The sequence below is a fragment of the Streptomyces xylophagus genome (assembly GCF_000716435.1).
Taxonomy (GTDB): domain Bacteria; phylum Actinomycetota; class Actinomycetes; order Streptomycetales; family Streptomycetaceae; genus Streptomyces; species Streptomyces xylophagus.
Window position 1 is genome coordinate 1 of record NZ_JNWO01000040.1, and the last position, 57671, is coordinate 57671.

The 57671-nt window shown below is 70.9% G+C and carries 47 protein-coding genes and 1 pseudogene (1 of these 48 running past the window's edge); 19 read left to right on the forward strand and 29 right to left on the reverse strand.

Annotated elements, in window-relative coordinates:
* The 7 genes and pseudogenes from cysD to OO70_RS46545 form a co-directional block, all read left to right on the forward strand.
* Positions 1–865: sulfate adenylyltransferase subunit CysD (gene cysD, locus OO70_RS46510; protein ID WP_043686432.1), on the forward strand; the 865-nt coding region annotated here is incomplete at its 5' end.
* Positions 850–2106, forward strand: a pseudogene (locus OO70_RS46515) (sulfate adenylyltransferase subunit 1); the annotation flags it as partial. The gene cysD and the pseudogene OO70_RS46515, both read left to right, overlap by 16 nt.
* A 235-nt stretch (positions 2107–2341) precedes the next feature.
* A complete protein-coding gene (locus OO70_RS46525) occupies positions 2342–3454 on the forward strand; it encodes an ABC transporter substrate-binding protein (protein WP_043686437.1) in 1113 nt (370 codons plus the stop codon).
* 13 nt (positions 3455–3467) lie between these two features.
* The gene (locus tag OO70_RS46530) at positions 3468–4274 is read left to right on the forward strand and encodes an ABC transporter ATP-binding protein (RefSeq protein ID WP_043686440.1); all 807 of its coding nucleotides are present in this window, start codon (positions 3468–3470) and stop codon (positions 4272–4274) included.
* The gene (locus OO70_RS46535; RefSeq protein ID WP_043686443.1) at positions 4261–5139 is read left to right on the forward strand and encodes an ABC transporter permease; all 879 of its coding nucleotides are present in this window, start codon (positions 4261–4263) and stop codon (positions 5137–5139) included. The genes OO70_RS46530 and OO70_RS46535 overlap by 14 nt, the downstream gene beginning before the upstream one ends.
* Before the next feature lie 9 nt (positions 5140–5148).
* Entirely contained in the window at positions 5149–5892 is a 744-nt protein-coding gene (locus OO70_RS46540) for a sirohydrochlorin chelatase (protein WP_043686445.1), read from the forward strand.
* Between the two features lie 134 nt (positions 5893–6026).
* Positions 6027–8540, forward strand: coding sequence for a GTPase-associated protein 1-related protein (locus OO70_RS46545; protein ID WP_051742302.1), 2514 nt, complete (start codon positions 6027–6029; stop codon positions 8538–8540).
* A 180-nt stretch (positions 8541–8720) separates the two neighbouring features.
* Here OO70_RS46545 and OO70_RS46550 read toward each other — a convergent pair whose 3' ends face one another.
* From OO70_RS46550 to OO70_RS46565, 4 genes are all read right to left on the reverse strand, one after another.
* Positions 8721–9350, reverse strand: a complete 630-nt coding sequence (locus tag OO70_RS46550; protein ID WP_043686448.1) for a mycothiol-dependent nitroreductase Rv2466c family protein — start codon at positions 9348–9350, stop codon at positions 8721–8723.
* Between the two features lie 55 nt (positions 9351–9405).
* A complete protein-coding gene (locus tag OO70_RS46555; RefSeq protein WP_043686451.1) occupies positions 9406–10008 on the reverse strand; it encodes a TIGR03086 family metal-binding protein in 603 nt (200 codons plus the stop codon).
* A 25-nt stretch (positions 10009–10033) separates the two neighbouring features.
* Positions 10034–11056, reverse strand: coding sequence for a ketopantoate reductase family protein (locus tag OO70_RS46560; protein WP_043686454.1), 1023 nt, complete (start codon positions 11054–11056; stop codon positions 10034–10036).
* Between the two features lie 93 nt (positions 11057–11149).
* The gene (locus OO70_RS46565) at positions 11150–11698 is read right to left on the reverse strand and encodes a DUF1697 domain-containing protein (protein ID WP_043686456.1); all 549 of its coding nucleotides are present in this window, start codon (positions 11696–11698) and stop codon (positions 11150–11152) included.
* Between the two features lie 399 nt (positions 11699–12097).
* On the opposite strand from OO70_RS46565, the gene OO70_RS46570 reads away from it, so the two are divergent.
* On the forward strand, positions 12098–14341 hold the full coding sequence (locus OO70_RS46570) for an MMPL family transporter (protein ID WP_043686459.1): 2244 nt from the start codon (positions 12098–12100) through the stop codon (positions 14339–14341).
* A gap of 103 nt (positions 14342–14444) precedes the next feature.
* Here OO70_RS46570 and erm(O) read toward each other — a convergent pair whose 3' ends face one another.
* The 4 genes from erm(O) to OO70_RS46590 all read right to left on the reverse strand — a co-directional run bounded on the left by erm(O) (position 14445) and on the right by OO70_RS46590 (position 18640).
* A complete protein-coding gene (gene erm(O) / locus OO70_RS46575) occupies positions 14445–15224 on the reverse strand; it encodes a 23S rRNA (adenine(2058)-N(6))-methyltransferase Erm(O) (RefSeq protein WP_043686462.1) in 780 nt (259 codons plus the stop codon).
* Between the two features lie 361 nt (positions 15225–15585).
* Positions 15586–16869, reverse strand: coding sequence for an ABC transporter substrate-binding protein (locus tag OO70_RS46580; RefSeq protein ID WP_043686464.1), 1284 nt, complete (start codon positions 16867–16869; stop codon positions 15586–15588).
* Positions 16869–17702 carry a carbohydrate ABC transporter permease gene (locus OO70_RS46585; protein WP_043686466.1) on the reverse strand — a complete coding sequence of 278 codons (834 nt, stop codon included), beginning with the start codon at positions 17700–17702 and terminating at the stop codon, positions 16869–16871. The genes OO70_RS46580 and OO70_RS46585 overlap by 1 nt, the downstream gene beginning before the upstream one ends.
* A 20-nt stretch (positions 17703–17722) precedes the next feature.
* A complete protein-coding gene (locus OO70_RS46590) occupies positions 17723–18640 on the reverse strand; it encodes a carbohydrate ABC transporter permease (protein ID WP_043686469.1) in 918 nt (305 codons plus the stop codon).
* A gap of 204 nt (positions 18641–18844) precedes the next feature.
* Here OO70_RS46590 and OO70_RS46595 point away from each other — a divergent pair, with 204 nt between their 5' ends.
* Positions 18845–19708, forward strand: a complete 864-nt coding sequence (locus OO70_RS46595; protein WP_043686472.1) for a phosphotransferase enzyme family protein — start codon at positions 18845–18847, stop codon at positions 19706–19708.
* 89 nt (positions 19709–19797) lie between these two features.
* On the opposite strand, the gene OO70_RS46600 is transcribed toward OO70_RS46595, so the two are convergent.
* From OO70_RS46600 to OO70_RS46615, 4 genes are all read right to left on the reverse strand, one after another.
* Positions 19798–20520 (reverse strand): 3'-5' exonuclease, encoded by a 723-nt coding sequence (locus OO70_RS46600; RefSeq protein WP_043686474.1) that lies wholly within the window; start codon positions 20518–20520, stop codon positions 19798–19800.
* Positions 20521–20629: 109 nt separating this feature from the next.
* Positions 20630–21871, reverse strand: a complete 1242-nt coding sequence (locus OO70_RS46605; RefSeq protein ID WP_043686476.1) for an SAV2148 family HEPN domain-containing protein — start codon at positions 21869–21871, stop codon at positions 20630–20632.
* Between the two features lie 104 nt (positions 21872–21975).
* Positions 21976–23292, reverse strand: coding sequence for a copper amine oxidase (locus tag OO70_RS46610; protein WP_043686478.1), 1317 nt, complete (start codon positions 23290–23292; stop codon positions 21976–21978).
* 80 nt (positions 23293–23372) lie between these two features.
* Complete coding sequence (locus OO70_RS46615; protein WP_043686480.1) at positions 23373–24179, reverse strand: hypothetical protein; 807 nt, start codon at positions 24177–24179, stop codon at positions 23373–23375.
* A 200-nt stretch (positions 24180–24379) separates the two neighbouring features.
* Here OO70_RS46615 and glgX point away from each other — a divergent pair, with 200 nt between their 5' ends.
* Positions 24380–26497 (forward strand): glycogen debranching protein GlgX, encoded by a 2118-nt coding sequence (glgX, locus tag OO70_RS46620; RefSeq protein ID WP_043686546.1) that lies wholly within the window; start codon positions 24380–24382, stop codon positions 26495–26497.
* 90 nt (positions 26498–26587) lie between these two features.
* The gene (gene treY / locus OO70_RS46625) at positions 26588–28936 is read left to right on the forward strand and encodes a malto-oligosyltrehalose synthase (RefSeq protein WP_043686481.1); all 2349 of its coding nucleotides are present in this window, start codon (positions 26588–26590) and stop codon (positions 28934–28936) included.
* Here treY and OO70_RS46630 read toward each other — a convergent pair.
* On the reverse strand, positions 28933–30030 hold the full coding sequence (locus OO70_RS46630; RefSeq protein WP_043686484.1) for a cytochrome P450: 1098 nt from the start codon (positions 30028–30030) through the stop codon (positions 28933–28935). The genes treY and OO70_RS46630 overlap by 4 nt on opposite strands.
* Positions 30031–30537: 507 nt before the next feature.
* On the opposite strand from OO70_RS46630, the gene OO70_RS46635 reads away from it, so the two are divergent.
* Positions 30538–31827, forward strand: a complete 1290-nt coding sequence (locus OO70_RS46635) for a M14 family zinc carboxypeptidase (protein ID WP_051742304.1) — start codon at positions 30538–30540, stop codon at positions 31825–31827.
* A 13-nt stretch (positions 31828–31840) separates the two neighbouring features.
* On the opposite strand, the gene OO70_RS46640 is transcribed toward OO70_RS46635, so the two are convergent.
* The 3 genes from OO70_RS46640 to OO70_RS46650 form a co-directional block, all read right to left on the reverse strand.
* Positions 31841–32290: an SSI family serine proteinase inhibitor gene (locus OO70_RS46640; RefSeq protein ID WP_051742306.1), complete on the reverse strand. Its 450-nt coding sequence runs from the start codon at positions 32288–32290 to the stop codon at positions 31841–31843.
* Complete coding sequence (locus OO70_RS46645) at positions 32287–33741, reverse strand: M14 family zinc carboxypeptidase (RefSeq protein ID WP_199827537.1); 1455 nt, start codon at positions 33739–33741, stop codon at positions 32287–32289. Before OO70_RS46645 ends, OO70_RS46640 begins: the two co-directional genes overlap by 4 nt.
* 237 nt (positions 33742–33978) lie before the next feature.
* Positions 33979–34530 carry a DUF1707 and FHA domain-containing protein gene (locus OO70_RS46650; protein ID WP_043686486.1) on the reverse strand — a complete coding sequence of 184 codons (552 nt, stop codon included), beginning with the start codon at positions 34528–34530 and terminating at the stop codon, positions 33979–33981.
* A gap of 173 nt (positions 34531–34703) precedes the next feature.
* On the opposite strand from OO70_RS46650, the gene treZ reads away from it, so the two are divergent.
* The gene (treZ, locus tag OO70_RS46655; RefSeq protein WP_043686487.1) at positions 34704–36452 is read left to right on the forward strand and encodes a malto-oligosyltrehalose trehalohydrolase; all 1749 of its coding nucleotides are present in this window, start codon (positions 34704–34706) and stop codon (positions 36450–36452) included.
* 23 nt (positions 36453–36475) lie between these two features.
* Here the strand turns inward: treZ and OO70_RS46660 are convergent, their stop codons facing one another.
* The 5 genes from OO70_RS46660 to OO70_RS46680 form a co-directional block, all read right to left on the reverse strand.
* Positions 36476–37420, reverse strand: a complete 945-nt coding sequence (locus OO70_RS46660) for an aminoglycoside phosphotransferase family protein (protein ID WP_043686489.1) — start codon at positions 37418–37420, stop codon at positions 36476–36478.
* A gap of 16 nt (positions 37421–37436) precedes the next feature.
* Positions 37437–38564: an aminopeptidase P family protein gene (locus tag OO70_RS46665; RefSeq protein WP_043686490.1), complete on the reverse strand. Its 1128-nt coding sequence runs from the start codon at positions 38562–38564 to the stop codon at positions 37437–37439.
* A 110-nt stretch (positions 38565–38674) separates the two neighbouring features.
* Positions 38675–39298, reverse strand: a complete 624-nt coding sequence (locus OO70_RS46670; RefSeq protein WP_043686493.1) for a LysE family translocator — start codon at positions 39296–39298, stop codon at positions 38675–38677.
* A 61-nt stretch (positions 39299–39359) separates the two neighbouring features.
* A complete protein-coding gene (locus OO70_RS46675; protein WP_043686494.1) occupies positions 39360–39947 on the reverse strand; it encodes a PDZ domain-containing protein in 588 nt (195 codons plus the stop codon).
* 122 nt (positions 39948–40069) lie between these two features.
* A complete protein-coding gene (locus OO70_RS46680; protein ID WP_234337103.1) occupies positions 40070–40945 on the reverse strand; it encodes a LysR family transcriptional regulator in 876 nt (291 codons plus the stop codon).
* Between the two features lie 88 nt (positions 40946–41033).
* Between OO70_RS46680 and OO70_RS46685 the strand changes: the two genes are divergently transcribed.
* Both OO70_RS46685 and OO70_RS46690 read left to right on the forward strand, forming a co-directional pair.
* Positions 41034–41777 carry a CTP synthase C-terminal region-related (seleno)protein gene (locus OO70_RS46685; RefSeq protein ID WP_043686500.1) on the forward strand — a complete coding sequence of 248 codons (744 nt, stop codon included), beginning with the start codon at positions 41034–41036 and terminating at the stop codon, positions 41775–41777.
* An 82-nt stretch (positions 41778–41859) separates the two neighbouring features.
* Positions 41860–43383, forward strand: coding sequence for a hypothetical protein (locus OO70_RS46690; RefSeq protein ID WP_043686503.1), 1524 nt, complete (start codon positions 41860–41862; stop codon positions 43381–43383).
* Here the strand turns inward: OO70_RS46690 and cyc2 are convergent.
* Positions 43376–45529 carry a germacradienol/geosmin synthase Cyc2 gene (gene cyc2 / locus OO70_RS46695; protein ID WP_043686505.1) on the reverse strand — a complete coding sequence of 718 codons (2154 nt, stop codon included), beginning with the start codon at positions 45527–45529 and terminating at the stop codon, positions 43376–43378. The genes OO70_RS46690 and cyc2 overlap by 8 nt on opposite strands.
* 168 nt (positions 45530–45697) lie before the next feature.
* Between cyc2 and OO70_RS46700 the strand changes: the two genes are divergently transcribed.
* Entirely contained in the window at positions 45698–46936 is a 1239-nt protein-coding gene (locus tag OO70_RS46700; protein WP_043686508.1) for an endonuclease/exonuclease/phosphatase family protein, read from the forward strand.
* Here the strand turns inward: OO70_RS46700 and OO70_RS46705 are convergent.
* From OO70_RS46705 to OO70_RS46720, 4 genes are all read right to left on the reverse strand, one after another.
* Positions 46933–47796: a TIGR03619 family F420-dependent LLM class oxidoreductase gene (locus tag OO70_RS46705; RefSeq protein WP_043686511.1), complete on the reverse strand. Its 864-nt coding sequence runs from the start codon at positions 47794–47796 to the stop codon at positions 46933–46935. The two genes, OO70_RS46700 and OO70_RS46705, sit on opposite strands and share 4 nt — an antisense overlap.
* A 106-nt stretch (positions 47797–47902) precedes the next feature.
* Positions 47903–49075: a damage-control phosphatase ARMT1 family protein gene (locus tag OO70_RS46710; RefSeq protein WP_043686514.1), complete on the reverse strand. Its 1173-nt coding sequence runs from the start codon at positions 49073–49075 to the stop codon at positions 47903–47905.
* Positions 49076–49097: 22 nt separating this feature from the next.
* Entirely contained in the window at positions 49098–49745 is a 648-nt protein-coding gene (locus OO70_RS46715) for a ScbR family autoregulator-binding transcription factor (protein ID WP_043686517.1), read from the reverse strand.
* A gap of 319 nt (positions 49746–50064) precedes the next feature.
* Entirely contained in the window at positions 50065–51885 is a 1821-nt protein-coding gene (locus OO70_RS46720; protein ID WP_043686519.1) for a S8 family peptidase, read from the reverse strand.
* 335 nt (positions 51886–52220) lie between these two features.
* On the opposite strand from OO70_RS46720, the gene OO70_RS46725 reads away from it, so the two are divergent.
* Complete coding sequence (locus OO70_RS46725) at positions 52221–53165, forward strand: lytic polysaccharide monooxygenase auxiliary activity family 9 protein (protein WP_051742309.1); 945 nt, start codon at positions 52221–52223, stop codon at positions 53163–53165.
* A gap of 49 nt (positions 53166–53214) precedes the next feature.
* On the opposite strand, the gene OO70_RS46730 is transcribed toward OO70_RS46725, so the two are convergent.
* The gene (locus OO70_RS46730; RefSeq protein WP_043686522.1) at positions 53215–53865 is read right to left on the reverse strand and encodes a hypothetical protein; all 651 of its coding nucleotides are present in this window, start codon (positions 53863–53865) and stop codon (positions 53215–53217) included.
* 663 nt (positions 53866–54528) lie between these two features.
* Between OO70_RS46730 and OO70_RS46735 the strand changes: the two genes are divergently transcribed.
* Complete coding sequence (locus OO70_RS46735) at positions 54529–55212, forward strand: DUF6230 family protein (protein WP_043686524.1); 684 nt, start codon at positions 54529–54531, stop codon at positions 55210–55212.
* The gene (locus tag OO70_RS46740) at positions 55212–55655 is read left to right on the forward strand and encodes a DUF6114 domain-containing protein (protein ID WP_043686527.1); all 444 of its coding nucleotides are present in this window, start codon (positions 55212–55214) and stop codon (positions 55653–55655) included. The genes OO70_RS46735 and OO70_RS46740 overlap by 1 nt, the downstream gene beginning before the upstream one ends.
* Before the next feature lie 48 nt (positions 55656–55703).
* Here OO70_RS46740 and tatA read toward each other — a convergent pair whose 3' ends face one another.
* Both tatA and OO70_RS46750 read right to left on the reverse strand, forming a co-directional pair.
* The gene (tatA, locus tag OO70_RS46745; protein ID WP_043686530.1) at positions 55704–55958 is read right to left on the reverse strand and encodes a Sec-independent protein translocase subunit TatA; all 255 of its coding nucleotides are present in this window, start codon (positions 55956–55958) and stop codon (positions 55704–55706) included.
* A gap of 31 nt (positions 55959–55989) precedes the next feature.
* On the reverse strand, positions 55990–57671 hold the 3' portion of the coding sequence (locus OO70_RS46750) for an HAD-IC family P-type ATPase (protein ID WP_043686533.1). 796 nt of this gene lie beyond the right edge of the window; only the last 1682 of its 2478 coding nucleotides appear in the window; its start codon lies off the right edge, out of view — the gene reads right to left on this strand; its stop codon occupies positions 55990–55992.

The following is a 57671-nucleotide window of genomic DNA, read 5'->3' on the forward strand; positions in this document are numbered from 1 at the left end:
GTCCGAGGCGGTGCACATCTTCCGTGAGGTGGCGGGTGAGTTCGAGCGGCCGGTGATTCTCTTCTCCGGCGGCAAGGACTCCATCGTCATGCTGCACCTCGCGCTGAAGGCGTTCGCGCCCGCGCCGGTGCCGTTCTCGCTGCTGCATGTGGACACCGGACACAACTTCCCCGAGGTCCTTGAGTACCGGGACCGTGTGGTGACCGCACATGGGCTGCGCCTCCATGTGGCCTCCGTACAGGACTACATCGACCGCGGTGTGCTGCGCGAACGCCCCGACGGCACCCGCAACCCCCTCCAGACCCTCCCGCTCACCGAGAAGATCCAGAGCGAGAAGTTCGACGCGGTCTTCGGCGGCGGACGCAGGGACGAGGAGAAGGCCCGCGCCAAGGAGCGGGTGTTCTCGTTGCGGGACGAGTTCTCGCAGTGGGACCCGCGCCGCCAGCGGCCCGAGCTGTGGAACCTCTACAACGGGCGGCACGCAGCCGGCGAGCACGTCCGTGTGTTCCCGCTGTCCAACTGGACCGAGCTGGACGTCTGGCAGTACATCGCCCGTGAGGGCATCGAGCTGCCCGAGATCTACTTCGCGCACGAGCGTGAGGTGTTCGCGCGGGACGGCATGTGGCTGACCGCCGGTGAGTGGGGCGGGCCCAAGGCGGCGGAGACCGTCGAGAAGCGGCTCGTCCGGTACCGGACCGTCGGTGACATGTCGTGCACCGGTGCCGTCGACTCCGACGCGGTGACCCTGGAACAGGTCATCACAGAGATCGCCGCCTCCCGGCTGACCGAGCGGGGCGCCACGCGTGCCGACGACAAGATGTCCGAGGCCGCGATGGAAGACCGCAAGCGCGAGGGGTACTTCTAGGGCGGCTGTTGCACGACTCCAAGTCGGTCCTCACCGACCAACTCGAAGCCGTGCAGCGGGTGTCGGCCGACCGCGGCCAGGACGGGCCCGACCTCGCGCTGCTCACCGACGGCCTGCGCGCCGAGCGCGAGCAGGGCATCACCATCGACGTGGCGTACCGCTACTTCGCCACGCCCCGGCGCCGGTTCATCCTTGCCGACACGCCCGGTCACGTGCAGTACACCCGCAACATGGTGACGGGTGCCTCCACGGCCGAGCTGACGGTGATCCTGGTCGACGCGCGCAACGGTGTCGTCGAACAGACCCGGCGCCACGCGGCGATCGCCGCGCTGCTGCGTGTCCCGCACGTGGTGCTCGCGGTCAACAAGATGGACCTCGTCGAGTACAAGGAGTCCGTCTTCGCGGCGATCGCCGAGGAGTTCACGGCGTACGCGAGCGAGCTGGGCGTCCCGGAGATCACCGCGATCCCGATCTCGGCGCTGGCCGGGGACAACGTGGTGGAGCCGTCCGCGCACATGGACTGGTACGGCGGGCCGACCTTCCTGGAGCACCTGGAGTCGGTGCCGGTCGCCCACGACCTGAGCCACTGCCACGCGCGGCTGCCCGTGCAGTACGTGATCCGGCCGCAGAGCGCCGATCTGCCGGACTACCGGGGGTACGCGGGCCAGATCGCGGCCGGTACCTTCCGCGTCGGTGAGGCCGTGACGGTGCTGCCGTCCGGGCGCGCCACGAGGATCTCCGCCATCGACCTGCTCGGCAAGCCGGTCCGGACCGCGTGGACCACGCAGTCGGTGACCGTCCTCCTTGAGGACGACATCGACATCTCGCGCGGCGACCTCATCGTGCCCAGCAAGGACGCCCCGGCGACCACGCAGGACATCGAGGCGACCGTCTGCCATGTCGCCGACGCGCCGCTGACCGTGGGCCACCGTGTGCTCCTCAAGCACGGCACCCGCACGGTGAAGGCGATCGTCAAGGACATCCCGTCCCGTCTCACGCTCGACGACCTGTCCCTGCACCCGCATCCGGGACAGCTCGTCGCCAACGACATCGGCCGGGTGAAGATCCGCACCGCGGAGCCGCTGCCGGTGGACTCGTACGCGGACTCGCGCCGTACGGGCTCGTTCATCCTGATCGACCCGGCGGACGGCACCACGCTGACCGCCGGCATGGTCGGCGAGTCGTTCGCGGCGCCGGAGCCGGTCAAGGACGCGTCCGACGACGACGGTTGGGACTTCTGACATGACGTCCATCGACTTCTACTCCACGTTCGCGAAGGAGGGCGGCCGCGTCGGCAGCGGCGCCCTCGGCAGCGGGCAGGGCGGAGTGGCGCGATGTGCGGGCTGACGTACGCGCACCGCTCGCGCGCCCAGTCCCCCCACCCGCCGTCCCGGACACGACGAAGACGAAGACCTGCCGACCTCCCGGCCACGAACTGAGACCGTGACCGCCGGGCCAACGAGAGGAACACCTCCCGTGCCTGCCAACCGCTCGACATTTCTGCGCCGCGGCATAGCCGTGGTCGCCGCGCTCCCCCTGCTCACCCTCGCCGCCTGCGGTTACGGGTCGGACTCCAAGAGCACCAACTCCAAGGAGAAGGTCGCCGCCGGGTCCTCGAAGATCGACGGTCTCGCGTCCGTGAAGATCGGCTACTTCGGCAACCTGACCCACGCGACCGCGCTGGTCGGCCGTGAACAGGGCCTCTTCCAGAAGGAACTGGGCGCCACCAAGGCCGAGTACGCGACCTTCAACGCCGGCCCGTCCGAGATCGAGGCGCTCAACTCGGGCTCCATCGACATCGGTTGGATCGGCCCTTCCCCGGCGATCAACGGCTACACCAAGTCCGACGGCAAGAGCCTGAAGATCATCGGCGGTTCGGCGTCCGGCGGTGTGAAGCTCGTCGTGAACCCGAAGAAGATCAAGTCCCTCGCGGACGTCAAGGGCAAGAAGATCGCGACGCCTCAGCTGGGCAACACGCAGGACGTGGCGTTCCTCAACTGGATCGCCGACCAGGGCTGGAAGGTCGACGCGCAGAGCGGCAAGGGTGACGTCACCGTCGTCCGCACCGACAACAAGATCACCCCGGACGCCTTCAAGGCCGGTTCGATCGACGGGGCCTGGGTGCCGGAGCCGACCGCGTCGAAGCTGGTCGCCGAGGGCGGCAAGGTGCTGCTCGACGAGGCTTCGCTGTGGCCCGACAAGAAGTTCGTGATCACGAACATCATCGTGTCGCAGAAGTTCCTCAAGGCGCACCCGAAGGTCGTCGAGGCCGTGCTGAAGGGTTCGGTCGCGTCCAACAAGTGGATCAACGCCAACCCGACGGCGGCGAAGGCCGCGGCCAACAAGCAGCTGGCGGCCGACTCGGGCAAGGCGCTGAAGGCGAACGTCCTTGACCCGGCGTGGGGTTCGATCACCTTCACCAACGACCCGCTGGCCTCGACCCTCAACACCGAGGCGGCGCACGCGGTGAAGGCCGGTCTGCTGGAGAAGCCCGACCTGAACGGCATCTACGACCTCACGCTCCTCAACAAGGTCCTCAAGGCCGACGGTGAGAGCACGGTCGACGCCGCCGGTCTCGGCACGAGCTGATCGAGGGATCCCGATGACTTCCCAGGAGGTGACGACCATGGCCACGACCCTCGCCAAAGAGACCACCGAGTCGGTGGAGCACGCGGCGCGCCTTGAGCATGTCTCGAAGTCCTTCGCGACGCCGGGTGGGCAGCAGCTCGTCCTGGACGACATCACCATCGATGTCGCGCCCGGCGAGTTCGTCACCCTCCTGGGGGCCTCGGGCTGCGGCAAGTCCACCCTGCTGAACCTGGTGGCGGGCCTCGACAGGCCCACCACCGGGTCCATCACGACGGACGGCCGCCCGGCTCTGATGTTCCAGGAGCACGCCCTGTTCCCGTGGCTGACCGCGGGCAAGAACATCGAACTCGCCCTGAAACTCAGGGGAGTTCCGAAGGACGAACGGCGCGGCAGGACCGAGGAGCTGCTCGAACTGGTCCGGCTGCCGGGCGCGTACGGCAAGCGGGTGCACGAGCTGTCCGGCGGTATGCGGCAGCGCGTGGCCATGGCCCGCGCGCTCGCCCAGGAGAGCCGCATCCTGCTGATGGACGAGCCGTTCGCGGCCCTGGACGCCATCACGCGGGACGTCCTGCACGACGAACTGACCCGTATCTGGGGCGAGACGGGGCTCTCCGTCCTGTTCGTCACGCACAACGTGCGGGAGGCGGTACGGCTCGCCCAGCGGGTGATCCTGCTGTCCTCCCGGCCCGGCCGGATAGCCCGCGAGTGGACGGTCGACATCCCGCAGCCGCGCCGCATCGAGGACGCGCCGGTCGCCGAACTGTCCCTTGAGATCACCGATGTACTGCGTGGGGAGATCCGCCGTCATGGCCAGCACTGAGACGACGACGGTCAAGGACGGCGGGAGCGTCGAGGCCGGCCTCGACGCCCTGGAGACCACGGTCACCGGCCGTCCGACCTTCCGGCAGACCTTCGTCAACAAGATCTTCCCGCCGATCGTCGCGCTCGCGGTGGTCATGGTCGTGTGGTTGATCCTGACCCCGATCGTCGACGACCCGAGCAAGCTGCCCTCGCCGGGCGCCGTGGGGACCGAGTTCAAGAACGCCTGGCTGGCGGGCGATCTGCTCGGCTACATCTGGACCAGCGTCTCGCGCGGTCTGCTCGGCTTCTTCTTCGCGCTGCTCATCGGCACCCCGCTGGGTCTGCTGGTGGCGCGGGTGAAGTTCGTCCGCGCGGCGATCGGCCCGATCCTGTCCGGCCTCCAGTCGCTGCCGTCGGTGGCGTGGGTGCCGCCGGCCGTGATCTGGCTGGGCCTGAACAACTCGATGATGTACGCGGTCATCCTGCTCGGCGCGGTCCCCTCCATCGCCAACGGCCTGGTGTCCGGCGTCGACCAGGTGCCGCCGCTGTTCCTGCGGGCGGGCCGCACGATGGGCGCGACCGGCGTCAAGGGCATCTGGCACGTCACGCTGCCGGCGGCCCTCCCCGGCTATGTGGCGGGTCTGAAGCAGGGCTGGGCGTTCTCGTGGCGCTCGCTGATGGCGGCCGAAATCATCGCCCAGTTCCCGGACTTGGGCGTGGGTCTCGGCCAACTGCTGGAGAACGGCCGTACCAACAGCGACATGGCGATGGTCTTCGAGGCCATCGTCCTGATCCTGTTCGTCGGTATCGCCATCGACCTGCTGATCTTCAGCCCGCTGGAGCGGTGGGTGCTGCGCAGCCGCGGTCTGCTGGTGAAGAGCTGAGCTGATCCCATGTACAGGAAGCCTGTTCTCCTCGTCATCGCCCACGGCAGCCGCGATCCGCGGCACGCCGCGACCGTCCACGCCCTCGTGCGGCGGGTACGGTCGCGGCGGCCCGGGCTGCGCGTGGAGATCGGCTTCCTGGACTTCAACATCCCTTCCGTGCAGGGCGTGTTGGAGTCACTGGCGGCGGAGGGCGTACGTGACGTCGTGGCCCTCCCTCTGCTCCTGACCCGCGCGTTCCACGCGAAGGCGGACATCCCCGCGGTCCTGCGGGACGCGCCGCCGCAGCTGCGGATCAGGCAGGCGGAGGTACTGGGACCGTCGCCGCTGCTGTTGCGTGCCCTCGAACGACGGCTCTACGAGGCCGGGTTGACGCCTGCCGACAAGTCGTCGACCGGGGTCGTGCTGGCCTCGGCGGGGTCCACCGACCCGGAGGCGATCGCGGTGATCGACGGCATCGCGCGGGAGTGGTGGCACACGGGTTGGTGCGCGGTGCGGCCCGCGTTCGCCTCGGCGGCCCTGCCCCGCACCGAGGACGCGGTCCGTGAACTGCGGTCCCTGGGCTGCGAACGGGTGGCTGTCGCGCCGTACGTCCTGGCCCCCGGCTTCCTCCCCGACCGGATCGCGCGGGGCGCGGCGGAGGCGGATGTGCTGGCCGAGGTGCTGGGTCCGGCGCCGGAGGTGGCGCGGGTGCTGCTGGAGCGCTACGACGCGGCGGTTCTGGCTCCGGCGCTCACGGCCGTCGGCGCGTAGCGCGTTCGGGGGTAGCGCGTTCACCGGTCGCGCCTTCACGGTTCCCACCTGCCCGGTTTCCCGGAAAGGGGTCTCCCCCGGCTCCCGGATCTGCTGGGATGGTCCCTCTGAGGGCTAGTGGGGAGCAAGTACACGTGGCGGGTCGGGAGTTCACGCATCGTGAAGGGCCTGCGCCGGCCCAGCTGCACTACTCCTCGGGGCTGTCCGGCTCCGAGGATTCCGGCCCCCGGTTCACGGCGGTCGGCGCGGAGGTGCCGCCGGGAGTGCTGCGGGAGGCCGAGCGGCTCCTCGGGTACGAGCCCCCGCCCGACAGCCCGCAACAGCCCGACGCCGAGCAGCTCAAGAGGTTCCCCGCGGTCTTCAGCTTCAGCGAACTCGCCGACGGTTGGCGGCTGTTGAGCCGTTGCGTGTGCACCGGAACCGACTGGGCCGGGGGCCCGGTCTCCTTCCACGCACATGCCGTCCTGCTGCCGGCCGGGACCCGGCTGCCGGACGGTGTGCTGCCCATCTCCACGTGGGAGTCGCCGCGTTGGGCGGACTCGACTCCCCCGGACGGCAGGACAGCGCCGGTCGACCGCGTCGAACCGTCCGGCCTGCTGCGCAAGGAGATGCTGATCGCGTTCGCGGCATCTCGGGCCGAGTGGCTCGCCCCGTTCTTCGCCGATCTGCGGGCGGTGGCCGCGGACCCGGGTGCCGGGCAGCTCGTGGTGGTGGAGCACGACAGCGCCGACGTGGCCCGGTGGATCGCGCTCGCCTGCACGGTCCTGCCGCGCGAACAGGCGCACCGGCTCACCTTCACGACGTACACCCGCGACCCCCGGCAGGCCCGCCAGCGGCTGATCGGCGCGCTGCCGTCCTCGGAGTCCGTCGCCGACGACGGGCGCTACCGCGTGCACAACTGCGCGGGACGGCGGCCGTCCGGGGCGGTCAAGGACACCTGGGCCGAGGTGTGCGGCCGCGTCTGGTGTGCGGGCCGCCCCGACCTGTTCCACAACGACCCTGACGATCTGGGCCCGTTGGCGGTGGCCGCCCTCGTCGCGGGCATCGACCTGCGGACGGACGCCCGTGCGGCGGCGGCGAGTTGGGCGGCCGAGCAGGCGGACACGCTGCCGGACGACACACTGACGGCGTTGGTCGCCGGGTTGTGCGGCGGCCCGGTACCGCACCTGGGCTCCCGCTCGGCGACCCTGCCCGGCGAGGCCGAACAGATCGCGCTGGCCGCGCTGTTGAACCGGTTGGACGGACGGGTGACGGCCGCGGTGTCGGCGCCGCTCGCCGCTCGCGTCCTGGCGTCGGCGGTCCTCTCCCATGGACCGGTGCCCGTGCTGCGCGCCGGGTCCCTCACCGCGCGGGCGCACGACGAGCTGGCCCGGGATCTCGCGCCCTCCCTGCGGGCCGGTATCGCGGACGCGGCCGAGCCGGCCGCCGGACGCCCCCTCGCACTGCTCCGCGCCGCCGACCTCCTGGACGTCGACTGCCAGGACCAACTGCCGGAGCTGGCCGAGCGGTTGGGGCGGGAGTTGGTCAACGCCTCGGCTGCGTCTCCGTCGGGCGACGACACGGAGCTGTCGACCGAACCCGAACCTCCCGCCGACGGCTGCCCACCGGCCCTCCTCGACGCGGTGCACACCCACCCCGGTCTGCGGGTCGCCCTGTTCGGGTCGCTCAACACGCTCGCCGCGGCCGAACCCGCTTCTGTGGCAAGGGTGTTGAAGGGCTCGGGACTCCCACTCGACCTCCAGCAGTCCGGTTTCCCGCATCTGCGGATGTGTGTCGCGCCCGCCGGATCGGACGACGACCGGCTCGACCGGTTCCACACGCTGCTCCGCACGGCCGGGGTCTCGCCGCATGCCGATCCGACCGTGCTGCGCACGGCCCTCCGCCTCACCTGGCCCGCCGGCGAGCTGCCGACCGGCCAGGAGGCGAGCCTGCTGCTGAAGGAGCTGGGTTCCGACTCCCACCGTGCCGCCGGCACCCGGGAGTTGCTGATCGAGACGGCACTCGCCGCGCCCCCGGACGACCGTGACATACCGGCGCTCGCCACGGACCTGCTCCGCTGCTTCAGCACCGAACTGGGCCCAAGTCGCCGTACCGCCCTGCTCCTTCTGGAGTTCACCGGGGCGCTCGGCAGCGGGAGCGAGGGCGAGGAGTGGGTCGGCCGGGTGCTGGACGTGACGACCGGTGCCGCCGCCGATCCGGTGCCGGACACGGTCGCCGAGCGCGCCTTCCAGGCCCTGGCGTGGCGGCTCCTGGAAGGGTCGGCACCGGCGAACGAGCTGTACGCGCTGGCCCGTTCGGGCGAGCCGCGCCTGCTCGCGGCGTACGAGCGGGAGAGCCGCTCGGAGCGGGTGGGCGAGCGCCTGCGGACCAGACCGGCGTATGTCGCCGACCGGTTCTGCGACTGGAGCGCGTTCCCGGGGACGCATCCGGGCTGGGACGAGACGCGTACGGCACTGCTGGCCAAGGTGCTGCGACCGGCCGTGCGGGCACTGTCCGTCGCGGAGCAGGGGGAAGTCGAGGCGGCGCTGGACCGCGCGGGCCGCGGCAAACTGGACGCGTTCCGCGCGTGGAACCGCCCTGGCGCGCTCGGGCGCCTCGCGGGACGGCTGTCGGGGCGGGGGCGGCGCGTCGAACATCCCGGCGTGTGACCGACGCGGCTCCCGATGGGGAAGCGCCGCCCGAAGTCCGGCACTCCCCTGTGATGTCGGACCCCGGACGGCCCGTCCGCAGCACGGCCCCCGCCGGCGTGAGCCTTGTCGCGGGGGTCGCTCTCTGTACTGCGCCTCGCGCCGCGTTTATGTCACTGCGCGACTTCAACTGGCCCCGGTTCACTCGAAGGACAGTCCCCCGGTACGGGTCCGCTTCAGCTCGAACAGGTCGGGATGCGTGGCCAACACCCGGAAACTGTCGAAGAGTTCGGCCGCCTTCGCACCGCGCGGAATGGCCCGCAGCACGGGACCGAACCACACCGTCCCGTCGACATGCAGGGTGGGCGTCCCCACGTATCCGCCCGACTCCTCCTCGACGCCCGCCTCATGGCTGCGGCGCACGGCGTCGTCGTACGACGGATCGTGGGCGGCGTCGGCCAGTTCGGCGGGGAGGTCGAGTGCGGCGAGGGATTCGGTGATCACGGCGTCGAAGTCGTCGTAGCGCCGCTCGTGGATGCGGGTGCCGAAGGCCGTGTACAGGTCCCGGAGGACCTTGTCGCCCCGCTGTTCGGCGGCGGCCACGGCGACACGGACGGGGCCGATCGACTTGTCGACCAACTCCCGGTACCAGTCGGGGAGTTCGTTGCCGATGTTGTGGAGGTAGAGGCTCATCGCGTGGAAGCGGAGGTCGAGCGGGCGCTCGCGCTCGACCTCCAGCAGCCAGCGGGAGGTGATCCAGGCGAAAGGGCAGGCGGGGTCGAAGTAGAAATCGACGCGGACCGGGTCTCCGTGGCTCATGTCGTGGCTCATACAGAGAACGCTAGCCGCCGATTGGGCTGAACAATCGACCCAATTGGTCAGTATCTTACTGGTCCACTTTACCCTTGGCCTGCTGCCGCGGGTCCCGCCCGCTGGACGCGAGGGCACGGTCGAACACGGGGGCGTCGTCCGGTACGGGCACCGGGTCGGCGAAGCCGTCGTACTGGCGATAGAGCTCGCCGTGCTTCTCGACCACGTCGAGGATCAGGCGGGCGGCGCCGTCCGAGACGCGGTACTGCTGGCCGGTGGCCGTGGCGACGTCCCAGCCGTGCACCGCCAGTTCCTTGATGATCATCGAGGCGATTTCGTCGGCCGGCATCTTCGCCATGCCGAGGTCGACCTCGCCCTCCCACACCGCCGGGTCGGCCCAGGCGGCGACGGCCCGGTCCAGCTGGGCGGCGTACGCCTGAGCCCAGTCCGGGTCGGCGGTGAAGTCGCGGGCGGTCAGTTCCTCGGAGAGCTGCTTGCGCAGGGCCCGGTGCTCCAGGCCGTGCGAGGTGTAGAGGACCCAGTGGTTGACCATCGTGCGCACGTCCCAGTCGGGACAGTGCGTCGGGTCGTCCAGCTGGGCCGGCGTGACACCACGTGCGACACGGGCCGCCTCGGCGGCGCATTCGATCATGTACGGGTGCAGGTCGTGGTTGCTCATGCACCCCACGCTAGGGAGCGCGCCGTCAGGACTCTTGAACAAACGCGACAGCCTCGTCGGCGAGCCGGACCAGCTCGTCGAACGGCAGCGAACCGGCCGCCCTGCGCTCGCGCGCGAAGCCGTTCGCGAGCCGTTGCAGCAGGTCGTTGAGCGGTGTCGGTACGCCGTGCAGCCGCCCCAGCAGGACGATCTCGCCGTTGAGGTAGTCGGCCTCGATGGTGCCGGTGCCCCGGTTCAGCGACTGCCAGGACGAGCCGCCGCCGCGCGGGGCGCCGTCGATCTCCACGAGCCGGATCTTGTCGCCGCGCGCCTCCTTCTCCTCCTCGGCGCTCGCGTACGCGATACCGGCAGCGTCCAGCACGGCCGCGCCCTCGGCCCGTACGCGCCGGTAGAACGCCAGGTGCTCCTCGGTGCCGTGCATCTCGGCGACCGCCTCGATCGCGTTGACGAGGTTGCCGAGCAGCTTGGCGTACTGCCAGCGCGTCACGTCGGGCGCGACCGGCGCCTCGAACCTCGACTTCTCCAGGTCGGCGGCGATCAGCTCGGCGGTCTCGTCCGTGCCGTGCGGATAGCGACCGAGGTGCAGGATGCCGGTGAGCGGAGCGCCCTCGGCGGCGACGACACCCGGTTCCACGAAGGTCGCGGGCAGCCAGACGCAGACGCCGTAGACCCGACGGAACCGGCGCAGCGCCAGGCGCTGGCTCTCCACTCCGTTCTGCGCGCAGACGATCGGCAACCGCTCGGCGGCCGTCCCGCCACCGATCACCGGCGCCGGCCCCCAGACCGCCAGCGCGGCCTCGCTGTCCTGCGTCTTGACGGCCAGCACGAGCACGTCGTCGGGCCTCAACTCCCCCAGTTCGGCGGGCTCTTCGACCACCGGCAGCCGATACGTCGACTCGCCGTCCGGCACCTTGAGCCGCAGCCCGTGCTCGGCCAGCGCCGCCCGCTGCGCACCCCGTGCGACCAGTACGACCTCGCACCCCGCCCCGGCCAGCCGACCACCGATGGCCCCGCCGACCGCTCCTGCTCCGATGATGATGTAGCGCATACCCAGGAGCCTCGCACAGCCGCGTGTAGCAGCCATTGACAATCTCGTGAACTCTCCACGGGGCCGATCACGGGCGCCTCGCCGGAACCGAGCTCAACTACCCGTCAACTCCACGAGTTTGAGGACCGTGTTCCAGTTGCGGGTCGTGGTGATCAGCCCCTTGTTCAACCGCGGCCGGGACAGTTCCACGGCCAGCTTGGAGCGACCGAGGCCGTCGGGGGCGTAGAGGTACAGGGCGCGGTCGCCGAGGCGGAACTCCTCGGGGAGGTACGCGACTTGGTCGATCTCCGCGAAGCGGTCCTCCGCGACCGGCACCGAGTAGTACGTCACGTGGAGCTGCTTGGCCTCCAACTCGGCGGCCGGGAAAGGGCAGTTCTCGGCGATCGCCTTCAGGTAGGCGTGGTCGCGGACGACGACGTCGACCGTGAAACCGAACCGCGTCTCGATCGCCCGCGCGAGTTCCGTCGCGAGGGACTCCTCGTCCCCGTGGCCGCTCACGAACACGGCCTGTCCGCTCTGCAGATAGGTGCGGACGTCGCCGTGTCCGAGGCCTTCCAGGAGCGTGCGCAGCTCGGCCATCGGGAGCTTCTTGTTGCCGCCCACGTTGATCCCGCGCAGGAGTGCCGCATACGTCGTCGTCATCCGCACACCATAAAGCGGCCTTCGTGCCCCATGGGGGTGGGCACGACGGCCGCCTTCCGTGGTGTGCGGATGCGCGGAAACTCTGTCCGATGAGATGCGCCGGGATCAACACCTACAGGCACACCTACCAGCACCTGTGACATGTTCAACAAGGTTTCGTAATAACAAAGCGGACCCCGGCCGACGCATCGGACACCCTGATCACCACCCCCGAGCCGCCCGGATAGATGTAAGGGGCCGCCGTCCTCCCCAGTGGTGAGGGCCCGGGGTCCGTGCGGAGGAGCCGCGCGCCCGGTACTTCACCGGTCAGCACGAGGAGACGTTCTTATCCCGCGCATACCTTCGAACCATGAGGTGGCGGCAGGGGGCTGTCACCGTGCACAAGGGGGCAAGCCCGTCATGGGGAACGGAGATTCGCGGGTGCGGGGCCTCGCCGCCCGAGCCGGCGGCTGGAGCGCCCGGCATCGGTGGGCCGCGGTCGGCATCTGGGTGCTGTTCGTGGTTCTGGCGATGGGAATCGGTTCGGCGGCGGGCCGCGTGGACGTCGACGAGAGCGACCAGCTGAGGGGCGAGACGCACACCGCCGCCACGATCATCGACGACGCCGGGATCAAGGAACCGGCCAGTGAGACCATCCTGATCCAGTCGAAGGACGCGTCACTCACCTCCACGGACAGCGAGTTCCGCACCGCGGTCTCCGCCGTCGTCAAGGCCGTCGAGGGGACCGGCAAGGTCACCGACGTCACCTCGCCGTACGACACGAAGACGATCTCGAAGGACGGCCGGAGCGCGCTCGTCCAGTTCGACATGCGGGGCGACGCGGACACCGCCGGTGACCGGGTGGAGCCGGTACTGAAGGCCGTCGCCGGGGTGCAGAAGGACCATGGCTCGCTGCGGATCGAGGAGATCGGCGGCGCCAGCATGGCGAAGCAGTACAAGGACGCGTTCGGCAACGACTTCAAGAGGGCCGAGTACTCCGCCCTACCCGTCGCCTTCGGCATTCTGCTGATCGCCTTCGGCGCGTTGGTGGCGGCGCTGCTGCCGGTAGCTCTGGCCATGACCGCGATCATCGCCACGATGGGCCTGATGGGCATCGTCAGCCACATCCAGCCGATGAGCGACACCGCCAACTCGGTCATGCTGCTTGTGGGGTTGGCCGTCGGCGTCGACTACTGCCTGTTCTATCTGCGCCGCGAACGTGAGGAGCGCGAGGCCGGCCGCGACGCCGGGGCCGCACTGCGGATCGCCGCCGCGACCAGTGGCCGCGCGATCATCGTCTCCGGCGTCACGGTGTGCGTGGCGATGGCGGGCATGCTGTTCACCGGGCTCGCCGAGTTCGAGGCGATGGGCCTGGCCTCGCTGATGGTCGTCGCGGTCGCCATGGTCGGCTCCGTGACCGTACTGCCCGCGCTGCTCTCGCTGTTGGGCGAGCGGGTCGAGAAGGGCCGCATCCCGTTCCTGCGTCGGCGCAGCCGCCGGGGCAATGGCGAGAGCCGCTTCTGGACCGCCGTCCTGAAGGGCGTGCTCGCCAAGCCGCTCGTCTCGGTCCTCGTCGCGGCGGGCGTGCTCCTCGCGATCGCCGCCCCCGCGGTCGGCATGAAGACGCAGAACCTCACTCTGGACCAGGAGTTCGGCAACTCCCTGCCGATCGTGGGCACTTACAACCGCGTCAACGACGCCTTCCCCGGCGGCTCCGAACCGGCCGAGGTGGTCGTCAAGGCGAAGGACATCAACTCACCCGAGGTCAAGCGGGCGTTGGCCGACTTCAAGGCGCAGGCGGTCAGTTCCGGTGCCTCGCGCGGTCCGGTCGACATCAAGCTGCACGACGCGCAGAACGTCGCCTTCGTCGACGTCCCGCTCGTCGGCGGCTCCGACCAGGACAAGGCCGCGAAGAGCCTGGAGAAACTGCGCGACGAGGTGCGGCCCGCCACGCTCGGCAAGGTCGACGGGGTCCAGGCACCGATCACCGGACAGGTCGCCGGTTCGAAGGACTTCAACGACCAGCTCCTCGGATCGGTCGTCCCGGTCTTCGCGTTCGTCGTGGTCTTCGCCTTCCTGCTGATGCTGCTCTCGTTCCGCTCACTCACGGTCGCGATCACATCGATAGCCCTCAACTTGCTGTCCGTGGGCGCGGCTTACGGCATCCTCGTCGCCGTCTTCCAACACGGCTGGGGCGCCTCACTGGTGGGCGCGGAGGGCGTCGGTGCCATCGTGACCTGGCTGCCGCTGTTCCTCTTCGTGATCCTGTTCGGCCTGTCGATGGACTACCACGTGTTCGTCGTCTCCCGTATCCGCGAGGCCCGGCTGCGCGGCCGTACGACACAGGACGCGATCCGGCACGGCGTGGTCACCACGGCCGGCGTCGTCACCAGCGCCGCCGTCATCATGGTCGCCGTCTTCGCGATCTTCGGCACGCTGTCCATGCAGTCCATGAAGCAGATGGGCGTCGGCCTCGCCGCCGCCGTCCTCATCGACGCGACGGTCATCCGGGGCGTCCTGCTCCCCGCGGTGATGGCACTGCTCGGCGAACGCAACTGGTACTTCCCGAAGTGGCTCCACCGCCTCCCCGACCTCACCCACGACGAGTCACCGGAGGAGATCACGTCCACGGTGGCGGGCGAGGGTGAGCCCGTGCGGGTGTAACGCCCCCTGAACGAGGGCCTGTTGGTATCCCGGGGGAACCAACAGGCCCTCACCCATGTCCTACGACTGTTCTACGACTCCCACTACTGTTCTACGACTCCTTCTACGACGTCAGCTCCTTGTGCAGCCGTAGCCAGTGGTCCGGGGACACCTCGCCGACAAGGACGCGTGGGTCGAGGCGTGCCGCACGGAACGCGGTGTCCACGCGCCGCCTCGGGTGTGCCCGGCGCAGCGAGGCGTGCAGCGAGCCGCCCACCCCGGAGAAGCCCAGTTCGACCAGGTGCCGCCAGCCACGCAGTTGAGCGGGTTCCAGGAGTGGGGTTCGGCGCCGTTCGATCCTTACGATCCCGGCGTCGACACGCGGCACGGGACTGAACCGGCGCCGGTCGACCCGCCCCACCAGCCGCCACTCGTGGCGCGGCCAGGTGCGCACCGTCAGCAGGGTCCAACTCCCGTAGTCCCCGGTGCGTTTGCGGGCGTACTCGAGCTGGGTGAGGAGGGTGGCGTCGGTGAGGGTGGGAGCGCGCAGGCACCAGTCGACGATGTCTGCGGTGCGGGAGAAGGGGACGTTCCCGGCGACGGAGAACGGGGTGCGTGGGGGTCGGGTGTCCATGAAGTCCCCGGCGACGACCTGCACTTGGGGTGTTGCTGCGAAGCGGGTGCGGAGCTTCGGTACGAGGCGGGGGTCGATCTCATGGGCGTGGAGTTCGGCGCAGTGGGGCGCGAGTTTCGCGGTCAACGCGCCTTTTCCCGCGCCTACTTCGAGGAGGAGGGGGATCTGTCGTCCTCGCGGGACGGCGAGACGAGCGACGTATTCGGCGGTGGCGCGGTCGGCGAGGAAGTTCTGCGAGAGCGCGCGGGAAACGTGGGTGGGGCGGGCCATGGCCTGCGGTCCTTGTCTTCCGTGAAGGGCATACGGGCAGACGAAGGCCCTGACCGGAAGAACGGACGCGCGTGGCGGGTCGGCGGGGGTGTCAGCGGGCGTGTGCGCCCGGGCCGGTCAGGGCACCGGGGCTGCGGCGGCTGCGGATCGCATACGTGCAGCTCCGGCCTAGACCGGAGTTCGTGATCGCGTTCGCGGCTGACATGTGGGGAACGCTAGGTGGTTCGCGTGGGGTGGGGCAACGGGATTTCGTGCTGGGAGGCGCCATCCGGGGAGGGTGGTGCGGTTGTTTGGCGGGTGCGGGTGCGTTGTGGCTTGTCGCGCAGTTCCCCGCGCCCCTAAAAGAAGGGGCATCACCTCGTCAGCGTTGGTATCTCGCCAGGACCAAGTTGCCGTCCTTCTGCAGGCGTTGGCGTAGGTCGGTCAGGGTGATTGCGCCGCTGTAGTACTCCTGGAACGCCGGGGTGGCCACCTTGTCCTTCCATTCGGGGTAGCCGCGTACCGACTGTGCGGGTGCTGAGGCCAGGTCGTCGGCGAGTGCCGTGCCTGTTGCCCAGTCGTCCTTCGTGGTGTGCAGGGCCGGGTTCTGGAGGGCCTGCGTGCCGGTGGGGAGCATCCAGTCGCCCAGGGCCAGCCGGACCATGTTCTTAGGCTGGAGGAGGAAGTCGAGGAACTCTGCGGCCTGCTTCTTGTGCGGGCTGTCCTCCGCGATGGACAGGGTCTGCGGGCTGACGCCCTGGGCCAGACCGTCGGCGCCAGCCGGGGCGGGCAGCACCTGCCAGGCGAAGCCCTTCGACGCTTGCTGCACGATCTGCTGGCGGTAGGAGAAGCCGAGCGGGATCATCGCGTACTTGCCGCCGAAGAAACCGGGGAGCGTGTCCGAACCGCCGCTGCCCAGGGTCGTGGGCGAGGCGCTGTGGTCCACGTCCACCTGGTCGTGGATCGTGCGGGGGACGACCTGGTCGGCCTTGTCGAAGCGGACCGTCACCTTGCCGTCGGCACCCCGGTGGAACAGTTCGCCGCCCGCCGACAGCGAGAGGTTGAGCGTGGCGGACACCGGCTCCTTGAGGGGCCAGGCCACGCCGTACTTGCCGTCGCCGCTCAGCTGTCGGGTGATGGCTCTGAACTCCGGCCAGCTCCAGGGGTGTTCAGGGGTTGGAATGCGGACGTCCGCCTTCTTCAGCCAGGTCGCGTTGGCGATCAGCACCCTCGGTTCCTGGAGGAACGGCACGCCGTAGATCCCGTCCCCGAAGGTCGTCGTAGCCCAACTCCGTTGCGGGATGTCGGACTTGAGCCGGGCGGGCAACAGGTCCCGGAGGTCGGCGAGGTAGCCGCCGTAGGCGAAGTCCGCGAGGTCGTCGGAGGCGTCGTGGATGATGTCCGGTGCCTCGCCGCCCTCGAAGGAGGTGAGGAGCTGGTCGTGGACGCTGTCCCAACTGCCCTGTACGTACTCGACCTTGATGTCCGGGTGGGTCGCGTTCCACTCCTTCACCAGCTCCTTGTTGGCGGTGACGGACTCGTCCTGCCAGGCCAGGGATTGGAAGCGGAGCGTGATCCGGCCGTTCGCCGAGCCGTTTCCGCCGCCGCCCGTACAACCCGCGAGAAGCAGGGTCAGGGCGAGGGTGATGATCCATCGGGGGCGCATCAGCTCTTCACCGCCCCGGTCAACATGCCGCCAGTGATGCGGCGTTGGATCAGCGCGAAGACGATGAGAGAGGGCAAGGTCGCGAGGAACGCGGCGGCGGCCAGCGGGCCGAGGTCGGCGACGCCCTCCGCGCCGATGAAGTGGGTGAGGACGACCGGGAGGGTCTGTTTGTCGGGGGTCTTGAGCAGGACCAGCGCGAAGAAGAACTCGTTCCACGCGGTGACGAACGCGAACAGTGCCGTTGCCACGATTCCCGGAGCGAGCAGCGGTGCCGTCACCGATACGAGTGTGCGGAGCTTTCCGGCGCCGTCTACCGCCGCCGCCTCCTCCAACTCCGGTGGTACCGCCCGTACATACCCGACCAGCATCCACAGTGCGAACGGCAGCGACCACACCACGTAGACCAGCACCAACCCGGCCAGGGAGTCGATCAGCCGGAGGTTCTTCAGCACCAGGAACAGCGGGATGATCACCAGCACGAACGGGAACGCCTGGCTGACGACCACCCACCCGGTCGCGGCCCGTGCGAGCAGTGTGCGGCGCCGGGCCATGACCCACGCCATCGGGGTCGCGATCACCACCGCGATCAGCGCGGCCCCAAGTGCCGCGAGCAGGGAGTTCAACGCGGCGTGCAGCAGCGGCTGTTCGTCGAAGGCCTGGCGGAAGTTGGCGAGGGTGGGGTGCCGGGGGATCCAGGTGGGGTGCAGACTGCCCAGCTCGCGTGGGGACTTGAAGGCGGTGGAGATCAGCCAGAGGAGGGGGAAGGCGAGGAAGACGAGATACGCGAGCAGCGCGGCGTACTGTCCGGCGCGGGCTCCGGTGCTTGTCCTCATGCCCGATGTGCTGCTGGTCCTCACGAGTCGTCTCCTCCCCGAAGTCGGCCTACGAGGAAGACGGCGAGGAGCACCGAGATCACCGCGACCATCACGCATCCCATCGCCGCCGCGTAGCCGAACTGCCCGTAGCGGAAGGCCTCTTCGTAGGCGAAGAGCATGGGCAGCCGGGTGCGGCCGCCGGGTCCACCGTTGGTCAGGACGTAGACCAGCGCGAACGAGTTGAAGTTCCAGATCAGGTTGAGCGCGGTGATCGCCAGCGCCACCGGTCTGAGGGCGGGCCAGGTGACCGTGCGGAAGCGGCGCCAGGCGCCCGCGCCGTCGACCGCCGCCGCCTCGTGCAGTTCGCGCGGGGTGTTCTGCAGTCCGGCGAGCAGGGCGACCGTCGTCTGGGGCATGCCGGCCCAGACGCCGACGACGATCACGGCGGGCAGGGCGGTCGTGAGGCTGCTGAGCCAGTCGCGGCCGTTCCCGAGGCCGAGGTCGTGCAGGGTCTCGTTGAGGATGCCCGCGTCCGGGTTGTAGACGATGCGCCACATGATGCCGACGACGACCTCGGGCATCGCCCACGGGACGATCGCCAGCGCCCGGGCGAGCCAGCGCAACCGCAGGTCCTGGTTGAGCAGCAGGGCGAGGCCGAGAGCGAGCAGGAACTGCGGGACGGTCACCCCGACCGCCCACACCAGGCCGATGCGGAACGACTCCCAGAACAGCGTGTCGTGCAGCAGATCCCGGAAGTTGAGACCGCCGATCCACTGCGTGGGCGCGGTGCGGCCCGACTGGGAGTCGGTGAAGGCCAGCAGGACGCCGTAGAGGAGGGGGCCGACGCTGAGCACGAGGATCGGGATCAGCGCGGGTAGGACCAGGAACCAGGCCGCGTGGTCGGAGCCGCGTCGCTGCCGGTCCCGGCCCGGCGCGCGGCTCGGCGGCCTCCGCATCTCCGTCACCGATACCCCCGTCACCGATGTCATGGAATCAGCCCCTTTGCGCGACCCGGTCGGGCCCCGTCATGGTCGTGAACGCCTCGTGCCTCGTCAAGGCACCGCGCATGCCGTCCCACCTGTGCGAATGCGACACTGGCCGTCGGATGGCGGGAACCCGACGCCGTACGCACACGCACAGGAACCACACGGAGGCGGACGATGGACGAGGCACGGGCCCGGGACGTACTGGCCGCGGCGGACGTGCTGCCCGGCCCGGCACGGGACGCACGGCTCCTCGCCCTCGGCGAGAACGCGGTGTTCGCCGCCGGTGACCTGGTCGTCAAGGTGGGCCGCGACGCCGAACTCCTCGACCGTGCCCGGCGCGAGCTGGATGTCGCGGTATGGCTGGCCGAGGCGGGCGTGCCTGCGGTGCGGGCCGCCGACCCGAAGCCGCGTCTGGTCGAGGGGCATCCGGTGACCGTGTGGCACCGGCTGGCCGATTCCGTACGCCCGGCCGATGCCCGGGATTTGGCCGAACTGCTACGGGTGGTCCACGCGCTCCCCTCTCCCCCCTTCGACCTCCCGCCCCGCGAGCTGCTGGGCGGTGTGGAGCGCTGGCTGCGGCTCGCGGGCGACGCGATCGACCCGGCGGACGCGGCGTATCTGCGTGAGCGCCGGGACGGCTTCGCGGCTGCCGCCGCCGCGCTCACGCCCCATCTGCCGCCGGGCCCGATCCACGGCGACGCACTGCCCCGCAATGTGCACGTCGGGCCGGACGGGCCGGTGCTCGTCGATCTGGAGACCTTCTCCGCGGACCTGCGTGAGCACGACCTGGTGGTGATGGCTCTGTCCCGCGATCGCTATGCCTTTCCGGCCCGGGCGTACGACTCGTTCACGGAGGCGTACGGGTGGGATGTGCGGGAGTGGGACGGCTGTTCGGTGTTGCGTGGCGCCCGGGAGACGGCCAGTTGCGCCTGGGTCGCCCAGCATGCGCCGAGCAACCCGGAGGCGCTGGTCGAGTTCGAACGGCGGGTGGGGTCTTTGCGGGACGGGGACGAGACGGTGCGGTGGTTTCCGTTCTGAGCGCCTATTGATTGGGGCCGACAGGTATTCGGGCGACTGACGGTCGTGTGTGGCTGGTCGCGCAGTTCCCCGCGCCCCTTTGGGGCGCTTCAGACCGGCTCGTCTTCCAGCTCCCGCAGCGGCCACGTGCCGTCCACCACCGCGTCCTGGTCGCCCTTGCGGCGGAGGAAGCTCTGGAAGTCGGCGGCCCATTCCGCGTACCACTCGATCTGGCGGCGGTGCAGCTCGGCCGGGCCGAGGGCGGCGACCTTGGGGTGGCGGTCGGCTATCGCGCCGGCCAGGCGGGCCGCGGCGAGGGCGTCGGCCGAGGCGTCGTGGGCGGAGTCGAGGACCACGCCGTACTCCTGGCAGACCGCTTCGAGGTTGCGCTTGCCGCGGCGGTAGCGGTCGACGGAGCGGTCGATCGTGTACGGGTCGATGACCGGGGCCGGGTCGGTGCCGCCGAGGCGGTCGCGCAGGGACGGCAGCCCGTGTCGGCGCAGTTCGGCGGAGAGCAGAGTCAAGTCGAAGGCCGCGTTGTAAGCGACTACGGGGACGCCCGTCTTCCAGTACGTCACTAGGACGTCCGCGATCGCGTCGGCGACCTGGTCGGCCGGGCGGCCCTCGGCGGTGGCCCGCTCGTTCGTGATGCCGTGGACGGCGACGGCGTCCGCCGGGATCTCCACGCCCGGGTCCGCCAGCCACTCCCGGCGGCCTATCGACCGTCCGCCCTTGACCTCGATGACCGCGCCCGTGACGATGCGCGCCTCGCGCGGCTCGGTCCCCGTCGTCTCCAGGTCGAAGCCGATGAGCAGCTCCTGGTGCCAGGCCATGACGGCCCCCCTTCTCGGTGGTGCTTTCCCCCAGTGGTCTCCACGATCGCATGAGCCACTGACAATCCGAGGACCGCGTTCCGCTTACGCCGGACCGGCCCCGGACAGGTCAGGACACCGGTCGCGAATCCGCCCACATCTGCTCGAACTCGTCGCGATAGGTGGGGAAAAGTGCGCTGTCATCCATTTCGTCCGACTTCACGAGCCGGCTTCCGTTCCGCAGCACCAGCACCGGCGCCTCCATGCCGCGGGTGCGGCGCAGATAGGACTGCACGACGGCTATGCCGTCCGAGCCGTCGCCGTCGACGAGGTACGCCGTGAAGCGGGGTGTCTCGTCGAAGACCTGGATCTCGAAGGCCCCCGGGTCGCGCAGCCTGGACCGCACCCGGCGCATGTGCAGGATGTTCATTTCGACAGCGCGGCTCAACTCGCCCCGCTTGATGCCGAGTTCACGCTCGCGGCGCTTGACCGCGCTGGAGGCGGGGTTGAGGAACAGCAGTCGCACTCGGCAGCCCGACTCGGCGAGGCGGACCAGGCGGCGGCCGGAGAAGTTCTGCACGAGCAGGTTGAGGCCGATGCCGATGGCGTCGACGCGGCGGGCCCCGCCGAAGATGTCCTCGGCCGGGAACTGCCGCATCAGCCGCACCCGGTCGGGGTGTACGGCGACCACGTCCGCGAACCGGTCGCCGATCAGCTCCTCGACCGCGTCGACGGGCAGCCGGCGTGCCGAGGGCACGTCGCTGCCTGCGCCGAGGGTCTCCAGGAGTTTCGCGGAGGCCCGCTCGGCCTGGTTGAGGACGGCCTCGGACAGGGCGCGGTTGCGGGAGACGACGTTGCGGGTCACTTCCAGCTCGTCCAGGGCGAGTTCGACGTCCCGGCGCTCGTCGAAGTACGGCTCGAAGCAGGGCCAATGCTGCACCATCAGCTCGCGCAGCTGCGGCAGGGTCAGGAAACTGAGGACGTTGTCGTCGGCCGGGTCGAGCAAGTAGCCCTTGCGGCGGCTGACTTCGCGTACGGCGACCGCGCGCTGCACCCACTCCTGACCGGCAGGACCGGCCGCGGCGACCACCCACTCGTCGCCGTGGACGGGTTCGTAGATGGGACGCAGTACGGCCGCTACGACGGCGCGCAGCCGCTGTTCGACCAGGTTCAGCCAGATGTAGGCGCGGCCGGCTCGCTGGGCGCGCGTACGCACCTCGCGCCAGGCGTCGGCGTCCCAGTCCAGCTCCGGACCGATGGAACCAGCCGCGTCCATCGGACGTGCCAGGGACACCGCGCCGGGCGGGACTTCTGCGGAGTTCCCCTCGTGACCCTCGTCACCAGGGGGCAACTCCAGCCCTCCCGAGCCCACCCGTGCACCGCCTTCCGCTCCCCCGAGCTCTCCCCAGTCTCAACGATCAAGGAAGGGTACTCCGGGACCGGTCGGCGGTGCAGCCGGATGGACAGGGTCGTTTCTCAACTTCCGCCGTTCACATTGCCGTTCTGGTTCGCGAGGGCGGGCGGAGTGAGCGGATTCATAGCGGTGACGTCACGCGGGGCGATGGAGAATCCCTGCCAGTGGACCGGCATCGGCTGCTGGTCCTCGTCGCGGGCGATGTGGTGGAAGCCGACATTCACCCAGACCACGGGCTGCGTGAGGGTCTGTCCGTTGACCCACTTGTCGACCTGCTTCGGGTGCCCCGCACCGCAGTTGGGCAGGTTGTCGCTGGCGAACTGCTCGCACTTGTTGTACTGGGTGAAGTACACGTCGTGCTGGGTGAAGCTGCGGCCCGGGTACTTGGTGGTGGGGCCGGGGACTATCTCGTAGGACCGGGCGTGGTTGTCCTTGTTCTTGCCGGTCGCGCTGACGATGCGCCACCAGCGCATGTTCTTGGCGTCGCCCGCGAGTTCCTTGGTGACCTTGGTCAACGTGGTCTTGTTCGTAGGGGTGTTGGCGCCGTGCGTGGTGACCGCCGAGTCGTACTGCTCGACGCGGCCCTTGGAGGAGCCGTCGAGGGCGAAGTCCAACTTCCAGAAGACGTCGTGCTGGTGGCTCGTGGCGTACGCCGTGGCGCCCTTGCCGAGCGGCCAGCCGCGGCCGTCGCCCGCGTCGTAGTCGTAGGGCGAAAGGCTGCCGGTGGCACCGACGTTCATGTTGATGGTGCCGTCGTCCTGGAAGCGCCACTCGGTGATGTACTCGTACCAGCCGACCTGGTTGACCGTGTAGACGAGGAAGTCCTTGCCCTGGGTCTGGAAGACCTTGTTGGCGCTGTCGCCCTGCATGCGGAAGGCGTGGCCGCGTGAACGGGTCGTCGTACAGAGGCCCTTGACGTTCGGGTGGGCCGGGTCGATGGCGTCGGGGACCTTGACGGTCTTGATGGTGCCGCCGGGGCACTCGCCGGGCGCCATGTTCATCAGGCCCGTGCCGAAGCCGTACTGCGTGAGGTCGCTGTACTCGTTCTTGCCGTCGTCGTACGGCACATGGATCTGGGCGAGCTTCGCGTCGGCGAGCACCTTGATGGGCGCGGCCTCGCCGGGCGGCTGGTAGGAGATGTTCTCCAGGACGAGGCCGGCCTCGCGCTCGTAGTGCCAGCACATCCGCCAGGTGGTGCCGGTGGAGAGCTTCTGCTCGATGGTGTAGGCGGCGCTGCAGCCGGGGGCGGCGGCGCTCGGCGCGGCCTTCGGCTGGGCGACGGCCGGTCCCGCGCCCGCGGTGGCGCCGGCGGCCAGGGCGGCCACGGCGAGGCCCACGGCCCCCCGCCTGCGGGCACGGCTGATTCTGTTGACGCGCATGAAGAAGTGACTCCCTTACAGGAGAAGCAAGTTGGGAAAGTGGACGGAGAAGTCGGTGCGGCGCTTTCGGTTCAACCGGCTCAGCCGGTGAGCTTGCCGACCTTGCGGGCGCTCAGGTCGATGACGAAGTCACGGGCGTCGATCCACGGCCCGTTCTTGACCTTCGGGAACAGCCGCACGCACCGGTGCTCGCCGCACTGGTCGAGGACGCCGGACTGCGCCCCGGGAGTGGCCTTGTAGATCATGGCCGTCAGCAACAGCTGGTCCGGCGAGGTGAGTTCGTTGCCGGTGGCGTCCTTGTAGTCCGCCTTCAGGCCCGCGCCCAGCGGGTCCGCGAGCAGCAGCTCGGCCGCCTCGACGTCCTCGGCATGGCTCGCCGGCGGCTGCACTCCGTGCTGCGTGCCGGTCTGCTCGACCTTGCCGGTGTCGAGGTTGACGGTCTTGGTGACGACCGTGTCGTCCTTGTAGTCGTAGAACGTCACGTCCGCGCGCCGCGGCGCGTTCGGGTTGTCCAGCTCGTCGGGGTTCGGGTCGGCGAGTTCGACGTCGAGGCGCTGCGGGCCGCGCTTTCCGTCCACGTTCTCGCTGGAGTTGAGGAACTGCTGGTTCACCGCGAGCTGCTCGACGCGCTTGGTCTCGTCGTCGGTGAGCGGGTCGCGGCCCTTGCCCTTCTCGCCCTCGGCCGGGGCCTGTTGCACCACTCCGGGTGCCGCGCCCTGCCCGTCCGCCGCCTGCTGGGCGGACCCGGCCGCCTTGCCGGTGCCTCCCGACTCGTCGGCCCCCGCCGTGCCCGGCAGGGTGACGGCGACCATCACGGCGGTCCCGGCCACCGCTATGGCCGCACCCGCCACCACCTTGCCCAGGTGGCGGTGCACTGTCTTCCGCACTTTTCCCCCTACTCCCCCTGGATCCTTCCCCCTGGATCGCTGGGAGTGGTGTCTGTCCCACTTGGTTCGGCATACGGCATACGTCGTATCCACTGGTCATTTGGTAAGAGGGATGTAAGTCATAGGTGGTTCCCTCACTTTCGGGGAGACTCAGGAGCAAGGCGCCCCGGCAGCGGGGCCCGGCTGAGAGAGTCGTGACCATGCAGGTCTGGCCTGGAGAGGCATATCCACTCGGTGCCACGTACGACGGCGCCGGGACCAACTTCGCGGTCTTCACGGAGGCCGCGGACCGAGTAGAGCTCTGTCTGCTGCACGACGACGGCTCGGAGACGGCGGTGGAACTGCGGGAGAGCGACGCGTTCGTGCGGCACGCGTACGTGCCCGGCATCATGCCCGGACAGCGCTACGGCTTCCGCGCACACGGCCCGTACGCCCCCGAGCGCGGCCAGCGCTGCAACTCCGCGAAGCTGCTGCTCGACCCGTACGCGAAGGCGGTCAGCGGATCGATCGCCTGGGGCGAGGAGGTGTACGGCTACCACTTCGACGCCCCCGACAAGCGCAACGACCTTGACTCGGCCCCGCACACGATGTCGTCGGTCGTGGTCAACCCGTACTTCGACTGGGGCGACGACCGGCTGCCCCGGCACGGCTACCACGAGACGGTGCTCTACGAAGCCCACGTCAAGGGTCTGACCATGCAGCACCCGGGGCTGCCGGAGGAGCTGCGCGGCACGTACGCGGCGCTCGCGCACCCGGCCGTGATCGAGCACCTGGTGAAGCTGGGGGTGACGGCCCTTGAGCTGATGCCGGTGCACCAGTTCGTGAACGACCACCGGCTGGTCGACATGGGCCTGAACAACTACTGGGGCTACAACACGATCGGCTTCTTCTCCCCGCACAACGCGTACGCCTCCTGGGGCGACCGCGGCCAGCAGGTCCTGGAGTTCAAGTCGGCGGTGCGCGCGCTGCACGAGGCCGGCATCGAGGTCATCCTGGACGTCGTCTACAACCACACCGCCGAGGGCAACCACCTGGGGCCGACGCTGTCCTTCAGGGGCCTCGACAACCCCTCCTACTACCGGCTGGCGGAGGACCCCCGCTACTACATGGACACCACGGGGACGGGCAATTCACTGCTCATGCGGTCCCCGCACGTGCTCCAGCTGATCATGGACTCGCTGCGCTACTGGGTCACCGAGATGCATGTCGACGGCTTCCGCTTCGACCTCGCGGCCACCCTGGCACGGCAGTTCCACGAGGTGGACCGGCTGTCGTCGTTCTTCGACCTCGTGCAGCAGGACCCGGTGGTCTCCCAGGTGAAGCTGATCGCGGAGCCCTGGGACGTCGGCGAGGGCGGCTACCAGGTGGGCAACTTCCCGCCGCTGTGGACCGAGTGGAACGGCAAGTACCGCGACACCGTGCGGGACCTGTGGCGGGGCGAGGGGCGCGCGCTCGCGGAGTTCGCGTCCCGGCTGACCGGCTCGTCCGACCTCTACCAGGACGACGGCCGTCGTCCCCTGGCCTCCATCAACTTCGTGACCTGCCACGACGGGTTCACGCTCAACGACCTGGTGTCGTACAACGACAAGTACAACCAGGCCAACGGCGAGGACAACCGGGACGGCGAGAGCCACAACCGGTCCTGGAACTGCGGTGCCGAGGGCGACACCGACGACCCGGCCGTGCTGGAGCTGCGCGCACGCCAGATGCGCAACTTCGTCGCCACGCTGATGCTGTCCCAGGGTGTGCCGATGGTCAGCCACGGGGATGAGTTCGCGCGCACCCAGAGGGGCAACAACAACGCGTACTGCCAGGACAGCGAGCTGGCCTGGGTGAAGTGGCCCGAGGGCGACGACCAGTCGTCGGAGTTGCCGGCCTTCACGCGCGCGTTGGTGTGGCTGCGCAAGGAGCATCCCGTGTTCCGGCGCCGGCGCTTCTTCCACGGGCGGCCCGTGGAGGGCACCCACGACGAGTTGTCGGACATCGCCTGGTTCACCCCGGAGGGCAAGGAGATGACGCAACGGGACTGGGACTCGGCGCAGGCCTCCGCGCTGTCGGTGTTCCTGAACGGCAACGCCATCTCGGAGCCCGGCCCGCGCGGGGAGCGCATCGCCGACGACTCCTTCCTGATGATGTTCAACGCCTCCCCGGAGACGCTGGATTTCGTCGTACCGGTCAACCACGGCCGCCAGTGGGAAGTGATCGTCGACACGGGCCGCCCCGAAGGGGTCCCGTCAGGCACGGGCGCGAAGGTGAAGGCCGGGGACCGGCTGACCCTGGTGGACCGCAGCATGACGGTGCTGCAACGGCCGACCTAGAAGGAGGCGCGGAGACCCGGTCGGCCGGTCGGCGGACCGAATGCGGGGGTCGATGACACGAAAGACGGCCGGGCGGGTACGTAGGTCTGCATGACACCTGAGCGACCCGACCCGGCAGTGCCCACGGCCACCTACCGGCTGCAGCTGCAGCCCGAGTTCCCGTTCGCGGCGGCCGCGGCGGCCGTGCCGTACCTGGCGTCGCTCGGCGTCTCGCACCTGCACCTGTCCCCCGTCCTCGAATCGGTGCCCGGTTCGACGCACGGCTACGACGTCGTGGACCACGCGCGCGTACGGGGCGAACTCGGCGGCGAGGACGGCCTGCGGGCCTTCGCGCGCACCGCGCGGGAGCACGGTCTCGGTCTGGTGGTGGACATCGTGCCGAACCACATGGCCATGGCCCCGCGCCACAACCACGCCCTGTGGGAGGTGCTCCGGGAAGGCCCCAAGTCGCCGTACGCGCGCTGGTTCGACATCGACTGGGACGCCCAGGGCGGGCAGTTGCTGCTGCCGGTGCTGGGCGGCCCGGTCGGCGGGGAGATCGACCATCTGGAGGTCGACGGGGACGTCCTGCGCTACTACGACCATGTGTTCCCGCTGCGTGCGGGCACCGGGGAGCTGCCGCTGCCGCGGCTCCTGGACGCGCAGTGGTACCGCCCCGTGTGGTGGCGGCTGGCCCGCACCGAGCTCAACTACCGGCGTTTCTTCAGCATCTCGGAGCTGATCGGGGTGCGCGTCGAGGACCCGGAGGTCTTCGACGCCACGCACGCCAAGATGCTGCAACTGCTGCGCGAGGGCGTCGTCGACGGGCTGCGCGTCGACCACCCCGACGGCCTCGCCGACCCCGACGACTACCTCCGGCGGCTGCACGAGGCGACCGGGGGCCGCTGGACGGTCGTCGAGAAGATCCTCGCGGACGGGGAGCACCTGCCGGCGTCCTGGCCCGTCGCGGGCACCACCGGTTACGACGCCCTGCGGCACGTCGACGGGCTGTTCACGGACCCTGCGGGTGCCGGTGAACTCCTGGGCCAGTACCGGAGGTTCGCGGCGCCGCAGACCGACCGGGGCGGGCACTGGGAGGCGACGGTACGGCGGGCGGCGTACAAGGTGCTCACGCACGAGCTGGCCACCGAGACGGACCGGCTGACCCGGGTGGCAAGTCAGGTGTGTGCCACATCCCCGGACCCGGCGCTGCGCGACCGGGCCCCCTGGGCGCTGCGGACCGCGCTGCGGGAGTTCCTGGTCCGCATGGAGGTCTACCGGCCGTACACCTCGGGCGACACCGCCGCCGTCGTCACCGAGGAGGCGGCGGCCGAGGCCCGGCAGGCGTTCGTCGTCGCGGAGGAGGCGGGCGCCGTCGATGTCGTACGGGATCTGCTGCTGGGGCGGTACGGGGACGGGCCCGAGCAGGTCGAGTTGCGGACCCGGTTCGCGCAGACCGCGTCCGCGCTGCGGGCCAAGTCCGTGGAGGACACGGCCTTCTACCGCTATGTGCCACTGCTGTCGGCGACCGAGGTGGGCGGGAACCCGGGCGATCCGGCCGTGTCCCCGGAGGACTTCCACGCGTACTGCGCGCGCGTGCAGCGCGACTGGCCCGCGATGGGCACCGTCCTGTCGACCCACGACACCAAGCGCAGTGCCGACGTACGGGCCGCGCTGGCGGTGCTCACCGAGGTGCCGGAGCGCTGGGCGGACGTGCTGGCCGAGGTGACCCGCAGCGGCGAGGGCGTGCCGGACGCGCAGCTGGCGTGGGCGGCCTGGCAGACGGTGTTCGGCCTCGGTCCTGCGGACGCGGAGCGTGTCCAGGAGGCCCTGTTGAAGCATGTGCGCGAGGCCGGCCTGTACACGAGCTGGACGGAGCAGGAGCCGCCGTACGAGGAGGCGGTGGCGGCGTTCGTCGCGGCGGGCCCGTGCGGGGCGCCGGGCGAGCACGTGACCGCCCTCCGCGCGGCACTGGAGCAGCACATCCGGGCGAACGTGCTGGGCGCCGCCCTGCTCCACCTGACGATGCCGGGCGTACCGGACCTCTACCAGGGCACGGAGTCCGAGTACCTGGCCCTGGTCGACCCCGACAACCGCCGCCCCGTACTGTTCCCGCCCCCGAACCCTGGCGACAAGGGCGCGCTGACGGCCGCCGCGCTGCGGCTGCGTGCCCGACGCCCCGAGGCCTTCGGCGACGCGGCGACGTACACCCCGCTGCCGGCGGAGGGCCCGGCGGCGGGGCACTGCGTGGCGTTCGCACGCTCGGGGGCCGCGGTCACGGCCGTGACCCGGCTGTCCTCGCGGCTCGCGGAGGCGGGCGGCTGGCGCGACACGGTTCTCCCGCTGCCTCCGGGGCGGTGGGTCGATGTGCTGGCTCCGGAGCGGGAGTTCACGGGGCACGCACGCGTGGAGGAACTTTTCGCGGTGTCACCGGTGGCGCTGCTGGAGGTCTCCGGCTAGATGCGCACCGGGAGGGTCCGGGGCGAACGGCGGACCAGGTCGTCGGGCACGTGTCGGGCGCCCGGTGCGCGGCGCAGGCCCGGGAGGGCGGTCAGGAGTGCTCGTAGGCCGTGTTCGGCCGTGAGGCGGGCGAGCAGGGCCCCGGGGCCGGTGTCGGGGGCGAGCGGGCCGGGGTCGGGGCGGAAGGCGTCGTAGCGGTCGGGGTCGGTGAAGCGGTCCGGGTCGCGGCCGGCGGCGCCGAAGAGGCAGGCGACGGTGGCTCCGGCGGGTATCGCACCGACGGGTTCGACGGCCCGGCGCAGCACGACGTGCAGCGGCGGATCGCGGCGCAGGGACTCCGCCCAGGCGCCGGACGTGAGGTCGGGGCGGGTGCGGAGCACCTCCAACTGGCGTGGATGATCAAGGAGGTTGGCGAGGAACGAGGCGAGCGCCCGCGCGGTGGTCTCACCGGCCGCGCCGAGCAACGCGCCCACCAGCCTGGTGACGGTCTCGTCCGGCAGCGGTCCGTCGTCGGTCCGCGCGGTGCACAGGACGGACAACAGGTCACCACCGGGATGCGCGCGCCGCCGGGCGGTCAACGGCCGGAGAAAAGCACCCAGTTCGGAACGACCGCCCCTGGAGTGGCCGAGTCCCGTACGGCACCAATGGTGCACGCGCGCGGTCTCCTCGTACGGCAGCCCGAGCGCTGCCACGGCCGTGGCGGTGGGCAGCCAGTCGCAGAACTCGGCCACCAGGTCGGCCTCTTCACGGGCGGCCAGCCGGCGGGCGAGGACATAGGCGCTGCGTTCGACGGCGGCGGTCAGGGCGGCCAGCGCGGGCCCGCGCAGCGCCCGGTCGAGGAGCCGACCCGCTTCGGGTGGCCCGTCACCGGGCAGGGCGACGAGTCGCGGGTCGGTGAGCGCGGCGCGGACATCGCCGTAGCGGCTGACGAGCCAGGCGCCGAACGGCTCGTCGTGGACGAGGGGGTAGTGGGTGCGGAGGGTGCGGTAGAGCGGATACGGGTCCCGTACGGCCGTCCGCAGACTCGGTGGACCCGGTGGACGGGCCGGGGTGCCCGCGGTCCGCGTGACGAGCACGTCCGTGAGACACAGCACCGCCGTCCGCTCCCGTGGTCGTCGCTCCGCCACGCACCGTGGAGGCGCGGCCGGTCGTCCGCGCCATGCGCACACGCGGATGCCCCCCAGCCGACCACCGCACCGCGCGGACCGCAGCCCTCGTACGGCCGTACGGGTGACGGCGGCATCGCGCGGTGCTACGGCGTACGCGGACCGCCGCACGCCGTGGAGCCGTCGCGGCCACCGGCTCGCACCCGCGTACGGGCCCGGGGCGTGTGCAGGACGGTCGGCGTGCGGTGGCGAGCGGCGACGTCGATGTCCTGGGTGCAGGGGCACGCGCGTGTGCACGAAGTCGACGTCACCGGCAGTCAACGTCAGCGCCCACGAAACCCCCTGGAAACCCAGGCCCCCTGCTGGCACCAACTCCCTTACCGGCTGCCGGTAAATGCACCTGGGCGCCCCCGGTAGCCTCCCCCACGGTCTTCTTGACAGTTCACAGAGCCCATGAAGTACTGCGATTGCGAAGCCGGGGCTGACTAGTCGGGGGTGAGTCTCCTGCCGGAGTTGCGATACCCCAGTGTGACCGAACTGGTCTCGTCCGCAAGGGCGTTGGCCGCTCACCGGCCAGCCCTGTGCACGCTGAGGCAGGTGGGCGTCTCCCGCGCGGGCAGACCACTCCAGCTGCTGTCCGTGGGGCACGCGCAGCGGGCCGTACTGGTGGTGGCGGGCGCCCATGCCAACGAGCCGACGGGCGGTTCCACACTCCTCGCGCTCGCCGAACGGGTCGTCCGTGAGCGGGAGTTGAGGTCGGACACCTCCTGGCACTTTCTGCTCTGCGCCGACCCGGACGGGGCGAGCCTGCATGTCACGCCGGCGCCGCGCAGCCTGTTCGACTACCACCTCGGCTTCTTCCGCCCGGCCGGTCCCGAACAGCCGGAGTGGTCGCCCTCCGTACTGCCGCCGGACCGCCTGCCGCCCGAGACGCGCGCGCTGACCCGGGTGATCGACGAGGTGCGGCCCTACCTCCAGGTGACCCTCCACGGCACCGATCTGGGCGGCAGCTGGGTGCAGTTGACGAAGGACATACCGGGGCTCGCCGAACCGTTCGCCAAGTCGGCGGCGGAGCTGCACATCCCGGTGGAGACAGGCGCCTCGGACGCGGCGGGCTGGCCCGCTTCCGGACCCGGGGTGCATGTGATGCCGGCGCCCGGTTCGGACGCGGCGTACCCGAGCATGCCGGACGACGCACGGCACAGCACCTGGTACCACGCCCACCGGTACGGCGGTCTGACCGCGGTCGTGGAGGTGCCGATGTGGGCGAGCGACCTGGTGGACGACCCGGCACCGCATCCGGCACCGGCGGCGGCGATACGGCGGCTTGCGCGCCGGCTGCTGCGGGACACGCGGGAGGTGGAGCGGGTGCTCGCCGAGGCGCTGCCGCGGCTCCAGGGCGTCGACGGGCCGCTGCTGCGGGCCGCCCAGTGGGCGCTGGAACTGGTGCCCGGCCTGGCCGCGGACTGGATGCACACCCCGCCGGCCGACACCACGATGGCGTACGTCGGCAGCGTGGACGCGTTCGGGCGCCGGCTGCCGTTACGGGCGGCGGCGATGCTGCTGCGGGTCCTGCGGGAGACCGACGACCGCGCGGCACCTCTGCTCGAACACCTCGTCGCGTCCTGGAGCGACGCCTTCGCGGAGCGCTTCCGCGCCCGCTGGGTGCCCTTGGAACACCAAGTGGAGCATCAGTCCCGCACGGTCGTGGCGGCAGCGCTGTACGCGCGCGAGCGGGCGGGGGAAACCGGGGACGCACACGCGCGTGCCCGACGCCCGGCCTGACCCCGCCCGTGCCTCAGCTGTCGAGCGCGAAGACCGACCCCGTCCGGGCCGCCATGCCGCACGCGTTCGAGAAGGTCCGCGTGTAGTCGACCTGATGCCCCTTCCACTCCCCGCGCGCGTGGGCGGTCACCGGGGCGTAGATCATCGGGCAGAAGACGCCCTTGGCCGGGATGGCGTCGATGTCCCCGCCCGCCGCGCCCAGTTCGGCACAGGCCTCGGCCGCGTGGGCGTGGCCCTGCGGCGGGTCGCACAGCAGCAGGGTCCCCCGGGTGTCGCTGGACCGGCTGTCGCCGCGCGTGACGGTGAGGTAGAGCCAGTCGCCCTGGCCGGCGTGCCGGGGCGCGGCCTGGGCCGGTGCCTGGCCGGCGGCGAGGAGCGCGACGGCCGCGAACAGGGCGCCTCGGAGCGCGCTCGCTTTCAAGGTGCGGCTCTTGGAGTTGTACGGCTTACGGATGTACGTCATTCCCGATGCATCGGCACCGTGGTCTCCGTGCCCCAGCCCGGCTCACCCGAACGGGAGCGCACGGGCGTGTGCCGCCGGGCCAGTTCGAACGCGCTGAGCACCACCCTCGACTGGTACTCGACCTGGCGCGCGACCGAGATCCAGCGCGCCCCGCAACCGTCGCGGTAGTCGGCGCACCACTCGTCGATCAGCCGGTCCAACTCCGGCAGCGCACCTGCCGGATCACGCCCGGAGGCGACCACGACCTGATACAGCAGCCCGGCGGTCCGCAGGGCCAGCCGCCGCCCCGCGATGCGCAGAGCCGCCAGATGGGCCGAGTTGAGCGGTGGCAACGGGCGTGCGGCACCGGTGTCGACATCGGGATCCCACGCGTCGGCGAGGCCGGGGCAGACCAGTAAATAGTCGTCGACGGGAGCGAGCAGCCGCGCGGCTTCGGGCGCCACGAGGGTGCGGGGCCGCGTGTCGGACGGGACCGCGGGCGGCTCCACCGGGTCGGCTGCGGGGCCGGGCCGGGCGTTGACCGTCCGGGCGGCCGGCCCGCCACCCGTGTCCGTCCCTGCCGCGGACCCGGCCTGCACGTACGGCCGTATGCGGGCGAGGAGTTGTTCCAGGATGCGGGTGTCGTGGCGGAGGGTGTGGCTCACGGTGCGCAGCATCGCGTTCGCGTCGGCGGGCGGTGCGCCGTCCTCCACGTCGGCGACGCCCCACATCGGGGCCTCCACCACCGCGGTGACGGTGCCGTGCCGGTGCGGGTGGTACCAGGTCGACTCGACGGCGGCCTCGGTGATGGCGGCGGCGAGATCGCCCCGGCGTGGAGGTGGGATGCGGTAGACGGCGGGGCCGAGGCTCGGCCAGTACAGGGTGTCGTAGGGGCCGAGTTCGCGGGGGATGCCGAGGCGGGTCGCGGTGTGGGCGACACGTCGGGCGAGGCCCGGCAGGTCGTGGGTCAGTTCCACGAAGCCGCCACCCACGTCGACGCCGTGCAGGGAGCACTGGAGGAACGGGCGCAGTTCGTCCTGCACCTCCAACAGGGCGCGGGTTTCCGGGAGTCGGGCACCTGCCGCGCCGTCCGGCAGCCATTCGGGCTGTTCCAGGAAGCCGGGCCGGAAGAAGTTCCTGAAGTAGCGGCCGAGGCTGTAAGGGCCGGACAGCCAGCCCTCGTTGCGGCGCGAGCCGTCGGGGTCGAGGCACAGCAGCAGGTTCCAGGTGGCGTCGGCGCCCTCGCTCAACCGGGGGTCGGCGAGGACCCGTCCGGCCAGGCGCAGCGCCGTCGCGCCGCCCACGGGCTCGTTGGCGTGCGGTCCGGCGACCACGAGGGCCTGGCGGCTGCCGTGGCCCACGGAGAGCAGCCACAGGGGCGTACCGGCGCGGGAGGTCCCGACGCGGCGCAGCCGGGCGTCCTGGGGGCGGCGGGCGACGAGCGCGGCGGCCTGGGCGCCCAGCTCGTCCACGGACGGGTAGCGGAGGAGTGGCGGCAGGGCACACCTCCGCGAATATGGTGCCGTCGGTTCACCTGATGTGCATGGTGTACGCACAGTCAGTCACGGCATCAGGGGTACGTCAACACCGCCGTACGCAAAGGGATTTGATACGCACGCGCGGTCGCCACATCGGGTAAAGCCCAGGCCAGAGGTGAGGCAGGGCTGTGTCCTGGCCACGTCCGGGCCCGGTTCGGGCGCGGTCCGGGCTCAGTTCACGGCGAGCCGGAACGCCATCCGTCCGAAGCCGATCTGGTCGCCCTCGCGGACGACGGCCGCGCCGATCACCCGTCGGCCGTTGACCGTCGTGCCGTTGGTCGAGCCGAGGTCGCGCAGCACCCACATGCCGCCCTGGCGGCTGAGTTCGGCGTGCACCCGGGACACCGTCTCGTGGGTCAGGCGCAGTCCGTTGGCGGGGTCGCGGCCGATGCGCAGCGGAAATCCGTTGCCCGGGTGGGGCAGCAGCAGCTTGGGGAGCCGCTCGGCCTGCCAGGCCCTGCGCAGCCGTACGGTGAAGCCGGAGACGGCCTCCACGGTGCCGAACAGCACGCGGGAGAGGCGGCTTTCGGTGGGCAGGTCGGCGGTGAGCGCCACGAGTTCCTCGGACCGGCGGGCGGCGAGCGCCAACTCCATGCGCCGGATGAACGTGTCGTGGGACAGGCGGCCCATGGCGACGCCGTCGTGAAGGACCTTGAGCGCCTTGTCGCGCTCCGCGTCGGACAGCCGCGCGGGGTACGTGTGGAACTCGAAGGACGACGTCACGTTCGTGATTGTCGGGCAGTGAACCCCGGGTGTCCAGAAGACGCGGAAACGGCCCGCACGCGCGCGAAGATGACGACACCTGCGCCAAAGGGGTGGATTCAAAAGCGGATTGATCTCGTTTGAAGCACGATGGACGGGCTACATCCCGGTGAGCAGACGAAGGGGAACCGTCCGTGCAGTTCGAGGTGTGGGCACCAGAGGCAGACCGTGTGACGCTCTATCGCGAGGGCGCCACGCGCGCGTTGGCGCGCGATCCCGAGCGTGTGGGGTGGTGGAGCGGTGAGGCGGCGGCGAGCGACGGCACGCGGTACGGGTACGCGGTGGACGACGGCCCGCCGCTGCCCGACCCGCGCTCGCGCCGCCAACCGGACGGCCCGGACGGCTTGAGCGCCGTCGTCGAGCACGAGCGGTACGCGTGGCGTACCGCCGAGTGGCCCGGGCGTCCGCTGCCGGGCGCGGTGCTGTACGAGCTGCACGTCGGCACATACACCCCCGAGGGCACCCTGGACGCGGCCGCGGACCGGCTCGGCCATCTCGCCGAACTGGGCGTCACGCACGTCGAGTTGATGCCCCTGTGTCCGTTCCCCGGCCGAAACGGCTGGGGGTACGAGGGCGTCTCCCTGTGGGCGGTGCACGAGCCCTACGGCGGCCCCGAGGGGCTGAAGCGGTTCGTCGACCGGGCCCACGAACTGGGCCTGGGCGTCGTGCTCGACGTGGTGCACAACCACCTTGGTCCGTCCGGGAATTACCTGCCCTCGTTCGGCCCCTACTTCACGGACACGCATCAGACCCCCTGGGGCAGCGCCGTGAACCTGGACGCGCCCGGCTCCGACGAGGTGCGCGCCTTCCTGCTGGGCAGCGCGCTGGCGTGGCTGCGCGACTACCGGATCGACGGGCTGCGGCTGGACGCGGTGCACGCGTTGAAGGACACGCGCGCGTGCCACTTCCTGGAGGAACTGTCGGCCGCCGTCGACGCGTTGGCCGCCGAGACGGGCCGGCCCCTGTTCCTGGTCGCCGAGTCCGACCTGAACGACCCGCGCGTGGTCACCTCCCGCGCGGAGGGCGGTCTGGGTCTGCACGCCCAGTGGAACGACGACTTCCACCACTCCCTGCACGCCGCGCTGACCGGTGAGTCCCAGGGCTACTACGCGGACTTCGCCCGGGCCCCGCTCGCGGCGATCACCAAGACGCTCACGGACGGCTTCTTCCACGACGGCACCTATTCCAGCTTCCGGGACCGGCACCACGGCCGCCGCCTCGACCGCACGCGCGTGGCCGCCCACCGGCTGCTCGGCTACACGCAGACCCACGACCAGATCGGCAACCGCGCCCAGGGCGACCGCCTTTCGGCGACCCTCTCCCCCGGTCTGCTGGCCTGCGCCGCCGCGCTGGCGCTGACCGGACCCTTCACGCCAATGCTGTTCATGGGCGAGGAGTGGGCGGCGGGCACACCCTGGCAGTTCTTCACCGACCACACCGACCCGGACCTCGCGGATGCCGTACGGCGGGGCAGACGGCGGGAGTTCGCGGCGCACGGCTGGGCCGAGGAGGACGTACCCGATCCGCAGGACCCGGCGACCCGCGACCGCTCCTGCCTCGACTGGTCGGAGCCGGAGCGGGAGCCCCACGCGCGCGTGCTGGACTGGTACCGCCGGCTCATCGCGCTCCGGCACGAACAACCCGACCTCACAGACCCCGACCTCACCGACACGAAGGTGGCCTACGACGAGGACGCCCGCTGGCTCGCCCTCCGCCGCGGCGACGTACGCGTCGCCGTGAACCTCGGCAAGGAACCGGCCGCGATCCCCCTGGGCTCCCGCCCGGCGGAAGTGCTGGCCGCGTGGGAGCCGGTGGAGGCGCCGGGGGCGGAGGGGTTGCTGCGGCTGCCCGGGGAGTCGTGCGTGGTGCTGCTGCAGGCGTAAACGCTTGCGCAAGCGTTTACGTGCTACAGCTCCGCGTCCCCCGCGCTGTCCCGCAGCTCCGTCACCCGTTCCAGCAGGATCGCCTCCCAGGTGCGCCGGAGTCGGGTCCTGAGGAGGGGAAGCGGGCCGGTGTCCCGGCCCGCGAGCTGGTCGGCGAGGCGGATCACGGTGTCGCAGCGGGCGAGCCAGAGGCCGCGCAGGCAGGGGCGGGCGCCGTAGCCGGCGAGGGTGGCGGCGCGTACGGCGGCGGGGGAACCGACGGCCAGGGCGAGCCCGGCGATGTCCTCGGCGGGGTCGCCGAGTACCGCACCGGTCCAGTCCAGGATGCCGCGCACCCGGCCGTCGGCGCTCACCACGAGGTGTTCGCCCTTGAGGTCGTGGTGGACGAGGACGGCGGTGCCCGGCTGGGCGGCCAGCTGGATCGCACCGGGCTGGGTGAGCTGGTGGAGGCGGGCGGCGTCGAACTCGTCGGCGGCGGCGAGTCGTTCGGCGGCCTGTTCGGCGGTGCGGCGCAGTGTCTCCAGGGAGCGCGGGGCGGTGCGCGGGACGCCGAGTGTCTCGGCCTGCCGGGCGGGCACCTCGCGCAGCCCGGTGAGCAGCCCGGCCAGGTCTGCCTCGCCGACGGCGGAGACGTCCTGGTCCTCGCCGGACCGGCCGGGCACCTTGGTGTCCAGCGTGTAGGTGAGCCCGGGCGCCCACTCGCCGTGCGCCACGCTCGTCGCCACCGCGACGGGGAGGTACGGCCGTACGAGGTCACGCAGGCGCAGTTCGCGGCGCAGGCGCACGGCGGCCCCGCGGTCCGGGGCGAGGCGCAGCACATGGCGGGTGCCGACCCACCATGTGGAGTGCTCGCCGTCCTCGGCGACGGGCCGGATCTCGGGTCCGGAACCGTCGGCCGCACCGTCCTTGAGCAGGGAACGGACCAGCCGGCGGACGGTGTCCGCGGTGGGTGTCGATGCCTGGGTCATGGTCGCGCCGTCGCCGTCAGTCCACCAGGGCCATCTCACGGGCCGTGTTGTTGAGCCGCCGACCGCCGCCCTCGGTCACCGTGACGATGTCCTCGATGCGCACCCCGAAGCGGCCGGGCAGATAGATACCGGGCTCCACGGAGAAGCACATCCCGGGCACGAGAGGCTGTTCCTCGCCCTCGATCATGTACGGCGGCTCGTGCGTGGTGACGCCGATGCCGTGACCGGTGCGGTGGATGAAGTAGGGGCCGTATCCGGCGTCGTCGATGACCGCGCGGGCGGCCCGGTCGACCTCCTGGCAGGCGACTCCTGGGCGCACCGCGCGGAAACCGGCCTCCTGGGCCTCGCGGACGAGGTCGTGGACGCGCTGTTCCTCGTCGCTGGGTTCGCCGACGTGGACCGTGCGCGAGGTGTCGGAGCCGTAGCCGTCCTTGAGGCCGCCGAAGTCGAGGACGATCATGTCCCCCTGCTGGATGACGCGGTCGCCGACTTCGTGGTGCGGGTTGGCACCGTTGGGGCCCGAGGCGACGATGGTGAAGTCGACCTGGGAGTGCCCGAACTGCCGTAGCAGATCGGCGAGATCGGCGCCGACGTCGGACTCGCGGCGGCCGGCGAAGGGGACCTTGCGGATCTCCTCGTACGCCGCGTCCGCGGCCGCTCCGGCGGCCGCCATGAGCTCCAGTTCCGCCGTGTCCTTCACGGCGCGCAGCATCGGCAGGGCGTCGGTGAGGGAGGCGTAGGTGGTGTCGGGCAGTGTCTTCTGGAGTCCCAGCAGGTGCATGGACCAGGCGTTGTCGCTGATGCCGAAGCGGCCGGTGGCGTCGAGGAGGGCGGCGGTGGCGGCGTAGGGGTCCTTGCCGTCGGTCCAGTCGCGCAGGGTGAGGGCGTCGGCGCCGGGTGCCTTGGCCGCGTCGGGGGCCTCCAGGGTGGGGACGACGAGGACCGGGGAGCGTCCGGGGGCCAGGACGAGCACGGTGAGCCGTTCGGTGATCGCGGTGGGCGCGTAGCCGGTGAGCCACACCAGGTCCGGTCCCGGAGCCACCAGCAGCCCCGCGAGACCGGCGTCGGCGGCGGCCCGTGCGGCACGGTCCATGCGGGCCCGGTAGTCGGCGGCGGTGAAGGGCGCGGGCGTGCTACCGGTCATTCAGGCCTCCGGGAACGGGCGAAAGGTGGCTACGGGCAGCATCCTGCCCGCACCCGGAGGGCCACGCGAGCCGATCGACGGCTCTTTCGGCCCCGGACGCGGTCACGGCGTCAGCTCTCCAGGGCCATGCGGGCCCCCAGGAGCAGCAGCACGCCTCCGGAGACCTGCTCCAGGCGCCGGCGCACACCGGTCCGGGACAGCACGTTCTTGAGCCGGCCGACGAACCACACGTAGAGGCCGTAGTAGCCCACTTCGTAGACCGCCCACAGCGCGGCGAGCCCGACCATGGCGGGCAGGTGCGGGGCGCCTTCCGGGACGAACTGCGGGAGGAAGGACATCGCGAAGATCGCGGCCTTGGGGTTGGCGAGGTTGAGGAGCAGTCCGCCTCGGTAGGAGGCCCAGGCGCTGCGTTCGGGGCCGTCCCAGCCGTCGGTCTCCTCGCCGTCCTTGGTGCGGCGCGCGTGGCGCAGGGTCTGGATACCGAAGCCGACGAGGACGACCGCGCCGACGATCCGCGTCACGTCGTAGGCCACCTCGGAGGCGGCGAGCAGCGCGGTCAGGCCGAAGGCGGCGACGAGGCCCCAGACGAAGACACCGGTCTCGTTGCCGAGGACGGTGAGGAAGCCCGAACGTCTGCTGCGCAGCGACTGCTTGATGATCAGCACGGTGCTCGGGCCGGGCGAGGCGGCTATCAGGGTGCAGGCGCCGAGGAAGGCGAGGAGGGTGCTCAGCATGGGGTCATCGTGGCCCGCCCCGGGGAGGCGGGACCACTCCTTTTCCTGGCTCACGCGCGCGTCAGACGACGTATCCGGGCACCACGGTGAACTGCTGGTAGCCGCCGCTGTGGTGGCGCACCGTGACGGTGACCTCCTCCCCGGGGTGGGCGCGGGCCACGGCACGCGCGAGGTCCGCCGCCGAGTCGATGCGGGTGCCGCCGAAGGTGAGCAGGACGTCGCCGCGGATCAGGCCCGCCGTGTAGCCGGGTCCGGGGAGGTGGACGCCGACGATCAGGGCGCCCGCCTTCTCGGCGTCCACGGCCTCCACGCCTAGCGTCGCGGCGGCGGAGCCGGCGGACGTGGGCGACGGTGTCGGGCTCGTGGAGGACGCGGACGGGCCGGGCGGGTTGGCCGTCCGCGCCGGTTGGTGGGCCGCCTGGCGCTGCATCTCGGCGAGTCTGCTCATGCCGATCACCGTGGCGCCGACCGTGCCGAGTCCGACCCCGGACAGGACCAGGACGGTCCCGACGAACAGGCTGAACAGCAGGGTGATGAGCCGTCGGCCGCGGCGCCGCGCGGCGTGCGGGCGCCGGCCGGTGGCGGGCTTGCTGCCACCGCCGGGCTCCTGACCGGGCATCGGCTTGGGACGCAACGCAGTCTGTTCCATGGATCGCCTCCGGCAGATGCTCTACCCGGCGCACCGGCGCCCGACGTGCCACGAACGAGTGAGACTGACCGACGGTCAGGAGAGGGAAGGCCGTGCGCATCGCACGCGCGCGTGGCGCCTCATCACCGATCTCGTTCCCGCTCCACCAGGCGCCCCACCAACCGTGCCGCCGCTCCTCGCGGCGCACCCCCGTGCACCAGTTCCGTACGGTGCACGACACGCGGTTCGGTGAGCGGGACGGCGACCGCGCCCGGTACTCCGGTGGCCGCCGAGCGGGGCAGCAGCGTCAGGCCGTGACCCGCCGCGGCAAGGGCGGTGAGGACGCGGACGTCGGTGCCGTCGTAGCGGAGGGCCGGGCGGAAGGCGCCGCCGCCGTTCGCCACGCGGAGCCGCGCGAGGGGAACGCCCGCGTCGGGGGCGTCGAGCCAGCGGGCGGCGGCGAGGTCACCGAGGCGCAGGGCGGAACGGCCGGCCAGGGGATGCGTGTCGGGGAGCAGGACGCACACGGGTTCCTCGGCGACGCCGTGGGTGGTCAGCGGGGCCACGTCGGGCAGCCGTAGCGGGTCGTTGGGGGCCGCGATGCCGTCGACCAGGCCCAGGTCCGCGGCGCCGGTGGCGACGGCGGCCGGAATCTCGTCGCGGGCGAGCACCCGGAGGGTCACCCCCGCGCACGGGAGTGCGGCCAGGACGCGCGGCCCGAGCGCGGTCGGCGAGGCGGCGAGGGTCAGCCCGCGTTCGGGAGCGGCGGCCATCCGGACGACGTCCGCGCGGGCCGCGTCCAGGCGCAGCAGCAGTGGACCCGCGTGTTCGAGGAGCCGCTCGCCCGCCGAAGTGGGCGTGACGGGGCGGCGGGTGAGCAGCGGGGCGCCGAGGTCCTGTTCCAGGGCGGCGATGTGCTGGGACACCGCGGACTGGGTGTAGCCCAGCTCACGTGCGGCCTCGGAGAAGGAGGCCAGCCGGGCCACCGTGACGTACGTACGCAGGAGGTGCGGGTCCACGGGAGACAGCATCCCATCAGTTCTGCTTATCGAGAGTGCAGAAATCATCGTTGGACGTGAATACCAGGTCGCGCCCAGGATGAACGACATGACGGACACCGCAGATCAGACTGCTCGCACCGCCCGACTCGCCCTGGTCGGCGACCGCTCCCCCAACGTCGTCTCGCACACCCGCCTCCCCCTCATCCTGGACGCCCTCGCCGAACGCGACCGGCTCGTCCTCGACGCCTACTGGATCCCCTCCGAGGACGCCGAGGCCGAGGAGGCGGTACGCGGGTTCGACGCCGTGTGGGTGCTGCCGGGCAGCCCCTACCGCAGTGAGGCCGGCGTCCTGTCCGCGATCCGCACCGCGCGCGTGGAGGGCGTTCCGTTCCTCGGCACCTGCGGCGGCTTCCAGCACGCGCTCCTCGAGTACGCCCGTGACGTCTGCGGGCTGACCCGGGTCGCGCACGCCGAGAACGACCCCGACGCCGAGGACCTCCTCATCGAACCGCTGGCGTGTTCGCTCGTCGGCCACGAGGCGGTCGTCACGGTCGAACCCGGTTCACTCGCCGAGTCCGTGATCGGCTCCGAGCGCACGGTCGAACGCTACTTCTGCTCCTACGGTCCGACCCGCCACCTCGACACCCTGCGCGCCCACGGTCTGCGCTTCTCCGGACACGACGAGGAAGGTCACGTCCGGATCGCCGAACTCCCCGGCCACCCCTTCTTCCTCGCCACCCTCTTCCAGCCCGAACTGTCCGGGGACGGCACCCGCCCGCACCCGGTGGTCCGCGCGCTGGCCCGGGCGGCGGTCGAGCACGCCGCACAGACCGAGACGCTGACCGCCTGACCGTCCGGCTGTCCGGCCGGCCGGCCCGGGGTTTCAGCAGCGGCCCGGCTCGTTGTCAGTGGCGGCTGTTACGTTCTGTGACATGACCGATCACGCCCTGCGGCTGCTCCGGCAGAACGCCCACCTGGCCGAACTGGCCGCGTTCCCCTTCGACTTCGACCTGGACCGAGCGGACCACGGCGAACCCGTCCGCCTGGCCTCGGGCGGACCGCTGCTGCCGGTCGCGGGTGACGACACGGGCGGTACGTACTTCGTGTGCGCGGACGGTTCCGTGCTGTACGCCGACTCCGAGGGCTCGGCCGGGATCATCGGCTCCACTGTCGACGAGGCGCTGGAGATCCTGATCGGTCTGCCGGGCTGGCGCGACCATCTGGACCTGTCCCCGTCCGACGGCCCGGAGAAGATCCTCGCGGCGGTCACGGAGACGGAGGACGAGTTCCGCGAGGACTACGGCCTCGACGAGGCCAGGCCCGAACTCCGCACCGCCCTCGGCCTGCCCGACCGCTCCCCCGTCGAGCTGATCGGCATGCTGCACACCGCCCTGCTGCGCACCGAGCCCGACTTCCTGCTCCTCAACGCCGAGGAGGGCGGCGCCTACGACCTGCTGGACCGGCATCCCCGTCCCCCGCTGTGGGAGCCGGTGCTCGCCCAGGGGCGGGCCGATCTGGCGGCGCTGCGCGCGGGCGACCGTAACGCGTGGGACGCGATGGTCGACGATCCCGTACGGCGTCGACTCGCTTTGCGAGCCGCGCAGTTCGACCGCGCGGACGGCGATCTGGAGTTGCTGCGGTATCTGCTGCGGCACGAGAGGGAGTCCTCGATGACGGAGGAACTGCGGCTCGCCGCCGTGCTGGTGGGTCTGCGCGGGCACACCGAGGATCTGCCGCTGCTGCACGAGGTGCGCGAGACGGACTTCGACACGGCGTGCGGGCTGGGCGAGATGCCGGGGCCGGACGCGGACGGGGCGGAACTGCAGGAGTGGGCCCGGGAGTTGGACGAGTCGCTCTTCGGTACGGACCCTTCCGACGAACCCCTGTTCACCTGGACCGAGTTGGCGGCCGACCAGGGTCTCACCGAGCTGGCCAGGGTGGCCCTGATCCGCAGGCTCGACGAGATCGATCTGGACCAGGGCCTGTTGCGGCTGCCGAATGCGCCGAAGGCACTGGACCCGTCTCCCCTGCGCACACTGGCCCATGAGTTGGAGCAGCTGGGCGACCTCACCCAGGCGCTGCGCGCCCAGCGCCTCTACACCGCCCTCCAGGACACGGCATGGGATCGCGTCTCGGCCCGGCTGACACAGGCCCGGCTGGAGCGCGAGACAGGACAACTCGCCGACGCGACAAGGACGTTGGCGGCCCTCCGGGACATCCTGGCCACCCCCGCCGACGACTCCCTGAGGCAGTGGCAGGGCACCAACCTCGGCCGGTTCATCGCCGAGGAGCACTACGCCCTGACCCGCGCGCTGGCCGACGCGGACCTCCCCGAGGAGGCCCGCGCGGCGCTGGCCGCCGCCGAGGAGATACGTGGCCGGCTCACGGGGGCCGCCGCGACGGCCGTACGGGAGCCGGCCGAGGAAGTGGCCGAGCGGGTCCGGGACTTCAGCTGAAGGGCAGCGCCGGGACCCGGTCCGGGAGGAAGCCGTGCGAGCGCCGCGCCAGGTACTCGGGCTTGTAGCGGTCGACCTCGCGGTGCCAGTTCAGGATGCCCGCCATCCAGTGCTGGAGGTCGGTCACATAGCCCCGCATGATCTCGCGCGCCTCGTCCGAGAGGTCGAAGTCGTCGTAGACGACGGGCAGTTCGTTTGCGGCGACGTGTTCGAACTGGCGCATGCGCTGGGTCATCAGGTCGTGGACGACGCCGAGCGCGGTCGGGTAGTCGATGCCGAAGAAGTTCTGGACGACAAGGATGGCGTTGTGGACCTCACCCTCGTACTCGATCTCCTTCTGGTAGGAGAAGACGTCGTTGATGAGGCAGCCGTAGTCGATGGCCGCGTTCTCCAGGGCGCGGACGGGTCCGGTGCGGTAGACCTCGGGCGGGACCTTCGGGCCGTGGCCCATGCGGCACATGCTGAGGGTGAGGTCGGAGCCGAAGGTGGCGCGGCGCATCTCCAGGTAGTCGACCGGGTCGGGGATGCGGTGCTGGATCTGGTTGGACAGTTCCCAGACCCAGCTCTCGGTCATCTTGTTGATGGCGTCCTTCAGGGTGCGCCGGTCGTCGACGGGCATCTCGGCGGTGGTGAGGGCCCAGAGGTCGATGAGTCCGCGTTCCATGCCGTTGACGGGGATCAAGGTCGCCGGGCCCTCGACGGGCATGCAGTCGGAGAGGCGGGCCGTGGTGACGCGGGCGGCGGCGAGGTCACCGCGGACGCCGTAGACGAGGGGGTAGTAGTCGTCGCCGTAGGTGCCCCAGGCGAGCCAGCGCGAGCTGAGGTCGAGGGCTGCCTCGGTGGCGTCCGGGTCGATGCCGGCCGAGCAGAGCGGGAGGTCGGCGGCGGCGAGTTTCTCCTCGTCCCAGACGCCCTCCTCCAGCATGCCGACGGAGTGCATCCAGTCGACGAGGCGGTGCCGGGCGCCGTCGAGGTGCGGGCTCAGTTCGAACTGGAACGGCATGTAGAAGTCGGGGAGTTGGGACGGTCCGACCTTCTGGAACGGGACGTGGGTGTAGGCACGGAGCCGTTCCGCGCCGGCCGAGGCGAGGAGGGCACCGATGTCGGCGGCGGAGGTGCCGAGGCCGGTCGGTCCGTTCAGCGGCGAGTTGTCGAGGGCGCCTTCGTTCATGTAGCGGCTGGAGCGCAGGTGCCACTCGTGGCCGCCGGACTGCCAGTCCTGGAGGCCCTGGGTGTAGGCGGCGACGGCCCTGACCTCGTCGGGGGTGAGACCTTTCTCCAGGGCGACGGCGGGCACTTCGGTGAACGCGGTGTGCTCGAACTGGTGGAGCCGCGAGGTCAGCACGTCGTTGACGGTGTCGGCGGCCTCCTGGGTGGTGCAGCCGAAGAAGGTCTCCAGGACGAGCACTCCGTTGCTCAACTCGCCCTCGTCCTCGACCTCCCGCTGGTAGGAGAAGAGGTCGTTGCGCAGGTGGACGCCGTCGGAGAAGGTCTCCATCAGGACCCTGAGCGGCCTCGACCCGGCGACGGACGCGGGTACTTCGGAGGTCGCGTACTCCACCAGACCCGCCGACCAGGGCGCACCGCCCACCTTGCGGCGCATCTCGATGTACTCGACGGGGTTGGCGATCCGCCCCTCGTTGATGTTGGACAGCTCCCACAGGGACTCGTTGAGCAGATGCTCGGTGGCGACGGAGAAGCGGCGGCGCCAGTCGACGGACATCGACGGCACCGTGCGCGCCCACAGGTCGGCGAGCCCCGCCTCGACCGGATTCTCCGGCTCCGGCACGGGAGTCGCCAGGTCGAGCGGCATGAACAGCGGCAGCCGGTCCAGGTAGGCCTTGCCGCCGGCGCGGTCCTGGCTGCGTTTGAAGGTCTCCAGGAAGTGGTCGTCGAAGAAGAACACCCACACGTACCAGTCGGTGATCAGCGAGAGCGCGGGCCCGTCGCAGTCGGGGTGGGTGTAGGCGCAGAGCAGGCCGTAGTCGTGCGCGTCGAGGTCGGCCTGCTCCCAGATCCCGGAGCCCTCCAGCATGCCCATCTCACGCGCCCACGTCGAAGAGTGGGCGCGGGCCTCGTCCAGATGCGGGTTGAGGCGTGCGGGATACGGCATGTAGAAGTGCGGGAGTTCGAACGGCTGGGTCATGGCCGGGCCCTACCCGCGGCCCTCAACGGCCATCCCGGGCAGGGGACATGATCACACCATCGCGTGAATCGGCGGTGAACCCATGAGTTTTCCCGGCATCTTGTGGCGTTCACTTCTACGCGCGCAGACTACGGGGGTTCACGTGTCCCCTCCCTCACCGGAGTCCCGATGAACCATTCCAGAGCCTTCTCCCGCCGCACCGCGCTCGCCTCCCTGGCCGGCACGGCGCTGGCCGGTACCGCCGCGTTCCCGGCGTCCGCGTCCGGTCGGTACGGGCGGACCGTGCGGTTCGCCACGTTCAACGCCTCGCTGAACCGCGGCACACAGGGCGCGTTGGTCACGGACCTGTCGACGCCCGACAACGCCCAGGCGCGGAACGTCGCCGAGACGATCCAGCGGGTGAACCCCGACATCCTGCTGATCAACGAGTTCGACTACGTCGAGGGCGGCACCGCGGTCCGCCTGTTCCTCGACAACTACCTGTCCCGGGGCCACAACGGCGCCCGCCCGATCCACTTCCCGCACCACTTCACCGGCCCGGTGAACACGGGCGTCCCCTCGGGTGTCGACCTCGACGGGAAGAACGGCGTGGTCACGACGCCGGGTTCGGACGCGTACGGGCAGGACGCGTTCGGCTACGGCTTCTTCCCGGGCCAGTACGGGATGGTCGTCCTGTCCAAGTTCCCGATCGACACGCGCGCGGTGCGCACCTTCCAGCACTTCCTGTGGAAGGACATGCCGGGCAACGTGATCCCGCCGGGCTACTACAGCGACGCGGCACGCGCGATCTTCCGGCTCTCCTCCAAGAGCCACTGGGACGTGCCGGTCCGCCTCGGCCACGAGACCGTGCACTTCCTGGTCTCGCACCCGACACCGCCCACCTTCGACGGCACGGAGGACCGCAACGGCCGCCGCAACCACGACGAGATCCGGCTGTGGGCCGACTACATCGGCGGCCACGCGCGCAGCGCCTATCTCTACGACGACAAGGGCGTCCGGGGCGGTCTGCGGCCCGGCGCGCGGTTCGTGATCGCGGGCGACCAGAACGCCGATCCGTACGACGGCGACAGCTACGACCACGCGATCCGCCAGCTCCTCGACCACCCGGCGATCACCCTGCCCGCCACCCCGCCCGCCAGCGCCGGCGGGGTCGAGGCGGCGAAACTCCAGGGCGGCGCCAACGTCGGCCAGACCGGCGACCCGGCCTACGACACGGGCGACTTCAGCGACACGGCCCCCGGCAATCTGCGCGTGGACCACGTCCTGCCGTCCAAGGGGCTGGTCCCCGGGAAGAACGGCGTGTTCTGGCCGACCTCGGACGACCCGCTGTACCGCCTGGTCGGCGACGGCAAGACGGTCGTCACGTCCGACCACCGGATGGTGTGGCAGGACGTACGGCTGGGTTAGGGCTGTTCGGAAACGTGCGGGACGACTTCCTCGCCGACCCACGCGAGCGCGTCCGGCAGCGCCTCCGTGGCCACCGGCAGCCACAGCGATGCGGAGACGAGCCCGGCGTCGGCCAGCCGACCCAGCTCGTCCCGCACGCTCTCGGCCGAAGCGTCGGCTCCGCCGAGCGGCCGACCCGGCACCTTCACCGCGGGCGTGAACCCGGGCGGCACGAGGAACAGGCCTGCCGTCAGGGCCAGTTCGCCGGGGTCGCGCCCCACCTCGTCGCCGAGCACGTCGAGCCGCGCCCGCACCTCCGCGAGCCCCTCGGCATCGACCCCGGAGCCGTGCCACGCGTCGCCGAAGCGCAGGGCGCGACGCAGTGCCGCGTCGCTCTGACCGCCGATCCAGACGCCGGGTCCGCCCTCGGTACGGGGCAGCACCCCGAGCCGCGCGGAACCCTCACCGCGCCACAACTGCCGTACGACAGCGAGCTGTTCGTCGGTCCGGCGGCCCCGGCCCGCGAACGGGACGCCGACGGCCGCGTACTCCTCGGTGTCCCAGCCGGTGCCGACGCCCAAAGTGAAACGGCCCCCGGAGAGCCGGTCCAGGGTGGCGGTCTGGTGGGCCAGGATCAGGGGGTTGTACAGCGGCAGCACCAGCACGCTGGTGACCAGCCCGATCCGTCGCGTCGCCCCGGCCACCGCTGCCAGCAGGATCAGCGGGTCCGGGGTCACGCCTGTCGCACCGGCCACCGCGTGGCCGCTCGCGAAGACATGGTCGAAGCCCAACTCCTCGGCCCTGACGGCGACTTGAAGGACCGCGTCCACCTCCTCGTCCCGGTCGGGCCACAGGCGGTGCGGTGCCACTCCGATACGCATCTCGGTCGTACTCCCCTCGCGCGACAAGAACGTCGTCCGACAAGAACGTCCAGTAAGAACGTCAGTGACCGACCCAACTACACGACGGGCGCCGGGGATACCCCGCTCAGCCCCGCACCTGGATCAGCGCATGCGTGCCCCCGGTCCGCCAGCGCTGCTCCTCCGCCGCCACCAACGCGGCCTCGGTGCCGGCGTCCAGGCCGGTGATCACGTCGGACTTGAGGGTGCGCAGGGCGGCGACCGGGCCCGGGAAGTAGGCGGTGACGTCGGCGAAGGGAGTGGTCGGCGTCCAGAGGCAATCACCCACCAGGCGACGGTAGTTGAGGTCGCCCTTCACGATCGTCAGGGTGGCCGCGGCGAATTCGGCGCGAAGGTCGGCGGGCATGTCCGCGTACGGCAGCGGGGCGCAGGAGAAGGCGTGGGCGCGCACGGTGAGGCGACCGTCGGCCATGGCCGACCAGAGGCGACGGCCGTACGTCGATGCCGCGCCCGGCGCGGCGGTCAGCCGGTGCAGGGCGTCGACGACGTCGGCGGTCGTGGCGTCGGAGACGTAGTACGGGTGGGGCTTGATGTGGAGGACCGCCCGGTCGATGCGGCCCTCGGCGAGGAGGTGGGCGATCAGCAGCAGGTCGGGGATGAGTTCGCGGCCCGCGTTGTCGGCGACGAGGCACAGCGTGCCGGAGAGGAGTGACCACAGTCGCTCGCTGTCGTCGGCGACGAGGGCCGGGACGGGGGCCTGCGTGACCGACTCCGCTCCGGCGGCGGAGAGGCGGAAGCCGAGGTCCGCACGGTTGCCCCACAGGGAGCCGTGCAGCAGGGCCCGGTCGCGCTCCTCGGCCGGTTTGCCCTCGAGTTCGTCGAGTGCGGCGAGTTCCTCGTCGGTCTCGGGGGCGTCGAGTTCGGCGCGTTTGAAGGGGCGGAACGGGTCGATGCCCTGCCAGGCGCCGGGACCGAAGTAGCCGACGGCGTCGAGGAGTTGGCGGTAGAAGTAGCTCTCGGACCAGAGCCAGGGCACGTCGTACCAGGAGTGTCCGGCGTAGGTGTCGGTGCCCCAGGCGGCCCACTGTGCGCGGTCGGGGGCGTCGGTGGGGAGGGGTTCGATCGTGCCCTCGGTGCAGTTCTTCAGGAGGGCGTCGAGGGCGCGGTGCTGCCTTGGGTCGTACGGGAAGGCGTCCCGGACCTGTTGGATGATCGCCGGGTGCCGTTCGGCCAGCACGCTGCGGGGGAACGAGCCGGGCTCGTTGCCGAGGATCACGGGCGCGGTGGGGGTGTCGGGCATGCGGCTCACCGTACCGGGCGGGTCAGCCGGCCTCGATCTCCCGCTCCAGGCGGGCGGCGAGGCTGAGATAGCGGGCGCGGCGGGGGACGGGGACCAGGCCGCGGATCACCAGGTGCCACATCTCGGCGGTCCTGCGGGGCTGTAACGCCACCGGTTCCAGGGTGCGGCCCAGGACGCGGATGCCGACGAAGAGGCCGACGAGGGTACGGGCCACGGCGTCCACGTCGATGTCGGAGTGGGCGTCGGCTTCCGCGACCGCGCCCGCGAGTTTGCGGGAGGCGATGTCCAGCCACTCGGTGAAGGGGTGCGGGGTCGGGGGCCGTACCTCGATCTCCCCGGCGGCGAGCCGGAGTCCGGCCCGGGGGATCGGGCCCTCGACGGCCAGTCGTGTCATGCCGAACGTGACACGTATCAGTGTCTCCAGCGAGGAGTAGCCACGGCTGTCCATGTCCTGGGAGATCTGGCGGGAGGCCTTGGCCTGCAGTTCCAGGATCGTGTGGGCCAGGTCCTCCTTGGCCGCGAAGTGGAAGTACAGGGCGCCTTTGGTGACTTGGGCGTGGTCGACTATGTCGCTCAGGCTGGTGGATTCATAGCCCTGCCGGTCGAACAGCTCGGCGGCGGCCGTGATGATCGTTGTGCGGGTCTGTTCGGCCCGTAGCTGCCTCACCATCGACTGGCATACTCCCGTGAAGGAAAAACAACGGCCCGTGCCGTTTTTTATTACCCCCTGTAGACAGTAGCTCACCGTGCGGCGGTGTCGACCTTGCACCCCAAGACTGCGAACACCCCTCACGTTCCCATCACTTGCGCCTCTGTGTCACGCCTGCCCCGACTGTTGACCACTTTCGGTATCTGTGGCACGTGTCAGCACCGATTCCCGGCCATACGAAAGACCGACCAACCCGGAGAGGCGCACCCGAGGGTGCGCCTCTCCTTACCGGTCAGTCGGTCTGTTTCTGTGTACGGCCTGTGTGCCCAAGTGTGTTCGATCAGAAGGTGAGCTTCCAGCTGTTGAGGGTTCCGGTGTCCTGCGCGGCGGTATCCTGGACGCGCAGTTTCCAGGTGCCGTTCGCGGTCTCGCTGGAGGCGTCCACCGTATAGGTCGCCTTGACGTCGTCGGCGGAGTCCGAGGTGCTCGCGGCCTTCAGCCGGTACGTCGAACCGTCGGGCGCGACCAGGTCGACGACGAGGTCGCCGCGGTAGGTGTGGGTGATGTCGACGCCGACCTGGAGGGTGGCGGGCGCGTTGCCGCTACGGCCGCTGACGGCGATCGGCGACTCGACGGCCGAGCCCGCGTCGGGGACTGCCACGGCGGTGGTGCTGGAGAAGGTCGTCCCCGTCGTCGTACCGCCGCCACTGCTGCTGCTCACGGCCTGGACGGTCTTGGCCGCGTCCGCGAGTCCCGCGCCGCAGCCGCCGGAGCAACTGCCCGGCAGGGCACGGGCGTTGGTCTTGATGGCGGACTCTATCTGGGCCGGGGTGAGCGAGGAGTTCGCCGACTTCATGAGCGCGACCAGGCCCGCGATGTGCGGGGTGGCCATGCTGGTGCCCTGGTAGTAGGCGTACGACTCGGTGGACGGCGTCTTGGTGCCGGAGTTCAGCGTCGAGTAGATGCCGTTGGCGGTGCCGGTGCTGGTCTGGCCGCCGGGAGCCGAAATGTCCACGCCGGAGCCGTAGTTGGAGTAGCTCGCCTTGGCGCCCGCGCGGTTGGTGGCGGCGACCGAGATCACGTCGGCGCAGTTGCCCGGGGAGTGGTTCGCGACGTTGTCGTTGTCGTTTCCGGCGGCCACGACGACCGTGGTGCCGCGGTTCACGGCAGCGGTGATCGCGCTCTGGGTGGCCGAGGTGCAGGCGCCGTCGCCGCCCAGGCTCATGTTGATGACCTTGGCGACGTTGCCGTTGGCGGGGACGCCGGAGACGGTGCCGCCGGACGCCCAGGTGATGGCGTCGATGATGTCGGAGTCGTAGCCGCCGCACTTGCCGAGGACGCGCAGCGGGGAGATCTTCGCGCCGTAGGCGATGCCCGCGATGCCCTTGCTGTTGTTGGTGACCGCGGCGATGGTGCCGGCCACATGGGTGCCGTGCCAGGAGGAGTTGCTCGCCCCGATGCCCGTACCGCACTCGTTGGCCGCGTAGTAGTCGCCGGGGTCGGCCGGGTTGCTGTCGCGGCCGTCGCCGTCGACCGAGACGGCGGTGTCGGTGATGAAGTCGTAGCCGGCGACGACGTTCGCGGCGAGGTCGGAGTGCGTGACGTAGCCGGTGTCGATGACAGCGACGGTGACACCGCTGCCGGTCGAAGTCGACCAGGCGGCAGGGACGTTCATGCCGGCCGTGGACTCGAAGAGGTCCCACTGCTTGCCGTACTCGGTGTCGTTCGGGTCGGCCTGCGGGGTGTTCAGCCGGTCCGGTACGACGTAGGCGACCTGCGGGTCGGCCCTGAACTCGGCGATGACGTCGGCGACTTCGGTGGTGCTCTTCGCGTCGCCGAGGCCGACGAGGGCGGCGCCGGTGCCGAGGCGGCGCTGGAAGTCGACGTCCTCGCCGGTCTCCTCGCCCTTGGCGGTGGCGTCGGCCGCGGCGGCCCGGTTCGAACTCGCCTCTGCGGCACCGGACTTGTAGCCGACGATGAGACGTTCCGCGAGGGTGCCGGGGGCGGCCTCGGTCTGTCCGGAGAGGGCCGGTGCGGCAGCCTGGGTGGGGGGTACCTGGGCGACGGCGGCCGAGGTGGCGGCCGTGGCGAGAAGGGCCGCGGAGACCGCGGCGACGGATATCAGGGTCCGTCCGGTGGGGAATGCCGTGGGAGTGCGCAAGGGCTTGCCTTTCGTGGCCGTACTCCAAGCAGCGCGGAGCGGCGGTCGATTCGCTTCGTCGTCGAAGCGGCGGGGGGTCGATCCAGAGAGCGCCGGGCGCGGGCGGCCGCCTCGTCAGGGGTTGCCTGTGGGTCAGCTGTGGCCAAACGATAGGCAAAGATCAGGTCATGCGGATACGGGGAAAACCCTCGATCCGGCTGGAAACCACCCTTCGGTGTCCGTCGGTTGACCGGATACACCCTGGTTCACGGCGGGAGGGACGACTGAACGCGCCGGGCCTGGTTCCCGTATTGCACGAACAGACCGTTCCCGCCCCGGCCGAGGAGACGTTCCGGATGTCCCGGATGACCGCACATCGCACTGCCATGGCGGCCGCCGCCATGGCGCCGCTGCTGCTCACCGTCTGGGCGGCGGGTCCGGCGCAGGCGCACGGGGCGCCCACCTATCCGGTCAGCCGGGTGTACGCCTGCTCGCCGCAGGGCGGCAGCGCGTCCGGGACGGCGGCCTGCAAGGCGGCCGTGGCGGCGAACGGACAGCCCTTCACGTTCTGGGACAACATCCGCGTCCCGAACATCAACGGGCAGGACCGGCAGCTGATCCCCGACGGGAAGCTGTGCAGCGGTGGACTGTCCGACTACAAGGGGCTCGACCTCGCCCGCAGCGACTTTCCGTCGACGCGGCTGACGCCGGGGGCGAAGCTGACGATGACGTACGCGTCGACGATCGCGCACACCGGCACGTTCAAGTTGTATCTGACGAAGGCCGGTTACGACCCGTCGAAGCCGCTCACCTGGTCCGAGCTGCCGACGCAGCCCTTCGCCGAGGTGAAGGACCCGCCGCTGACCGGCGGCGCGTACCGCATCAAGGCGACGCTGCCGACGGGCCGGACCGGGCGCCAACTGATCTACACCATCTGGCAGAACAGCAGCACCGAGGACACGTACTACTCGTGCTCGGACGTGGTGTTCCCCGGGGGCGGCACCGCTGCGTCGACGTCCACGACAGGGACTGCCGGCACGAAGAACAAGACGGCGAGTCCGTCCGCCTCGGCCGCCAAGTCGCCTACGGCCGCGAGCCCTTCGGCGAAGGCCAGGGAATCGGCTACGGCACAGAAGGCGTCCCCGGCCGAGGAGAGCACCGCGCCCGGCAGCAGTCCGGTGGCGTCCGACACCGACGCCGCTTCGAGCGGCCCTTCGGCGCCCATGATGGCGGGCGGCGCCGCCGCGGTGCTGGTGCTCACCGGGGGCGCCGCCCTGGCCCTGCGACTGCGTCGACGCTGAACTCCGACTCGACGCGCACAGGCCCTACTTGCTTCTTGGCCTGTACTCCTTAGTTGGTGTAGACCGCAGCGCCGCCGTCGGTGACCGGGGCGTACTTCGCGGTGAAGTAGCCGGCGCTGAAGCACAGGGACGAGCCCGAGGTCTTGGTGAAGGCCTGGTTGGTGAAGTTGATGCTGGTGTCGCTGTTGGCGGACGTGCCGCTCAGGCTGGGCGCCTGGTAGACGCAGGTGATGCTGCCCAGCAGGGTGGTCAGCTTGACCGTGGTCTGGATGGTGGAGCCGCTGGCCGGGGTGACGGTCAGGGTGCCGTCCGAGACGGCCGCGGTGGTGTACGGCAGGTTGTCGACCGTGATGCTGGAGACACCGAGGACGCCGAGGACGTTGCTCGTGCAGCTGCTGCTGTCGAAGGTCTGCCCGGAGACGGACTCGGTGGCGGTGCCCGGCGCGGTCGGGTTGTCGGTGACGGTCGCCGTGAACTGCGACGAGGTGCACTTGATGCCGCTGGTGCCGGTCGCGCTGGAGTACAGGGTGGCGCTGGTGCCGGTGGCCAGGGGCGCGGTCAGCACATCGCCGACGGCGACAGCCGTACCGCCGAGGCTGCCGGTGGTGAGCACGGTGTCGGCCGCCGACGCCGGGGCGATGAAGGGGAGGGTGAGCGCGGCGACGGAGCCGACGAGGGTGAGGACGGTGCGAGTGCGCATGCGGGTGTACCTCTTCTTCGAAGTGGAGGGTCGAACCGGGGGGTTCTTGGGGGGTGGGGAACTGGGGGTTGAGGCGCGCGAGTTCGCCGCCGCCGGCCCGTGACGCCTTCTCCGTACGTGACGGGCCGGCGGCGGCAGTCGGCCGGTGACCGGCCGGAGGCCCGCGGGGGTTGGGGGTCTCCGGCCGGGCCGGGCGGTGGGGCGGACGGCACGGACCAGGGGGGAAGCGGCCGTGCCGGCCGCGGGTTCGGACTCTGGGGGCGGTGAAGTGCCCCTGCGGAAAGGGAAGTCCGGGAACGCGGCTCGTGCCGCGTGCCGGATCCGGCGCCACGGATCCGGCAAACAAGGGAGAGTTGTAGACCTGAGTGTCTGTCAACGTCAAGGCATCCAGGGCAAGTTGATGTACAAGTCGCGACTCGGCGGGAGTGCCGGAAAGGCTTGCCCTACAGGTGACCCATCATCAACACTCTTTTTTCACAACTCCCTTGACCCTCGAATGTAACCCCCGGTAACTTCCTCGACGGCTACTGCTGCGTAACCTGAAAGCCCTTGCACCCGCCGGGAGTTGTGGGGAGGGGTACGCCGCACTCGCTGTCCGCGCCAGGACAACGCGCCATTTGGATACCGACTCGCGTTGAACCAGAGCAGCACATGGGAGCAGACATGGCTTCACCCTCGGACGCCAACTCGTCCAACGGAAACACCCCCGAGCAGCCGGAAAGCGGTTCCACACCCGAGACCGCCGAGGGTCCCGAAAGACGCGGTCAGGTCCGCCTGCGCCGTGCCGCGATCATGGCGGTGCCGGCCACGCTGGCCGCCGCGGCCCTCGCGGTACTCACCGCGCAGGGCGCCCTGGGGGTGCAGTTCTCCATCTCCGGCATGCCGTTCACGGTCACCGCGAAGTCGCTGGACGGCACCGGCTTCGAGCAGTTCGGCGGCCTCGACAACATGATCCCGAACAGCCCGAACGAGGGCGACACGGGCGGCCAGGTGCTGATCATGACCTCCGCCATCAAGAGCGCCACGCTCGACAGCCTCTGCCAGAGCGTCGACCTCGGCGGGATCAACCTGCTGATCAAGGCGGGCAGCGGCTCGACGAAGGTGACGGCGACCAACCTGACGACCGACTCGACCGAGCTGTCGGGTGACGCGTCCTTCGGCAACATCGAGATCGGCAACGACGCCAGCACGCTCACCAAGGCGGGCGTCCAGGGCCCCAAGGGCGTCTTCAGCCAGCAGTCCGACACCGTGCACATCGACAACCTGAGGCAGACCAACTACGCCACCACGGCGGGTGTGTTCAAGCTGCCGGGCCTCAAGCTCAGCTTCAGCGACTCGGGTTGCTGATGTCGGAGAACCTGCCACCGCAGGGGAAGCGGCCCGCCTTCCGGGACTGGCGGGCCCGCCGTCCGTTCTGGGGCGGGCTGTTGCTCGCCCTGGGCGGGGCGGAGATCCTGCTCACGGAGAAGGTGTCGCTGAAGGTCGCGATGCACTTCGGGATGCAGGGCGTGACCGGCTACCTGCTCCCCGTGGTGATGCTGCTGTGCGGACTGCTGATCCTCTTCAGCCCGGGCCAACGGCTGTTCTACTCGATCGTCGGGATCCTGTGCACCCTGGGCAGCTGGCTCACCTCGAACCTCGGCGGCTTCTTCGTCGGGCTGCTGCTGGGCATCGTGGGCAGCTGCATGACGTTCGGCTGGCTGCCGGACCAGGAGCCGCGGTCGGAACGCAAGCGTCGTAAGCGTGAGGCGAAGACGGCCTCGAAGTCGGAACTCCAGCAGCAGGCCTGACCCGTCGCATCGGCCCCGGCGACAGCCGGGGCTCGACGCGTCGGTGGGTCAGTGGGCGGTCGCGGGCGGCTCCGCGGAGGGGGCGACCGGGGACTCGGTCACCGTGTGCACGGTCGTCGGCTGCACCGGCACCGACTCCGCCACGTTGCTCTCCTCCTTCATCGCCTTCGCCTCGCTCTTGAGGATGCGCATCGACTTGCCCAGGCCGCGCGCGGCCTCGGGGAGCTTCTTCGAGCCGAACAGCAGGATGACGACGATCGCCACGACCAGCAGGTGCCAAGGTTCCAGTCCGTTGCGGAGCATGGGCTCGCCCTCTCTTCCCCGATAACAGTTGCTATGTTGCGCAACTGTACAACCCTCGGGTGGACCGCAGTCCCCTCAGGGCCAGGGCATAAAGGCCCAGCACGACAGCCAGCAAGAGGTAATAAGGGAGCGCGAGCCCCGTCATGCCCAGCGCCGCGCCCAGCGGGCTCACCGGCAGCAGCAGCCCCACGGCGGCGAGTACGGCCGCGGCCCGCCCGACCGGGCCCGGCGCACCGCCGCCGGTCCGCAGGAGCAGCATCACCACGGCCTGGGTGAGCAGGTTCTCGGTGAACCAGGCCGAGTGGAACAGCACCTCGTCGTCCACCGCGTCCGGGCCGCGCAGCGCGAGCGCGAGCACCGCGAAGGTCGCGAGGTCGGCGACCGCGTTCAGCACCCCGAACCCGGTGATGAACCTCAGGAACGCCCGCGGCTTCAGCACGGTCGGGCGGCGCAGCGCGGCGGCGCCGGGACGGTCGTAGGCGAAGGCCAGTTGGGCCGCGTCGAAGCAGAGGTTCTGGGCGAGGACCTGGGCCGGGAGCATCGGCAGGAAGGGCAGCAGCAGGCCCGCGGCGAGCATCGCGAGGACGTTGCCGAGGTTCGAGGAGAGCGTGATCCGCAGATACGAGGCGATGTTCGCGCTGCTGTGCCGCCCGACCGTGACCGCGTGCCGGATCGCCGCGAGATCCTTCCCCGCGAGCACGACATCGGCGGCCTCCCTGGCCACGTCGACGGCGGCCCGGGGCGCGATACCGACGTCCGCCGCGCGCAGCGCGGGCACGTCGTTGAGGCCGTCCCCGAGGAAGCCGACGGTGTGCCCGGCCGCGCGGAGGTCGGCGACGATGCGGGCCTTGTCCTCGGGAGTGCAGCGGGCGGCGACCCGCGTCTCCCCCGGGTCCAGCCCCAGTTCCCGGCACACCCGCCCCGCCGTGGCCGGATGGTCGCCCGTGAGGATCCGCACGCTGATGCCCAGATCGGCCAGCGCGCGCAACGCCTCCGGAGCGTCGGGGTTCAGGGCGTCGTGGAAGGTGACCAGGCCCCGGAAGGTCAGGCCCCTTTCGTCGGCGGGGGTGTACGCGCGCGTGCGGGCCGGGAGTTCGGCGGTGGCGACCGCCAGGAGGCGCAGCCCGGCCTCCGCCTCCCGCGCGGCCAGGGACAGCAGGCGTTCGTGCTCGGCGGGCTCCAGAGCACACCGCTCCAGTACGTCCTCCACCGCGCCCTTGACGATCAGGCTGTGCGTGCCGAGGGCCTCGCCCCGGACCACCGCCGTGGCGAGCCGCCGTACCGGATCGAAGGGCACGGCACCGACCCCGTCGTACTCCTCCCCCACCGCTCCCGCCGCCTCCAGCAGCGCCTCGTCGAGGGCGTCCGGCGTGGGCGCCTCGGCGAGTTGGAGGGTCCACCACGCGGCTACGGCGGCCAGGTGCAGGACGTCGGGATCGTCGAGGCCGTCCGGGCCGAGGGCGCGTTCGACGACCGGGCGGTCCTGGGTGAGGGTGCCGGTCTTGTCGAGGCAGAGGACGTCGACGGCGCCCAGGTCGTGCAGCGCGGGGAGCCGTCTGACGACGACGCCGTGGGTACGGGCGAGCAGCGCGGCCCCGCGCGCGAGGCAGGTCGTCACGATCACCGGGAGCATCTCGGGCGTCAGCCCTACGGCCACCGCGACGGCGAACGGGAGTGTCTCCAGGCCCCGGCCGCGCAGGGCCGCGTTGGCCA

Bases quoted from the DNA above. Each gene is read 5' to 3' on its own strand.
- tatA (WP_043686530.1), bottom strand. From the start codon at position 55,958: ATGCTCCGCAACGGACTGGAACCTTGGCACCTGCTGGTCGTGGCGATC.
- OO70_RS46540 (WP_043686445.1), top strand. From the start codon at position 5,149: ATGTACAGGAAGCCTGTTCTCCTCGTCATCGCCCACGGCAGCCGCGAT.
- OO70_RS46550 (WP_043686448.1), bottom strand. From the start codon at position 9,350: ATGAGCCACGACATGAGCCACGGAGACCCGGTCCGCGTCGATTTCTAC.
- OO70_RS46700 (WP_043686508.1), top strand. From the start codon at position 45,698: ATGAACCATTCCAGAGCCTTCTCCCGCCGCACCGCGCTCGCCTCCCTG.
- OO70_RS46705 (WP_043686511.1), bottom strand. From the start codon at position 47,796: ATGCGTATCGGAGTGGCACCGCACCGCCTGTGGCCCGACCGGGACGAG.
- cyc2 (WP_043686505.1), bottom strand. From the start codon at position 45,529: ATGACCCAGCCGTTCGAACTCCCGCACTTCTACATGCCGTATCCCGCA.
- OO70_RS46590 (WP_043686469.1), bottom strand. From the start codon at position 18,640: ATGCGGAGGCCGCCGAGCCGCGCGCCGGGCCGGGACCGGCAGCGACGC.
- OO70_RS46715 (WP_043686517.1), bottom strand. From the start codon at position 49,745: ATGGTGAGGCAGCTACGGGCCGAACAGACCCGCACAACGATCATCACG.
- OO70_RS46665 (WP_043686490.1), bottom strand. From the start codon at position 38,564: ATGACCGGTAGCACGCCCGCGCCCTTCACCGCCGCCGACTACCGGGCC.
- OO70_RS46530 (WP_043686440.1), top strand. From the start codon at position 3,468: ATGACTTCCCAGGAGGTGACGACCATGGCCACGACCCTCGCCAAAGAG.
- glgX (WP_043686546.1), top strand. From the start codon at position 24,380: ATGCAGGTCTGGCCTGGAGAGGCATATCCACTCGGTGCCACGTACGAC.
- OO70_RS46565 (WP_043686456.1), bottom strand. From the start codon at position 11,698: ATGACGACGACGTATGCGGCACTCCTGCGCGGGATCAACGTGGGCGGC.
- OO70_RS46735 (WP_043686524.1), top strand. From the start codon at position 54,529: ATGGCTTCACCCTCGGACGCCAACTCGTCCAACGGAAACACCCCCGAG.
- OO70_RS46580 (WP_043686464.1), bottom strand. From the start codon at position 16,869: ATGCGCCCCCGATGGATCATCACCCTCGCCCTGACCCTGCTTCTCGCG.
- OO70_RS46640 (WP_051742306.1), bottom strand. From the start codon at position 32,290: ATGACGTACATCCGTAAGCCGTACAACTCCAAGAGCCGCACCTTGAAA.
- OO70_RS46740 (WP_043686527.1), top strand. From the start codon at position 55,212: ATGTCGGAGAACCTGCCACCGCAGGGGAAGCGGCCCGCCTTCCGGGAC.
- OO70_RS46670 (WP_043686493.1), bottom strand. From the start codon at position 39,298: ATGCTGAGCACCCTCCTCGCCTTCCTCGGCGCCTGCACCCTGATAGCC.
- OO70_RS46730 (WP_043686522.1), bottom strand. From the start codon at position 53,865: ATGCGCACTCGCACCGTCCTCACCCTCGTCGGCTCCGTCGCCGCGCTC.
- OO70_RS46725 (WP_051742309.1), top strand. From the start codon at position 52,221: ATGTCCCGGATGACCGCACATCGCACTGCCATGGCGGCCGCCGCCATG.
- OO70_RS46535 (WP_043686443.1), top strand. From the start codon at position 4,261: ATGGCCAGCACTGAGACGACGACGGTCAAGGACGGCGGGAGCGTCGAG.
- OO70_RS46660 (WP_043686489.1), bottom strand. From the start codon at position 37,420: ATGACCCAGGCATCGACACCCACCGCGGACACCGTCCGCCGGCTGGTC.
- OO70_RS46600 (WP_043686474.1), bottom strand. From the start codon at position 20,520: ATGGCCTGGCACCAGGAGCTGCTCATCGGCTTCGACCTGGAGACGACG.
- OO70_RS46570 (WP_043686459.1), top strand. From the start codon at position 12,098: ATGGGGAACGGAGATTCGCGGGTGCGGGGCCTCGCCGCCCGAGCCGGC.
- treY (WP_043686481.1), top strand. From the start codon at position 26,588: ATGACACCTGAGCGACCCGACCCGGCAGTGCCCACGGCCACCTACCGG.
- OO70_RS46675 (WP_043686494.1), bottom strand. From the start codon at position 39,947: ATGGAACAGACTGCGTTGCGTCCCAAGCCGATGCCCGGTCAGGAGCCC.
- OO70_RS46555 (WP_043686451.1), bottom strand. From the start codon at position 10,008: ATGAGCAACCACGACCTGCACCCGTACATGATCGAATGCGCCGCCGAG.
- OO70_RS46690 (WP_043686503.1), top strand. From the start codon at position 41,860: ATGACCGATCACGCCCTGCGGCTGCTCCGGCAGAACGCCCACCTGGCC.
- OO70_RS46585 (WP_043686466.1), bottom strand. From the start codon at position 17,702: ATGAGGACAAGCACCGGAGCCCGCGCCGGACAGTACGCCGCGCTGCTC.
- OO70_RS46710 (WP_043686514.1), bottom strand. From the start codon at position 49,075: ATGCCCGACACCCCCACCGCGCCCGTGATCCTCGGCAACGAGCCCGGC.
- OO70_RS46610 (WP_043686478.1), bottom strand. From the start codon at position 23,292: ATGCGCGTCAACAGAATCAGCCGTGCCCGCAGGCGGGGGGCCGTGGGC.
- OO70_RS46685 (WP_043686500.1), top strand. From the start codon at position 41,034: ATGACGGACACCGCAGATCAGACTGCTCGCACCGCCCGACTCGCCCTG.
- OO70_RS46595 (WP_043686472.1), top strand. From the start codon at position 18,845: ATGGACGAGGCACGGGCCCGGGACGTACTGGCCGCGGCGGACGTGCTG.
- OO70_RS46560 (WP_043686454.1), bottom strand. From the start codon at position 11,056: ATGCGCTACATCATCATCGGAGCAGGAGCGGTCGGCGGGGCCATCGGT.